Genomic DNA, 57,671 nt, shown 5'->3' on the forward strand with positions numbered 1-57,671 from the left:
TCGTATTTGTTATTTGTGTTTGGTAAGTTGTCATTGGCAGTTACGAATAGAGCAAAAAGATTTGGTTTTGGTAAGTCTTTTTCTGGAATATAAAAATATGTGTCTTCTGTAACCATATACTCTTTTCCGTTTTCCTGAATTGTGAGGCGATATAGAGCATTTTCTCCATCGTATCCAATCCATGTACCGGTATAGTCCGGTTTATTGCTACAACCTGCAATAACTAGCATAGAAAGTAGCGCCATCATGATGCATGTTAGTTTTATAATAGATTTCATATGCTATGTCTCCTTATTGTGCGGTGTCTAGAATGGAATCATCGAAGGAAAAGTTGAATTGGATGTTTGGTTTTGGTCGGAAGCTACCAACTGTATCCTTTTTTCTTCCTTGAATAACATCATCTTTCATAGCATCTTTTAATTTAGACAAATATGCTTTAACCGAGTTGTCATCAGATTGTTTATGGAATACTACATTATTGTAAACGAGGGTATCATCCTTTTCATTGTAGAGAATTGGATTTGGTCCTACATCTAATTTATTATTTACCGCTGTACGAAGAATATTATGGATAGAGTCTCTTTTTTTAGTTAATAGATAATCCGCATTGGCCGATGCAGTATCAGTTCCTTGTTTTGTACTATCTGCTTCATCAAGACCGCTTGAAAAATAATCCATTAATGGAGTATAGGAGTATGTATATAATGACACCAGTAATTGGTCGTCTACATTTTCAAATGTTAATTCTTGAATTTGATTTGGATCACTCTTTTGATTGTAAGCAATCCAAGTCCCTTCGAATTTTTTGTTGTCATTCTTATTACTAGAATTATTACCACAAGCCGTTACTAGTATCATGGTGAAAGTAAGTAACAGTGCGATTAAAATATTTCGTTTCATGAAAGCCTCCTTATGCAGCATCGCCATAATATTTACGACGTAAATAGAAGATATAGGCACCGCCTACTAGGACTACTATGCCAATACCGATTCCAATATAAAAGAACCAACTATGATCTGGCTTGAATATGAAACGCATACGTTCATTTTGTGAAAAGGTTATAGTATTATCATTTTTTAATGTGCCTGATTGTACGCTGACTTTATCAATTGTGCCAGATACAGAAACTGTCGTGTTTCCAAGCGAAGTACCTAAATCTACTATATAAGTACCTGAAGTTGTTTTTTCTAATGCTGGTGCTAGGTTTTTGTTTTTGTCTTTCAATGTCATAGCATTTCTAACTAGCGTAAACTCATCTATATTTTTAAACTCGGATGCTATAGACCAGGCATTGTACTCTGTTGTGTCGTTATCCTCAACTTTGATTGCTTTTCCATCGTTATTAATAGCCTTGATAGTATATTCAGGCATTGGATATTTAGCCAGTACTTCGGTGATAACTTTCTTTTCAAATGGCTCGGCTTGAGATTTAACAGTTGCATCCCAAGTGCCGCTTCCATCGCGATTGATGTGAACATCCGAGTCAATAGTGGCACACCCAGATAACACTAACATACATAGACTTAGAATCATAAGGCATAGTCGTCTCATAATTGTCCTCTCTTTCAAACTACAAATTTAAACTATCTATAAAATGTCAGTTGTGATATATTGTACATTAATTAGATAAATATAGGCAATATATAGAGTTGAAAGGAACGATGAAATGTTAATGAAGTTTAAACAACTTGGAATTGTAAAGGGGATACTGAGTATTGTAGCAGTAATTGGGGCATTAGTGTGTATAGGCTATGGAGTGCATTATCAGTTTGTATATAAGCAGTCACCGGAATATTCATTACGTATACTATATAAATCAATTCAAGATGGTGATACGGATACATTTTTTGCAATGGTTGATGGTGAAGGAATCTTGCATAGGGTGTTTGATCCGTATATTGAAAAACTATTGAAAGAATCTGATGGGCGGAATATATCTCAAACTAATTCAAAAGGAGAAACTAAGATTTTAAACCTTGGAGAAGCGTTGTTGTTTACAGCAATAGATAATTATTATTTAGATGTAAAAGAGGTATTACTTAACCAAGATTTAAAAGCACATATACCTCATAGGCCCGACCCTAAAGATCCATTTAAAGATAATTTGCAGACGTTAAAAGAGGTAGGACGATATGAATTAATTTCTATAGAAGAGAAAAATAAGAAAGATGGAGTGGTTAATATAGAAATTCGTGCATTGGATACAAAGACTAACGAAACGAAAGTATTACCTGTAGAGATGACTCAAATGGATAACAAAATGTGGCGGGTTACTGGCTATGATTATAAGACATACAGTTTACCATATGATGGATTTGATAGAATTTAATTAGCAGCCATTTCTTAAGCCTCTTGATTGACATCGGTAAAATTTAATTGTTATACTAATCGTATAGAATAACACTAAGGGGGGCCTTGATAGAGCGAAATGTTCGCCCCACAGTTATTATCTAAAATATAATATTTTATACCCCATACTTTGTATGGGGGTTTCTTATGTCTAGCTATTTCCTCATTTTGAATTTGATGTATTAATTTTATACAATACCTGTAATATTAATTTATGGACATGCAACATATTTAGGAGAGCTAGTAGTCGTGTTCATGCTCTCTCTCCTTTAATTGACATGAGTTAGGGCACTTGTTATACTTAACACATAAGATAACGTCCTAGAGACATTAAAAGAGCGAAATGTTCGTCTCTCGGTTATCTCAGTTGACCCCATACTTTGTATGGGGTTTTCTTATGTCCAGCTATTTCCTCATCTTGAATTGGATGTATTAATTTTATACAATATCTGTAATATTAATTTATGGGAATGTAGAGCGTTTAGGAGAGATAGATGAGTGGTCAGAATTGGTGGCGCCGCCTAGGTTTAGTTATGTGTATCGTAGCGAGTGTAGGCGTTGTAAGTGGCTGTGAGTTTAATATGGATAATTTAAAGACAAACAGTCAGGTGAAAGCAACGCAAAGCGATAGTGAGAAGGAAATCTGGCGCGTTTTTAGATTTTATTTGGCCGCTACGAATGAGTTTAATTTCACTAGTGTAAAATATAGTCATCAACATATGGAAACGGTGCAGCAAGCACAACAAAATGTACCGCTAGCTGAGTTTAAGGTGCGGGATTATGAACGTCTTGAGCAAGAACTCATTGCTGCGCGAGAAGCGGGGCACACACATAGTGACTTGGAAGCAGCTACAGATGCTTTATTACCGGTATTGCACGACGTTGTGGTAGCCGTGAAAGAGCTAGATACGTATTATAAAGAAAAACGCTATGAATCAGATAATTATGCATTTGCTCATACGCAGTTGGAGAAGCTTTCATCATTAATCGAAGCATTTGGACCAAAATATAATGCGTTAGATACCATTGTTAAAACTTATCACAAGCAGGAGGGAGAACGTCTTGTTAAGTTGATGCGCAACAATGGGCAGACGAATGGCGCTAATATGACGGAAATGATGCTTATTTATAGCAGTATAGTAGATCATATTGTGGAGCATAAATTCGATAGTGATTTCCAATGGGTGAAAGCACAGAAGGAAGCAGCCGATGGGGTTGGTGCAAAGATTACTGCCGCCGAGGCTCAGAATCGGTTAGAGCAAAAGAGACATCTTGATAAAGCGATTGAGGATTTTATGGCTAATCCTTCTAGTGAAACGGAGGAGGCCGTTGTTGAGCAGTATAATGAAATGGTACGTAGTCCGATGAATTTTAAATTATTAGATTCTGTACAGAAGCCGTATGTGCCACAAGAATTATAATGTGAAATGTTATATGTTAAACACGATATAACATTTTAGGTAGAATATATTTGACAAGCTACCCTAATGAGCCCTATAATTATCTATTATATGAATATTGCGTTGAAAAAGACGGCATGTCTCAGACGGATTTAGTAGAGACCAAACTCATGGGCTGAAAGGTTTGGAAATCTAGAGATGTGCGGATCACTTTGGAGCAAGCAGGAACCCTGCCGGTGAACACCGTTATATGTTTAAGTGGCTTTCACAGTTTACGTGATAAGCTCGCCTTATGTGTTACAATTATGCTTAGCATGGTGTAATAATCGCAGGATATGCGAGGGCGCTAGCTTTCACCAGTAACGAGAGTCAGTAGGGTGGTACCACGGATATTACGTCCGTCCCTTCGGGGGCGGGCGATTTTTTTATGTAAAAGGAGCACATCATGGATTACGGTAAGACGTTACATTTGCCTGAAACAGAATTCCCAATGCGCGGCAATTTGCCTAAGCGCGAACCAGAAATCTTAAAATTCTGGGAAGACAACAAAATTTATCAAAAACGTTTGGAATTGCGTAAAGACGCAAAACCTTTCATTTTGCATGATGGCCCTCCATATGCGAACGGTAAATTGCATATCGGTCATGCCCTCAACAAAACGTTGAAGGACATCATCATGAAATACAAGACTATGACTGGTCACTATACACGTTATATCCCAGGTTGGGATACACACGGTTTGCCAATCGAGCATGCGGTTATTAAAAACACTGGTCTTAACCGTCATGAAATGGCTCCATTGGACTTGCGCAACAAATGTAAGGAATATGCATTGGAATGCGTAGAAACTCAAAAACAAGACTTCATTCGCTTTGGTGTATTAGGTGAATGGGATCGCCCTTATTTGACATTACGCCCTGAATTCGAAGTAAAACAACTTGGCATCTTCGGCGAAATGGCAAAACGCGGCCATATCTATAAAGGTCTTAAAACTGTATATTGGTGTACGCACTGTGAAACTGCATTGGCAGAAGCAGAAATCGAGTACGCTGAGAAAAAATCCTTCTCTATCTACGTAAAATTCCCTTACGTATCTGAGAAAAAGGTTACATTGCCAGCTGGCGTAGATCCGAAACAAGCATACTCCGTTATCTGGACAACTACTCCTTGGACAATGCCTGCCAACGTAGCTATTTCCGTTAACCCTGAGCTTGAATATGGCTGGGTAAAAGTAGGTGACGAATACTACTTGATGGCTACTGAACTCGTTGATGCGGCTATGAAAGATATCGGCATCGAAGACTACGAAATCGTAAATCGCTTCTCTGGCGCAGACTTAGAATTGGCTGAGTTCAAACATCCATTTGTTGAACGTAATGCTACTGTATTGTGTGGCGACCATGTAACACTTGAAGCAGGTACTGGTTGCGTACATACAGCTCCTGCACATGGTGAAGACGACTTTAACATCGTTATGCGTTATAACAAGGACGGCAAAACTGAACTTCCTATCGTATCCCTTGTTAACGAAACTGGTAACTACACTAAACAAGTAGACGACAACCGTTATGGCGATACTGAATTCCCATTGGCTGGCGTAGAAATCCACGATGCTGAAGTGCCTGTTATTAAAATCTTGGCGCATAATAATGCATTACTTCACAAATCTAGCTTGCGTCACCAATATGCTCACTGCTGGCGTTGTAAAAATCCTGTCATCTACCGTGCTACAGAACAATGGTTCTCCTCTGTAGATGGTTACCGTCAACAAGCGCTTGATGCTATTGATAACCAAGTACAATGGATTCCTAAATGGGGCCACGACCGCATCTTCAACATGGTTCGCGACCGTGGTGACTGGGTAATTTCCCGTCAACGTATTTGGGGTGTGCCAATTCCTATTTACTATTGTGAAAGCTGCGGCGAGCACATCATCAACGATGATACTATCAAAGCATTACAAGAAAAAGTAGCTGTAGAAGGCTCTGATGCTTGGTGGGCTCACAGTGCAAAAGAATTATTGCCAGAAGGCTTCAAATGTCCTCATTGCGGTCATGATGAGTTCAAAAAAGAAACAGACATTATGGACGTATGGTTCGACTCTGGTTCCTCTTGGGCTGGCGTACTTGAAGTTAACGGCTTAGATGTACCATGTGCTATGTACCTTGAAGGTTCTGACCAACATCGCGGTTGGTTCAACTCTTCCTTGTTAACTGCAGTAGCAACAACAGGTAAAGCACCATACAACTCTGTATTGACTCACGGTTTCGTTGTGGACGGCGAAGGTCGCAAAATGTCTAAATCTGTAGGTAATACAGTAGCTCCTAGCGACATCATCGACGTATATGGCGCTGATGTTATGCGTTTGTGGGTATCCTCCGCAGATTACCAAGCAGACGTACGCTTGTCCAAAGACATCGTAAAACAATTATCCGAAGTATATCGTAAGATCCGTAATACATTCCGCTTCTTATTAGGTAACTTGGATGACTTCAATCCAAACACTGACAAAGTGGCTTACGCAGATATGTCCGAATTCGATAAATGGGCATTGTTGCGCTTAGAAGAAGTACGTCAAAAGGTTACTGAAGCGTACGAAAATTATGAATTCCACATGTTATACCATGCAATTCATAATTTCTGCACAGTAGACTTGAGCTCCATCTACCTTGATGCAATGAAAGATACTATGTATGCTGAAAGCAAAAACAACGTAGCTCGTCGTTCTGCTCAAACAGCAATGTACGAAATCTTGAAAACATTGGTAGCTATGGTATCCCCAGTACTTTCCTTCACAGCAGAAGAAGTTTGGAAATACATGCCTAAAGAAGAAGGTATGCCTGAATCCGTTATGCTTCAAGATTGGCCACAAGGTCATCCTGAACACTTCAACCAAGAATTGTCCGATAAATGGAGCCAATTGTTAGACTTGCGTACAACCGTACAAAAAGCATTGGAACTTGCTCGTCAAAACAAAACAATCGGTCACCCATTGGATGCATCCGTTACAGTATACGCTGAAGGTGCTGCACTCGACGCATTGAACGCTCTTGGTGAAGAAGGCTTAGCTAAACTCGTTATCGTATCCGAAGCTCACATCGTAAACGGCGCTGCACCAGCAGAAGCTGTAAAAGACGAAGAAACAGGCGTTGCGACAGTAGTTGCTCCATCTGAACTTGAAAAATGTGAACGCTGCTGGATCCACCGCGATACAGTAGGTCAAGATAGCGAACACCCTACACTTTGCCACCGTTGTGCAGAGGTAGTAAAAGCACTATAATTCCACAATCGATTTAAATACAGTTGTCAAAATAGCCCCTTCAGAAGGCTCCACCGGCCGGGTCTGTTCCTTTGGAACAGGGCCAAAAGTCGCCTTCTAAAGGGGATATTTTGGTAGTTTACTTAAAAATTTTTTAGATTTATGAATTCATTGTATGCTACCATTCTCCTCAAATATATGATGATAATTATTATCGTCCGATTTTCCTCATGAAAGCTTTATGTGTAAAAATCTACTCGTTTCATATTATAGTTAAAATACTCGTTTATGATATTTATAGTTAGTTTAGTAAATGAGTGTATGAGAAGGAGGAATATGCAATGGTAGTAACAATCATTAAAGCTGTTATGACTGCTCTTACTGGTTTGGTAAACGCATTATTGCCTTTATTTAAATAATAAAGTCCCCAAAACCCTCATAAACCCTCAAAGCTTGAGTATGTATACTCGGCTTTGAGGGTTTTTTCTTTATGTATATTTGTCTGCATAATTAAATAAGAATACACGCATAAATTGAATTAAATGGATATTTATTGTTTATTTAAATATATGAGCTTTCGTTGACTACATCTAAATATATGCATATAATGAAAATGAAATAAGCATGAAAATAAGTATTTGTGAATTAATGTAAGAGGGAGAGTATTAGATATGAAATTAAATGCAATTATGAAAGCTATGGTTCTTGGAACCATAGCTTGTTCTATTAGTGCTACGGGCATTGCGGTAGATGTAGAGAATCAACATATACAATCTTCCTCTAATGAAGAACAAATGAGTAATATAGGAAAGCATGATGCTGTTAATTCTAACTGGATGGACCGTACAGATATTAAGGTTGGTACACAATCAAAGATGGGTACACAAGTATCTGTAGAAACAATGCAACCCTTAACTCATTATGATGAAAACTCCAAGTCCGTATTGTTTGTACAAGGCGGCGTCGGTAAAGGTGGGCAAGAGCATAAGGTTAATTATTTTGATGGGAGTGGTGGCATTTGGTATCCATACGACCCAACTACAGGTACTGTGGAGACAAAGTCTAAACCAGAACGACATGATGAGACAAAATCTTTAGGTACGGTGGGTAATATTGGTTTAGGGTATCGTCAGCTCAGTAAACATGAACATGCTTATGCAGGTGTTAATGTATTTGCAGATCGCGCCTTTTCTGAGAATGCTAATCGAGTTAGTGGAGGCATAGAATATGTGGCCGGACTTAACGAAGTTCGTGTTAATGTATATAGAGGTTTGGGAAATATAAAATCTCAATCTTATATGGTGGGAGTGCCTGAATCGCATCTTCCAATTCCTTTGAATGGAGGAACTGCTAATTATACGGTATATAAGTCTCAAAAAGTATTATCTGGTTATGATGTAAGTTATGCTCGTACCTTTAAGAATGCTCGCTGGGCTCGTGTGCACATAGGGGCTTATCACTGGAAGGGGCTCGGTATTTCATCCTATAGTGGAGGGACCTCTCCGATTTCGGATCTTAATAATAGTTCTGGTTGGCAAGTGGGTACTACATTACAAGTGACACCACATGTCTCACTAGATTTAGGGTATACATCAGATAATAATCACTCTAGTGGTGCCTATGGTTTTGTTAAATACACATTGGGTATATCCAAGTTTGCTTGGCATGGTGGTAAACATAGTGATGATACTATTACGAATGCTCGTGCTAGAATGTTAGACAAGGTAGACCGTAGTCCTATGACTATAGGCAAGTCGTATGAAGAGTATTGGGCTGTAGTACCTTGGGATATTTTGTAAAGGTTAGTGGGGAGAAAGTAAGACGTGAAAAGTAAGTTAGTATTTAGAGCTATGGTGTTAGGTGCTGTAGCATGTGTATTTAGTGCTACAGGTTTTGCAGCAGACGTACAAAATGGACATAGCCAAGGTATTGCAGATTCTACTACAGAAGTGAATGAGGCTAAACATGAAGCAGTTCGTTCCAATTGGTTAGACCGCACGGATATTGCTGTAGGTGTACAGACCGGAGGCCAGTCCAAATTAGATAAAGGACATTTTCTAACGGATGATTTGGATACTATTTATAATAAGAAATCTGATTACGGCAATCTAACGAAAGCCTATATAGAAACATTGCAGCCTATTTCTCATTATGATGAGAACAGTAAAAGTGTTTTATTTGTACAGGGACGCATTGGACGTGGCGGTGAGAAAATAGCATCGAAAGAGATGCGTGGTTACTTTCTTCCTGAATTAACAATCAATCGGCATGGGCAATCTAGTTACACTAAAATCAATACGGATGAAAAATCATCAGAAACATTAGGGATTATCGGTACTATTGGTATTGGCTATCGACGCCTTAGCCGAAATGAACATGCCTATGTAGGTGCCAATGCATTCGTTGATCGAGCTTTCACAGGCAATTATAATCGTATCAGCGGAGGTGTAGAGTATGTAAATGGCCTCAATGAAGTATATGCCAATGTGTATAGGGGCCTTAGTAATAAGGACCTTGTAAAAGGTGGTGGTGGTAACCCATATCCTAAACGATTGTATCCTAATGGCTATCCAGATACATTCCCTTATAATACGATTCCTAGTGAAAACTATAATACTTACAAAGGTGGTAGAGCACTGGGTGGCTATGAAATCGGTTTTGCTAGATCCTTCAAGAATGCTCGCTGGGCTCGTGCCTATGTAAATGGATATCGCTGGAAGGGGCAGGATTTTGGCCATGAACAATATTATAATTGGGGGCGCCCAGGCCATTGGTCTGTGCCATGGTTCTCTGTGCGGAATGCAAATCACTATAAGGGCATTAAAATTGGTGCTGAATTACAGTTAACGCCACATATATCCCTAGATATTGGGTATAACAATGCAAACAATATGTCGAAAGGTATATATGGTACTGTGAAATATACATTAGGTACATCTAAATTTGCCTTTTGGGGTGGCAAGCATAGTGATGATACGATTACTACAGCTCGTTCTAAAATGCTAAATAAGGTACGTCGTCAAGACATGATTGTAGAATCCTTTGATGATATTGAATACGATTATTTAGCACCTATTGATCATTTATAATATGGAGAAAATGTTAGTTTTATCATTGTCATGAGAGGAAACTATATATAATGTCAGGTAAATTATTATTGAAAACCATGGTTTTAGGGGCTATGACTTTCAGCATATATACAATAGGAATGGCTGTAGAGGTTCAAGATGTAAATGGACTAGATTCTGCACAGCAAACAATTGCATCCGATACAGTTAGGAAAGAAGCGGTTCGTTCTAGTTGGATGGACCGCACAGATATTGTAGTCGGCGTTGGTATGAAAAATTCTGAAGAGTCGAGTAGTCATCACTTCCATGATTTTACAGTTTGGGATAGGTACCCTGTTATTGGGGCATCTGATAAGTCTAAGTCTACAGAACTCAATAAGTTATATGTTGAGACCTTGCAACCTGTAACTCATTACGATGAAAATGCTAAAAGTGTTGTCTTTGTACAAGGTCGAATTGGACGCAGTGGAGAAAAGATTTCATCTCGTTCATTAAATAATTATTGGGTTCCAGCCAGACCTGCAGGGACGTTTACGGTACATAACGGGCAAACGGATAAGGAAGAATCCTTAGGCATGAATGCTAATATTGGTATCGGCTATCGTCGCCTCAGTAAAGGTGAACATGCTTATGTAGGTGTTAATGCATTCTATGACCATGTGTTTAAAGGTGGTTATAAGCGTGTTAGTGGCGGTGTAGAATATGTGGCAGGTCTTAATGAATTTCATGCTAATCTGTACCGAAATCTGGGGACTGATGAAAGAAAATATATAGGACTTCATGGGCGAAGTATTATATTGGGGGATCCTGCAGGATTGTATCCATATGGTATGGATCCTGATCAAAGTCTTTATGATTATGCTATAGTTGATTACGAAAATCATTGGATGTTATCAGAAAAGGTTGCTGCCAGCGGATTTGATGCAGGATACTCACGAACCTTTAAAAATGCTCGCTGGGCTCGTGTCTATGCGGACTATTATAATTGGCGTGGTAGATCCCCTGTGAAAGTTGGCTATTATAAATTAAATCAACGGGATGCCATAAAAGGTTTTAAAGTAGGCGCAGAATTCCATATTACACCGCATCTTACCCTTGATGCGGGTTACCAAACGGCATCTCATCATTTGAGTGGCCCTTATGCAACCTTGAAATATACAATCGGCACATCCAAGTTTGCTTGGCATGGTGGTAAACATAGTGAAAGTACTATTACAACAGCACGTTCTAAGATGCTTGATAAAGTACATCGCAGTGATATGGTTGTACAAGAAGTTGAGGAAGAAACTTATGATCATGGCGTTGTCGATGTAGGTTTGTAATCTAGACCCCATTAAAATTACTAAGAGATTGGTAATTTTGATGCTTCATCAATAATTATGTAAGTGAAGGATTATATTATATATGTATCGTAAAACAAAGTTTAATATACGACTGCTACTTTGTGTAGCAGCTTGTACGATGTGCTGGACTATTGCATTAGCGGGTAGTGCTGATAATGGGAATGCTACACAAGTGGATGCAAGTATTCATCAAAATTGGGCTGATAGAACCGATGTCTCTGCGAAGTTTCAAACCAATCATAAGCCAATATATGGCATAGACACATTACAACCTCTAGGTTATTATGATAACAACTCTAAGAGCGTAGTGTTTGTGCAAGGTAAGGTTAGTTCTCATGGCGGTGTAAGTCAAATTGCTAATGGATATGCGAATCATGCTACTCGTAATGCGGGCGGAATTGTATATGAATATGACTTTAATCAATCTACACAATCTATAGGCACAACTGGAAGTATAGGACTCGGCTATCGACGACTAAGTAAAGGAGAGCATAGCTACGTAGGTATTAATGCTTTTTATGACTATGCTTTCAAAGAACATTATAAGCGTGCCAGTTTGGGTGTAGAATATGTAACTGGTGAGAATGAATTTTATGCAAATTTCTATAAACCATTAGGACATACGACATCGTCTCATAGTCTGACTACACGGGATGACATGATTCCTGCACCTTATAATGTGCTAGATACAGGGGTTAATGTTGGTGAAAGTCATGAAAAACGTATTGCCTCTGGATATGATATTGGATACGCACGAACTTTCAAAAATGCTCGTTATGTTCGAGCCTACATTGACCGTTATCATTGGAATCATATGAATGGTGAGATTAGAGATATAGAATGGTTTAGTGATGATATATATAACTATAATATCGCATTCCCTGTAAATAGTATCTTTAATAATGGTCTTAAGACAGGTGTCATTGTGAATGTGACTCCTCATATTTCTATAGGTCTAGGCTATGATAAACCGTTTGGTCACTCCGGAGAGTTTTATGTACAAACTATGTATACGCTTGGAAAATCTAAGTTTGCTCTCTTTGGTGGAAAGCATCGCGATAGTAGCATGACAACGGCTCGTTCTAAAATGCTTGATAAGGTTGAACGTCAAGATATACAGGCACTCAATCTAAATGGGGATTTCCGAGTTCATTACCCTCATGATCATTTATAATATATGTAGCCTATTTTAGGTTATAACAAAGGAGCTAGTACGCTGTGTACTAGCTCCTTTTGGTATGTATTCTTGCTATTGCAAATCCTTAGGCACGCTGAGTGGTTTCCAGTTATCTAGTTCTGGAATGTCTAAGGTTGTAATGGTTCGTTGTATCCAATAGTTCAAGGATACTTCGTTGCCAAAATATTGTTCGAATAGGTATGTATTACCTGGAATGTCCTTTTGTTTACCGTGCTCATCGACGATGTGGCGTATCGATTCCTTGAGGTATAGTTGCACCCTAAATGGAGTGGATCGCTTGCCCTTGAATATGAAATAGGATGGTCCAATGAAATCGTGGGTACGAACGTTGATTTGCTCGTATCGATTGCTCTTGAGGCCTTCCAAGGATGCTTGAATCATGGCGTTGGCGTCGTCATATTCCTCGAGTAGGAACGGTTCTTGGTCGACGTCAAGTACATAGTGCCACGTCGGTTTTTCCTCGTCTGTTTCGATGGCCCATGCATCTGAAAACTCCGGTAAACGGTGGCTTTCATAAAGATCATGCCACAAATTGTGGGTGTCCTCTGCATTGAGCAGCGATTTATAGATAACCTCGTGCCCTTCGGTTGGGTCGTATCCGTATAACCGAACCTGATAGGTATTGTGCGGCATACGTTTAGTCTCTAGCTTATAGATATTCCGCAATTTATCCGGAATAGTTAGGAAATGATTGTAAAAGCTAAGCATCACCGTATCTTGTGTAGATAGGGCATGGTCGATAGTTTCTAGGTCATATAAGGTAGTATCCCACTGAAAGCCATTCATATTGACAGATAATCGAGCTGCATTGTGAGGCCACATGGTAGGGGCCGGGCGCACGGTTGTAGAGGATTCAGTAATGCCTTCTTTATAATGCCAATGACCGTCTATCTTTTCGAAGGATTCTAACCGCTCCGCTGCTTCGTCATCTACAGGAATATCCTTAATTTCTTCGCTGCGATTGGCGAGGTGTGACACGATATATTGATGGGAGCTTTCATAATAATGAACCGCACTGTCGAGGTCAGGCGTTCCCGTCACATATCCTTTTTCATAGGCATAGCCCAAGGCAACGCGTGTAAGCGCACGGGTGATGTCGTAGAAGAGCACGCGGTCCTCCTCTTGCAGCGCCCGTTTTTCTTCCTCTAACACGCGAGTTAATGACTGAACGGCAAATCGAATGTTCTTGGTCACACCGATGCCGTGAATGCGCATGTAACTGATATACGGCAAGGAGAACAGGAATCTATCCTTCGTCGCCGCCATATGCGTCAAATCGGCGATGAGTCCCCAGTCGAGAGGGAGGCCGCCAATATGAAAGATATAGTTAAATGCAGCCTGCAACGCGGCATAACCGGCATCATTAAAGTCCTTTGTGGCCGCCCGTTGATATAGTTCAGTCGCCTTGATTGGATCGTACGGAATGGCTGCACGCAACGCCGGTTGCTCGTAAAAATGATAGTAATAGTCGGCGAGTTCTGCGATACATTCTGGTTGGCCTAGGTCAGCACCCTTTATAAACCATGTGAAAGCCTCTGTAAATTCGCCCTTTTCATGATGGTCGAGGCCCGTATAAAGCATCATGGTCGGATTGCCTAATTCAGCGGCCCTGCGTGCCACATAGCGTGCATTGTCGTAATCGCCTTCATCGATATAAATATTGCGCAAGTTCCCTTGGAACATGGCTAGCCCTTGATCAAGGGCTTTGGTAAACCAGTATTTCGCATGCTCACGAGATTTTGCTTGTAGCGTTTCCTCGTCTACCATGCCGCGCAAGGTAGCGATACCTTCGCGTAAACTCTTGCTGTGCGTCGCTTGTTGTAATCGTTGACTAAAGCTAGCCTTTTTTGGGCCTAATAGTTGTTTAGCCTCGTTAATAACGTGGTAATCGCCCCAAAAGAATACGTTGCCTATAATATATTGGCAGTATGCATCGTCCTGCTTTGCGTAATCATAGATGATGCGGAATGCATCGTCAAAGGATAATTGCATATCGCGCCTCACTGTAGGCGTAATCGACCCAGCGATGCGCAGTGCTTGTAATGTGCCAATTGGACTATTCCGACGGATACTATCATGTAAACACTGATACGTGCGCATATTATCCTCTGGGAATCCAGATTCGGCCCACGTAAAGCGAGGCCCTGCATAGACACGTGCTAATAGGGCGTATGCGTCTCCTAATTCACGCTCATCAGGAGTTAAAGCTTTCTTGTAAACTTCCTCAGTATTCGATTCACCAGCACTACCTTGCGATGTAGCAGTGTTGCGCAATTCATGCTGAATTGGCTTTGTCACATTCGATTGATTATTTACAATCGACTCTAAAATGCGCAGACCCTCTTGAGCGGACTGCGGATCATAAGACATAAAAATTAAGTGGAAGACCCGTTGGAGGCGGTCTGTGAAATATTGAGCCATAGGCCCTCCTTTCGTTTTTATACAATACACTATTATTATATACCGCGGTAGGAAATGGTAGAAGAGGAAAAGAACCGATGGGCCCAAAAATCCTCCACCGGCCGGGTCTGATTCGCCCTTCGGGCTCACAGGGCCAAAGTCGGATTTTTGGGCCCATCGGTTCTATCTCTCAATCCATAGCCGACACGCGGTATATAATAGTAGTGAAATTGATAAAATCCGTTATTGCCTACCCAGCCGATAGGAAGGAGGGCCTACGGCATGTGCGGAGCCCGAAGTCGTTTTCAGAGGCCCCATCACCTTCAACTATCTCGTTCTATGTTAATTCGGTATATAATAGTAGTGAAATTGATAAAACCCGTTATCGCCCACCCAACCGATAGAAAGGAGGGCCTACGGCCCGTGCGGAGCCTGAAGTCGTTTTCAGAGGCCACATCACCTTCAACTATCTCGTTCTAGTGTTGATTCGGTATATAATAGTAGTGAAATTGATAAAATCCGTTCTTGCCAACCCAACCGATAGAAAGGAGGGCCTACGGCCTCTTTCTCCTCCATACAACGAAAAAAATAATTTCTATTTACGCTGATAGGATAGTAAAAAGAACCGGTTCTGAAAACGACTTCGGGCCTTATCTCTCTCAGGCATATAATGAAAAATAATTTTTAAGTCAGGTTAGAGTGCATATGAAAAAGACACCCCGTGAAAAAACGACTTTTCCAGATGCTATGGATTTTCCTTTGGAAAATCTTACGCCTCTGGATTAGAGATGTGTGGCTCCCATGCGTCGCTATGCTCCTCTGTTAGCTCACACCCTGCGTCGGCCCTGCCCTTTCACAACAAAAAATAATTGATTAATGTACATAGCGTAGAAAGAGAACACCCTCTCTGAAAACGACTTCGGGCTCCGCGTAGCGCAGTAGCGTGTCGGCTTTCAGAGAGGGTGTTCTCTTGATAACCTAAAACAGATTAATCAATTATTTTTTGTTATAGTCACCAAACCATTTATCATAGATTTTTTGGTATGTGCCGTCTTCTTTAAGTTCTTTAAGAGCTTTGTTAACAGCTTGTTGTAATTCTGTGTTGCCTTTTTTAACACCAAGTACTGTGCCAGGAGCTTTTGTAGGTTCGCCTACGAGTTTAAGGTCTTTGTCAGCACCTTGTTTTAGGTAGTACATAGCAACTGCGTTATCGATGATTGCGCCATCGATTGTACCAGCTTTCAATTCCATAAAGATATTGGCGTTGGAGTCCATTTCTTTTACTGTTGTGTTAGGAATTTTTTTAGCCATGTCTGCAGGAACAGTACCGATTTGAACGCCTACAGTTTTGCCAGCAAGTTCATCCATGTTATGGATTGTGGAGTTGTCTTTACGAACAACTGTGATGAAACCGCCTTGGTCAAAGTATACATCGGAGAAGTCCAATGCTTTTTCACGTTCTGGGGTTGCGTTGATACCGGCTGCGATCATATCGATATCGCCAGATTGAACTGCTGGAATCAAAGCATCAAAGCCCATAGATTTGAATTCCATTTTTAGGCCCAATTTTTTAGCGATTGCTTCGGACAAATCAACGTCGAAACCAACGTATTTATCGCCTTCAGTAAATTCGAATGGTGGGAATGTAGTTTCAGAACCTACACGTAACACACCAGCCTCTTGTGTCATTTTGCTTTTTTCACTGCCACAACCAGCCAATAAACCCATAGCAGCAACAGCTACGAGTGCGATAGCTGTCAATTTTTTGAATTTAAACATAGTATCCTCCTCAAACATGATACAAACATATTAATCTGTTTATATTGTACGGAATTTTGAACCAATAGGCAATAACATTGTATAATTAAAGGTGCGAAAACAAATTATGTACATGAAATGTACCTTTTACCAAAGAAGGTCGGCTATTTATACATACATTTAGGAGGGCCTATGTCTCTTACTGAACAATTTTCCAATGCTTGTGAAAGCTTCGCTCAAGAGGCTTTCACCATTAATTATACATTGGCGAAGAATCCTGAACTGTCTAGTCATGAATTTAAATCCGTTAAGACAATCGGAGCTGTTCTTGAAAAGCACGGTATCCCTGTGACTTATGAGTTCTGCAATTTGCCAACAGCGTTTAAGGCGTCTGCTGTGAAAGTAGATAATCCTAAAGGGCGTTTGGCGATTTTATGTGAATACGATGCGTTGCCAGATGTGGGCCATGCGTGCGGACACTGTGCTAGTGGATCTATGAGCACCTTGGCAGCCCTTGCATTACATAAGATGCAGCAAGACGGCGTAGCTTTCAACATGGACATCGACATCATCGGTACCCCTGATGAGGAAGCGATGGGGTGCAAGGTGGATATGTGCAACGCTGGCGTATTTAAGGACTATGATTTTGCCATTATGGTCCATCTCGATGGTGAAGAGACGCGTCCTAATTCACAGTTCTTGGCACTCGACTGTTTCCGCGCCAAGTACCATGGTAAATCAGCTCATGCAGCAGGTGAGCCGTGGAATGGAGTCAATGCGGTAAACGGCGTGCAACTTGCCATCCATGCCATGGATATGCTGCGCCAACAAGTGCGACCAGAGTCGCGCATAGGCACGTGGATCATTAACGGCGGTACCGCGTCCAACGTCATTCCTGCCTATGGCGAACTAGAGGTAACCGTACGTCACACAGAACGAGAGTATTTGAACGGTTTGTCCGAGCAAATTAAAAAGATTTTTGAAGGCGCTGCCCTTTGTACCGGTACGACTGTAGACGTTGAGTTTTACGGTAATCCTTACGATGATATGAACCAAAACCATCGCGGCACACACCTCATCGAAGACGTGATGGCCGACATGGGCCTTGATTTTGAATCAGGTCCAGCAGACATTGGCGGTAGTTCCGATATCGGTAATGTGAGCTATCAATGCGCCGCATTCCATCCTAAATTACGTTTGGCAGGTCCAGATAAGGTATGTCATGCCAAGGAATTTGCAGACGCTATGCTCGAACCAACCATCGAACCAACTATTGTAGATGGTGCCAATATCATTGGTCGTACATTGTTGCGCTTGGTTGAGAATCCAGCTGTCTTAGAAGAGATTGTGACCGAGTTCAACAGTACTAAGTAGTTTCTAATCGAGCTTCGCAATGTTAATAAAGTGCTTCCTATATCTGTCGGGAGAGCTGTAATATCGTAGATAGAATTCGGTATCTGTTTCAGAGTTATTGATAATAGATGATAATGGAATACTGCCATTTATAAAGCTACGATTTTGTGTAAAATAGGCACCTACCTCAACGTCTTGGTGATAGAGCGCCCATACTACGTCATTGCCAGCGATGAATGGAATGTACTTGAATTCAAGGAATTCAAATAAACCGGCTATGGTTATATCATCAGGTACGGTGAATTCTTCACGATGATGACTCATATCATCAGCCGCACAAACGGCATCTCGATCGATTAGTATATGCATATGATTTCACATCCTTTGAACCGATAATTCTATAAATTTATATGCTTATCTTTATTGTACATCAAGTAAAAATTATATTGTATTAAAGGAGGTTGTATGTCTTCATCTGAACCATTAGACATTAAAAATTACATAGGCCTTACTGGCGATACGCCGATTCGATTCATCGCGTCCGACGTGGATGGCACGTTGGTGAATGAAGCAAAAACCGTGGATCCTGAGGTGGTGTCCGCTGTTCGTGCCGCTCGTGAAAGCGGTATTCGCGTGGCCATCGCATCGGGCCGTGCGTGGCATGAGATGGACGATGTCATTGATGCCATGCCGTGCTTGCGCTACTTTGTGTGTACCAATGGTGCCTATGTCATGGATAAAGAGGAGCAAAAGGAACTCGTTCATATCTCCTTTGATAAAACTCGTGCCATAGATTTAGTACGGAAACTCATGACCTACGGTGTGTTTGTAGAGGCTTATGTGAAAGCCGAAATTTTCGGCCAATATCCAACAGTTGGCAATGAAACATTACAAGCGGACCATTTCTTTAGAGCGAATATTAGACCTTTTATTTTGAAAACGCGCACGATGGTGCCTGATTTATTGGCACATCTAGAATCCTTGCCAGAAGGACCGGAGAAAATCCAAATCTTTTACGGCGATGAACGTATACGCGAACGCATCCTAGCTGATTTACGTGATGAGTTCCAAGGGGCAGCCACAGATGGTAAAGGTCGCGAACGTTTTTACGATGTCCTTGAATCAAGCGAAGGCAATTTAGAATTTGTATTGCCTCATACGACAAAGGGCACGGCCGTAGAGGCCTTGGCGAACCATTGGGGCTATACGCCTGACGAAGTGATGACCATTGGCGATAGCGAAAATGATCTATCTATGATCCGTTTTGCTGGCGCTAGTGTAGCTATGGGAAATGCACGAGATAATGTGAAAGCTGCCGCTCGTTACGAAACAACGGATAATAACAATTATGGCGTGGCTCGTGCACTCTATTCGGCCATTGCACATAATCGCGAATTAGAAGGTAAATAGAAATAAAAATCGAATAGTGAATTAACAATATATTCCATGGATGATAGCGAGGTGATGTAATATGGGCAATCTAAAATTTGATATAGACGATACCTGCGTTAAATGCGGTGCTTGTGCTGAGGACTGCCCTGTACAATGCATCACCGAAGGAACTACTAAATTTATTATTGGCAACGGATGTATCAGCTGTGGTGATTGCTATTCAATCTGTCCTGTTGGGGCCGTACAAATGCATAAGCTACTTAAAGATAGAACAGGCCTGTACTAATCTGAAATGGGCATGTGTGATAGGCTGTCTAAAAAATAGAACAGGCCTGTACTAATCTGAAATGGGCACGTGCAATAGGTCTTCTAAAAAATAGAACAGGCCTGTAGTAATTTGAAATGGGCATGTGTGATAGGCTATCTAAAAAATAGAACAGGCCTGTAGTAATCTGAAATGGGTGAGTGCAATAGGCTCTTAAAAAAATAGAACAGACCTGTAGTAATCTGAAATGGGTATGTGCAATAGGCTCTCTAAAAAATAGAACAGGCCTGTTCTATTTTAAAATAGGTATGTGAAAGGGTGACCTTGAACCGTCAGAAACTGAAATGTATTGAAAATCCGAACGTTAAAAAGTGTTTTATAACTTTCATACGGAATATATGGAGTACATATGGTTCCTATGGTATAATAGACTGTAATAAAAAATTGGCGTTTCGTTTGTAAAACGCACCCCCAGTACAGGAATGTATGGACATTATAAATTGGTGAATATACTTTCACAAATAGATGCATACGGAGGAACTATGGAAAACAAGGAATTTGTTATTGTTGTCGATTTCGGCGGTCAATATAATCAGTTGATTGCACGCCGAGTTCGTGAAAATCATGTATACTGCGAAGTATATCCATACAACAAAGCATTAGAAAAAATTAAGGAATTGAAGCCGCAAGGTATCATCTTCACTGGTGGCCCTAACAGCGTGTACGAAGAGAATTCCCCTAAAATTGAAAAGGAAATCTTTGAACTTGGCATTCCAGTTCTTGGCATGTGCTATGGTATGCAATTTATGGCGCATACATTAGGTGGCGAAGTGAAGTCTGCGGACAACCGCGAATTTGGTAAAACACCTACTAAAGTAGATACTACATCCCCATTGTTCAAAGGCTTGGACGAAGACCAAGTTGTGTGGATGTCTCACGTTGACTATGTAGCAAAAGTACCTGAAGGTTTCGAAATCGTTGCTCATACAAAGGACTGCCCTGTTGCATCCATGCAAAATAAAGAGCGTAAATTATACGCTATGCAATATCATGCAGAAGTATTGCACACTGAACATGGTAAAGAAATGCTTCACAACTTCTTGTACGAAGCATGTGGTTTCACAGGCACATGGACAATGGCAAACTATGCAAAAACTGCTATTGAAGAAATCCGTAACACTGTAGGCGATGGCAAAGTATTGTTGGCATTGTCTGGCGGTGTAGATAGCTCCGTTGCAGCAGCTCTTATCTCTAAAGCCGTTGGCGACCAATTGACTTGTATCTTCGTTGACCATGGTTTAATGCGTAAAAACGAAGGTGACGAAGTAGAAGCAGCTTTCAAAGATTCCGGCATGCATTTCATCCGCGTCGATGCAGAAAAACGTTTCTTAGATAAATTGGCTGGTCTTGACGATCCAGAAGCGAAACGTAAAGCTATCGGCGAAGAATTCATTCGCGTATTTGAAGACGAAGGCCGTAAAATTGGTTCCGTTGATTTCTTAGCACAAGGTACAATCTACCCTGACGTTATTGAGTCCGGTACTGGCGAAGCGGAAGTGATTAAATCTCACCACAACGTAGGCGGCTTGCCTGCAGTAGTAGACTTCAAAGGCCTCATCGAACCATTGCGCAACCTCTTCAAAGACGAAGTACGTGAGCTTGGTTCTGAATTAGGTTTGGCTGATTACCTTGTATGGCGTCAACCATTCCCAGGCCCTGGTCTTGCTATCCGCGTAATGGGCGAAATCACTAAAGACAAACTCGATATCTTGCGTGATGCGGATTATATCTTCCGTGACGAAATTGCAAAAGCTGGCCTTAATCGCAGTATCAACCAATACTTTGCAGTATTAACATCTACACGTACTGTAGGCGTTATGGGTGACTTCCGTACATATGATTACACATTGGCATTGCGTGGCGTAACAACAACAGACTTTATGACTGCTGACTGGGCACGCATCCCTTACGACGTATTGGACACAATCTCCCGTCGTATCGTAAACGAAGTACAACACATCAACCGTATCGTGTACGATATTACATCTAAACCACCTGCAACAATTGAGTGGGAATAAGAATAATAATCCTGGCTATACATTTGCCGAAATAAAGCCTCCTGTCATTTTGGCAGGAGGCTTTTATGACTATATATGGTTAATAAATATAATAATATAAGACATAATTTGTTCTTTTAATTATTATTGTTGGAGCCTATGAAAATCACAAGATCTTTTGGAGAGTATTTTAAGTATTCTATCCACGATGCAAGAGTGCAGAAAATAGAATACGCAGACGATAATTTGATTTTTACCTTTGATTATATTTTTTCCTATGAGAACGGTGTTGAACAGACTCATAAGGCCAAGATTGTATTTGAGAAGTGTGATATTGATGATTTAGAAATTTTCGTCTTTGATAGTACAATATTAGATACTTTCACAGGTAAAAGAATTGAGTTACCTCAGTATCAACAGGATTATAGTGAAAGTGAGTTTGAGGTAATTACGGAGACCTACAATTGGGGACGTGCTGTATTCCAAGGCTGGTTATGGACTGAAGGAAACCCCGTTCACTGTATAATGAACATATACTTTACAGGTGATATGGTATATGTAATTGATGAGGATTTGTAAAATAAATCTTTCAACATAAACCATATAGGAGAAAATAATCATGGGCTATAAAAATGTATGTACTAACTGCCGAATCTCCTTATCGGAGGGTACGAATTACGAGTTGTTTAACACTAATAAAACCTGTCCTATATGTAAAGGTAAAATGTACTTTGTAAATGAAAAGTTCAAAGCTCCCAAAAAATCTAATGATAAAGAGTGGAAAATCATAGAGTATTTGTTGTTGAGTGGCTATGATTTTAGAAATCCCATTTACGGTGCTGAAAGGTATATGTATTTCGAGTTCCCAAAGAACTTACAGGAGGCGGAGGCATTCGTTCGTGAGATGAGAAAGTTATAGTAATTAATCTATTGGAGTTTATATGATTAAAATAGTTGATGGCAAACCGTATTTAGATCAAGTGAAAGAGTTAATTCAAGAGTATACAAAGTGGCTTGGTCGCGATTTGTCCTTTCAAAATTTAGATAAGGAATTAGCCGATATTGCTGAGAAATATACGGCTCCCAATGGTGAATTACTTGTAGCCATTGATGATAATAATGTGGTGCTAGGTATGGTGGCATATTATCAGCATAGCGATACCCGTTGTGAAATGAAGCGCCTCTATGTGCGTCTTGAGGGGCGTGGACATGCTCTCGGTGATTGTCTGATTGAACGTATCATGGACCATGCTAAGGCCTCCGGTTATAAAGAAATGGTGCTAGATACAATTGAACCATTACAAGCCGCCATCCATTTGTACAAGAAGCATGGCTTTGCTGAATGTGAGCCGTATTACCATAATCCTATGGATGATGTTATCTATATGAGAAAGGAATTGATTAATTAATATGCTCATACGAAAAGCAACAACCGAAGATTTAGATTTAGTAACGAAAATAGAGGCTACATGTTTTCCACCTGCCGAGGCAGCATCTCGTGAAGCGTTTAAAGAACGCCTTGCCCACTATGCAGATCATTTCCTTATTATTTTTGATGGTGATACACCTATCGGTTTTATCGATGGATTTGTAACAGATGATGAAGTCTTGACGGATGAGATGTTCGCCGATGCTTCGCTGCATAATCCCCATGGCGCATGGCAGATGATATTTGGCCTAAATACAATGCCAGCGTATCGCAATCGCGGTGTAGGGGGGCAGTTGATTGAGGCTTTCATAGAATTGGCCAAAGAAGAAAATCGAAAAGGTGTTATTTTAACATGTAAGGAAGAAAAGATTCATTATTACGCCAAGTTTGGCTTTATAAATGAAGGCGAGTCTGTATCTGATCATGGCGGTGCTAAGTGGTATCAGATGCGTGTTGTATTCTAGCCATATAATTAAATATAAAAGAAGAAGCTGAAATCTTGCGGATTAGCATTGGTTTCAGCTTCTTTTTTGTTGGGAAAAGTATTGGTATTGTATTTAAATAATTTCTTTAACTTGCGCCACGCCTTTATCGGTCAGCATATAGTACCCATTTGTTACATACAACAAGCCTTGTTTCTTAAGGTGTGATGCGGCTTGGTGTGTATAGTCTGGCTTCCAGTTCAAGTGTTCGTGAATGGTGCCGATACCGTTTTCGATGGCCGCTACCGGTGTGTTCATATGGGTATAGATGTGGCAGAGCATCATTGTTTCCCGATAGTGACGACGCAAGTGGCGTTGGCGACGATAGGTAGCGATATAGCCTGTCTTTGGCGTGCAAATAACGGCAATTAATAAAGCGAGACCGATCGTTGTTGCGATAGCGCCTGCAATGGATATGTCTAGGGTGAAAGCGACTTCCGTACCGATGACAGCACATATAGTGCCGATGATGATACTGCTAGTGAGCATGGCTTTCACAGAGTCCGTCCATAAATAAGCAATAACCGCAGGTCCGATCATGAGGCCGATAACGAGGATGGCGCCTACTGCTTGGAATGAAGCCACCACGGTGAGGGATACCATGGTCATCAGCACGTAATGGATGAGGGCAGGCATGAAGCCGAAGAGCCCTGCTAATAGTGGATCGAAGGTAGATAGTTGCAATTCCTTGTAGAAGAGCATAACTAATACGAGATTGATGAATGCCACCCCCAGGGAAATCCATAGCGATACAGGGCCTAAGTCGGTACCGTTTACAATCCATCTGTCGAATGGGGCGAATGCGATTTCCCCTAGAAGTGCGGTATCTACGTCAAGGTGTGCGTTGCCGCTATAGAGACTGACGAGGATGATGGCAATGGAGAAGAGGAGCGGGAAGATGATACCAATGGACGCGTCTTCGTTGACGAGGCCCGTGTTATGAATCATCTCTGTAAGCCACACCGTTCCTACGCCGACTACGGTTGCCCCTACTAAAAGCAAGGGGGAGTTTAAGTCTTCCGTTACAAAGAAAGCGAGCACGATGCCGAGGAATACGGTATGCGTAATGGCGTCGGCCATCATGGACATGCGGCGCAGCACGAGGAATACACCAGGAATAGCGCACGCGATGGATACTGCGATGGCGATGAGTAAAATCTCTGTATGTACTGTCATGGGGCACCTCTTTTCCGGAATTGCCACAAGATGCCTCTATTAGGTGCAAATATGAGGCTCAACAGTACGATAACCGACAGGATGACGATGATAGCTGGACCTGTAGGCAGTTTTTGTACTGTTGTACTCCAAATGGTACCGCCAATAGCAGATACCATGCCGAAACATCCTGCTAGTATACACATGGTACCTAGCTTGTTCGTCCACTGACGAGCCCCTACGGCCGGTGCAATGAGTAGGGAACTAATCAAGATAGCACCTACTGATTGAATGCCGATGATGATGGTCATGATCAATAGGGAACGATATAAAATGAGGGTAAAGGTGACGGGAATTTGCAATGTTTTAGCGTATTCTACGTCAAAGGAAATGAGCTTTAGCTCTTTCCAAAATAAGGCTGTTAAAACGATAATGATGAGCGCTGCTGCCGATGTAATGTACACATCGCGGGCTAATATGGTGGCGGCCTGTCCAAATATAAATTTTGAAAGCCCCGCCTGACCTGCATTGTTCAGACTTTGAAGGTAGGTGAGTAGAACCATACCAAGTCCAAAGAAAGCAGATAGAATAGTAGCCAAAGCCCCATCGAATTTGATTTTACTGTTTTCTACGGTGATGGTAATGAGCCATGCTGCAGTGATAGAGGATAGGGCGGCACCTATAATGAGTACCTCAATGTCTTTTATACCGGTCAGCAAGAACGCGATGACTACACCAGGCAGTGCTGCGTGGGAGAGGCCGTCACCGATGAGGCTTTCCTTGCGCAGTACAGCGAAGGTGCCTGCAATACCACTGGCAAGGCCCAAGAGAGCTGTACCGAGCAATACCATCTGTGTCGTATAGGATTGGAGTATGGTCATACAATCCTCCCCTTGCCGTAGGTACGCTCGATGGCTTCGTCAGTAAAGGTCTCTGCTATGGGACCATAGGCAACAGTTTGCTTATTGACCATCGTTACCCAGTCGAAATATTGAGGTACCGTATTTAAATCGTGGTGTACGACGATCACCGTTTTGCCGCGCGCTTTCATTTCTTGTAATAGGGAAATAATAGCACGCTCCGTCGTTTTATCGACGCCCTTGAAGGGCTCGTCCATGAGGTAAATATCTGCCTCTTGTACGAGGGCTCTTGCGAGGAATACACGCTGCTGTTGGCCCCCTGAAAGTTGACGAATTTGTCTGTTTACATAGTCGCTCATGCCCATTTTTTCAATCATGGAGAGGGCGAGTTCCTTATCCTTTTTACTTGGTCGTTTGAACCAACCTAGATGACCATAGCGGCCCATAAGTACAACGTCTAATACGGTAGTAGGAAAGTCCCAGTCTACGCTACCGCTTTGAGGGACATAGGCGATTTTCTTGTAATCCTTTTTGTCCATTGCAAGGTGGTGGTCGATATAAAACTTAACACTACCTGAGATAACTGTTAATAGGCCTAACATGGCCTTTAATAATGTAGATTTACCGGCTCCGTTAGGGCCGACGATGGCCGCTAAGGAACCGATGGGTACCTTCATATCTACGTCCCATAATACGGGTTTTGTCGTATAAGCTACAGTCATATCTTCAACTTCAACGGCCCATTCCATAGAGACCTCCTTTATTTAAGTGCTTTAGCGATGGTATCGATGTTGGCTTTTACCATGCCGATATATGTGCCACCTTCAGTGCCTTCAGAACCGAGGGAGTCGGAGTATAATTCGCCACCGATAGCAACGTTCCAGCCTTTAGCTTTAGCTGCTTCTTGAACGGCTTCAATTGTTTTGTGTGGTACAGAAGATTCTACGAAGATGGCTTTAATTTTATGATCTACGATGAATTGCACAAGTTCATTTACATCTTGTGTACCTGCTTCTGTAGCAGTACTAACGCCTTGTAAACCTTTTACTTCAAAGCCATAAGCGCGAGCGAAGTATTGGAAGGCATCGTGTGCTGTTACGAGAACGCGAGATTCTTTAGGAATTGATTCTGCTTGTGCTTTAATGTATGCATCTGTGTCATCTAATTTAGTGAGGTACGCATCATACCGTTTTTTGAAATCCTCTTTGTGAGCTGGATCTGCTTTTGAAAGTCCTTCGTATACAGCCTTGGCTGCAAGTTTCCAATTCGCTACATCGAACCAAATATGAGGGTCTTTAGTTTTCACGCCATCTTCTTCGTCAAAGTCGAGTAGAGTAGCTGGATCAATAGCGTCGGATACGCGGATAGTAGCTTTATTTTGTTTTGTTAAATTGTCGAAAATGGAACCCATTTTACCTTCTAAGTGAATACCGTTGTACACTACAACATCTGCCTTAGACATAGTTGTTACATCGCCGGCGCTCGCTTGGTAGAGGTGAGGATCTACGCCAGGCCCCATAAGACCTTGGACGGACACATGGTCACCGCCAATTTCTTTTACTAAATCCGTTAACATTGTTGTTGTAGCAACTACGTTTAGTTTCTTTTGACTGTCCTGTGCTGCATCCTTACCACAGCCTGCTAATGCGAATAACATAAGTGCTAATGATACGACTATTAGCAAGATTCGATTGAATTTCATAATAAACCTCCTTTTATAGGTACTGAGTTTAACATCTTTGGTTATCTTGTTAACTACCCTTATTTAAGCGGAAAAATAGCCGCTACTAACGTAGCGGCTATTGGCAGTTATATAGTCTTCTGCTAGGGTCACGATTATTTAGTGGATGAGAGATTGTAGATGGTTAGGCCCAACGAGGGCAACGATACCAAGTACCATCATGACCTTCATTTGAATACGCTTTCTACGTCTCATGATGAACCTCCTTTTGTAATTTTGTTACATCAACTTGATGTGTAATCCGATCAATTTAGTCAATATAAATATAACATAGATGAGAAAAATTATCAATAAAAATTATTCTATACATATATTTTTTACTAATAGACTACATTTTGCAGTTAAGTATTTTTTTCTTCATCTTTATCGAGTATTATATATGTATATTTATTATATTAATTTCGAGGGGGAACAAACCATGAATATATTAACTCGATTCGCGTGTGCTGCTGTTCTTACATTTGCGGTAGGTGCTATGATGCCTGCTCATGCTGATGCGGCTGCGGGTAGATTTACAGAAGCACCTCGCGAGGTATCCATCGTTAAACCTACAATGCCAGCTATTCCAAATGGAATTACCGTAGCAGATCATATGCGTGTACGATTCCTAATTAACAAACAAGGCAAGGTTGAAAATGTCTTTGTAGAACAATCCTCTGGTTATGGTCCTGTTGATGAGGCTGTGAAAGCTGCTATTAGACAATGGGAATTTACGCCGGCTATTGGCACAGATCAAAAAGCCCATGCATCCATCATCGGCATGACAATCACATTGCCAAAGGGTAATGCTCCCGCTAAGTCCGGCAATGGTAAATTGACGGTAGACAAATCACAGTCTAACGATAATCATGCGTCTGATGTGAATGCGAAAGCGAATGGTCCTAAGGCAAAATAAGGAGTGAAACAGTCTAGGACTCAATAATGAGAGTGGTCATAAGACTAAATGAGGAGAAAGATGATGAGTAATGTATTGCGTTGTGTTGCCTTAACGGCATTAATAATGTCCATGTCTGCCGCTGTTTCTTTGGCGGCCACACCTTATGAAGCGCCAAAAGCAGTATCTACACCAGGCTTTGATTCTGGTGTACTACATGGTTATGCCGGTGATGCAACTGTTGTTAATGTAAACTTTACTATTAATACAGATGGATCCGTTTCTCATGTAGAATTACAGGGAACCACTGGTAGTAGTGATGCGGATGCATCTATCGTGAACACAATTTCTACATGGAAATTTACACCGGCTACGGATAGCAATGGCAATCCTGTAGAGGCATCTAAAACTGAATATATTGATTTGAGAAATTAATAGAAGGCACTCATACATTGTATGGGTGCCTTTTTATGTGCTGGTGAAAGTACTTAAGGATTTAATTATATTGGGTGAAAGTATTTTGTGGCTCAATCATCTTGGGAAATGTATCTGTAGCAACTGAAAATCACTTTCAAAATGAATATAATAAAAGTATATTTAATATAGTAATAATATATTGTATATACTAATAGTCTTTGACCCCTGGAGGTATAAGCGTATGAATCCATTACAGCAAAAGCTAGATATTAATAATGAACGGTACAGAATTATTGTATCTATTAAAGAAGATTATTTAGACGGTAAATTATCCTTGGAAGAGGGTAACCGTATTTTAAAAGAAAAGTTAGGTACTTGTACGCCTGACGAATTTGCTTATGCAGAGCAAAGTTTGAAAGGTGTCTATAAGGATGAAGAAATACTAGACAAGATGGATGATTTGTTGAATTTATTTGACGGTGTATTAGTACGTGCCGAAAATGAGTACCCAGAGAATCATCCGTTGTGGGCTTGTTTAGAAGAAATTAATGCGGTTGAAAAGGTAGCTCTTGAAGCGGATGAATTGTTAAAACAAGATAAGTTTATTAAAAATCCTTGGCTTGGTGTTTTTGATTCCTTAGCAGAATGGCGTATCCATCTATCTCGTAAGCAAAATCAATTATATCCAATGTTAGAAAATCATGGGTTTGATCGTCCAACGCGTATTATGTGGACCTTTGATGATGGTGTGCGCGATGCTATCTCTGCATCCTATGCATTGCTTCGTGAAGATAAATACGAAGAATTCCTAGCATCTGTTCCAGAAACACTGGCAAAGTTACGTGATTTGAACTCTAAGGAGTTAGAGGTTTTATTGCCAACATCCTTTAAATTATTAAGCGATGAAGAATTTGTGCGCATGAGCAAAAATGACCATGAAATCGGTTATGCTATTATTAACGCACCAGGTTTATATGTCGTGCCAGGTATTAACGATTCCGCAGCCTCATTAAATGGAAATGCTACTAGTCAAAACGGTGCTGTATCTAACGAGTTCCTAAACGATTTGGCAGGTCTATTATCCAAATATGTTGGCCCTGTAGGAGGTGCAGCCGTTAGTAAGGATGCTGTCCTAGATGTGGCCACTGGCAAATTGACCTTAGAGCAAATTAATTTGTTGTTCCGTCATCTGCCTGTGGATTTATCCTATGTAGATGAAAATGAACTCGTTAAATTCTACAGTGATACACCACATCGTATTTTCCCTCGTAGTGCTAATGTTATTGGCCGTGAGGTGAAGAATTGCCATCCTGCGAAGTCTGTTCATGTAGTAGAAGAAATCGTAGAGAAATTCCGTTCGGGAGAACAAAGCCAAGCAGAATTTTGGATCAATAAACCGGGCTTGTTTATCTATGTTATCTACACGGCCGTGCGCGATGAAAATGGTAAATTCCGAGGCGTACTAGAAATGATGCAAGATTGTACACATATCCGTGAATTAGAAGGCTCCCGTACATTGTTGACTTGGGATAAAACTGACTTTGTAGGCGATAATCAACGCATTTATTAATAAAAATAAAAAGTAACTCTCTGAGAGCTTACAATAGTTATCAATTTTTATTATTACAAAATGTGTTGCACTAATTTAAAATAAACATACAACAATTTACTTTTGTTCATCTCTTTCATGTATACAAATTTCCTAAAAACAGGTAAAATAGAAAATATTAGAAGTGTTTTTCAATATACAAACTACTAGTTTTTATAAAGTTATACGATAAAGGTGAGGATTAGAATGGCAACACGTCGCATTTGGAATCAAAGTGAAATCAAGACAAACCCGTTATTTTCTAAATTACGCAGCACCATTGAAACTGCGTTTTACGGCAATAACGTAAAACCTGTTACATCCGTAGCAGAGGCGTATACATTGGCAACGCAAGAACCAGGTGTTATTGTCCTTGATATGCCTGTATTTAAACCAGAAGAACAAGGCTTACCAGCGGATGCTAAAATTCTCGTAACTAATGATGGCAAAACGACTGGCCGTTATGCGAAGGCTCGCCGTATCATTGGCGATGAAGGCATTGATGAGGTCGAATTAGCCGGTATCGCTCGCGATGCTGTGTATGATAGCCGCAATAAAGAATGGATTTCCACACAAGTTGTGGTTGGTCTTGATCAAAAATTTACGGCTCGTGCTCACCTTATGATTCCAAAGGATCATGCATCCATCATGTACTCTTGGATTATGAACTTTAAATTCTTTGACGAAGCGACAAAAGAATTTTACAACAACAGTAAAGATATTCTAGAAGGGGATATTTACATCTATTCTGACCCAGATTATGTTGTGCCAGGTCATCCAGGTGGGCTTGCGATTTTTGACCCAGCTCATAACTGCGCCATGATTCTTGGTATGCGTTACTTTGGGGAACATAAAAAAGGTACATTGACATTAGCTTGGTCCTTGGCAAACCGCTATGGTTACGTAGCTTGTCACGGCGGTATGAAACGCTATAACCTTAAAAATGGTGAGTCTTTCACAATCGGCGTGTTCGGCCTATCCGGTTCCGGTAAATCCACATTGACTCATGAAAAACACAATGGTCGCTACGACATCTCCATCTTGCATGACGATGCGTACATCATCAATACAAACGATTTGACCTCCGTTGCGATGGAACCAACATACTTTGATAAAATGCAGGATTATCCTGTGGAACACCCAGCTAATAAATACCTATTAACATTGCAAAATGTAGGCGTTACCCTCGACGAAAATGGCAACAAGGTCGTATTAGCTGAGGACGTGCGTAACAACAATGGCCGCGCTATTAAATCCCAATTCTGGACAGATAATCGCGTAAACCATGTGGACGAACCTGTTAATGCCATTGTGTGGTTGATGAAAGATAAAACATTGCCACCAATCCTTAAAATCGATGACCCTGTATTGGCTTCCACTATGGGTGCTACACTTGCAACGCGCCGCTCTACTGCGGAAAAACTCGATGCTAACGTCGATCCTAATGCACTCGTTATCGAGCCATACGCAAACCCATTCCGTACCTATCCTTTAGTTCGTGATTATGAAAGCTATAAAAAACTCTTCAAAGAATGTGGCGTAGATTGCTACATCATGAACACAGGATTCTTCCTTGAAAAGAAAATTCCTAAAGAAGTGACCCTCGATTTATTAGAACGTCTAGTAGAAGGTGACCTACAATTCGAACCATTCGGCGCCTATGAAAACCTATCCTACGTAGAAGTGCCAGGCTTCGAACCACCATTCGACGTACGTGAATACCATCACCAACTACACCAAGCCTTTGAATTCCGCTCTGAATACGTGGAAAAACTCAAAGACGGTAAAAATGAATTACCACACGAAGTACTTGATGTACTAAAAACTTTAATGTAACACCTAAATACGGTGGCGGATAAAAAAATCCTCCTCAAGCCGACACGCTACTGCGCTACGCGGAGCCCGAAGTCGTTTGAGGAGGATTTTTTCATCCTTACTTATTCAGTAAGTACATTAAAGTTTTTAGCACATTTGCGTTAGAGAAGCTACTGCGCTAAAGCGGAGCCCGAAGTCATTTGTGACGGGCTGTTTTTCCTTTATCCTTTATGCTTATACATTAAAGTTTTTAGCACATTTGCGTTAGAGAAGCTACTGCGTTAAAGCGGAGCCCAACGCAGGGTGTGAGCTAACAGAGGAGCGTAGCGACGTATGGGAGCTACACATCGCTAATCCCGTTGCGTAAGATTTTCCATAGGAAAATCCACAGCAGAGGGGGAAGTCGTTTGAGGAGGATTTTTTTATCCTTACTCATTTAGTGAATGCATTAAAGTTTTTAGCACATCGGCGTTAGGGAAGACACGCTACTGCGCTACGCGGAGCCCAACGTAGAGGGTGAGTTAACAGAGGTGCGTAGGACGTATGGGAAATATGTTTTAGTTAGTGCAATAAAGTTTCATCAAATTGATGCAGGAGAATGATTTGTGTATGTAGAATTAGTGTTATGAGGTGTTTTCTTCACATGTGTGCGCTTTAATTCCTTTGATATAAAGGAATTAAAGTAAGTTTGCTTTATGAAGTTAGTATGAGGCTTATAATTGAAAAACATTGTTAGAATGGGGGATAGAAGCTAATATTTTTTATAATATGTATAAAATTCGATTGACAATTGTCCTCTCAACAAATATACTTATGATAGTTTAAAACATATTTATGAGATAGGATTTAAAACCCACAATTAAGGTGGATTTAACTTAGATAGAATAAGAATATGTTTTCTTGTTATTAGCGGTTGGCCTACGTAGGCCCCTAGGAGGTTTAAAATGAGTAAAGACGTGGAAAATAAAAATACCCATGACCATAGCCATGGTGAACATCATCATTGCCATTGCGGCGGTCATCATCACCATCATGACCATGACCACCACCATGATCATGACCATCATCACGATCATGACCATGGTCACGATCATAGCCATGAAAAGGCTTTGCCTACAGATAAATGGGTGCCACACACTCATGAACCAGGCGTGCCTCATGAACATGGCGTAAATGATTATCTTAAGGCTGTTGCTGAGTATCGTAAAACATGGCCTACTAAGCAAGATGTTATCGAGCAAACTCCTGACCCTGCCGTGCGTGAGATGATTCTTCGTATGGAACAAATTGGTTGCGACACTGTATTCGACCGTTTCGATAAACAACAACCTCAATGTGCGTTCGGTATTGCTGGCGTATGTTGTCGTATTTGTTTCATGGGTCCATGTAAAATTACGCCTAAGAGCCCTCGTGGCGTTTGCGGTGCCGATGCTGACCTTATCGTAGCTCGTAACATGACACGTGCTGCTGCTGGTGGTTTGACTCAACATGGTGCGCATGCTCGTGAAATTTTGATTTCTTTGAAAGCTGCCGCTAATGATCAATTGGATATTCCAATTTTGGGCGAAGAAAAAATCCGTACTGTATGTAAGGCTTTCAACATCCCTGAAGAAGGTCGTTCCTTGAAAGAAGTAGCTAATGATTTAGCAGACGTTTTATTAGAAGACTTGAGCCGTGCATTGCCTGGCGAATATAAAACAATTACAGCAATGGCTCCTGCTGAACGTCGCGAAGTTTGGAAAAACTTGGATATTTTGCCTATTTCCGCGTACAATGAAGCATTTGATGCATACCATCGTACATGCGTAGGTACAGATGGCGATTGGGAAAGCAACATGAAACAATTCTTGCGTTGTGGTCTTGCTTTCACATTCACAGGCGTAGTGGCAGCAGACATCGCAACAGACGCATTGTTCGGACAAGGTGGTCGTCGTACATCCAAAGTTAACATTGGTGCTTTGAAAAAAGGTTATGTTAACATCGCTGTGCATGGTCACTTGCCAACATTGGTATCCCAAATTTGTACAATTGGCGCCTCTGAAGAGTACCTAGAAAAAGCGAAAGCTATCGGTGCTAAAGGTATCCAATTCTACGGTATCTGCTGCTCTGGTTTGTCCAGTATGTACCGTTATGAAAATGTTATTCCATTGTGTAATGCTATCGGTGCGGAACTTGTACTTGGTACAGGTGCTCTTGACTGCTGGGTAGCCGACGTTCAAGACGTTTACCCTGCTATTATGGACGTAGCACGTTGCTTCAATACAAAGGTTATCACTACATCTGATGCAGCTCGTTTACCAGGTGCAGAACACATCGGTTACGATCACCATCATACTAACTTGTCTGAAACAAAAGCATTGGCTCGCAAAATCTTGGATCGCGCTCTTGAAGCTCATGAATTGCGTAAAGGTATGCCTGTATTCATTCCGCCATACGAAATCACTGCTGAAGTTGGTTTCTCTCCAGAATCCACTGTTAAACATTACGGTTCCTTCAAACCGTTGGCAGAGGCTTTAAAATCTGGTAAAGTTCGTGGTATCGTAAACGTAGTAGGTTGTTCCAACCCTCGCGTTATCTACGAAAAAGCAACTGTAGATATCGTTGATACACTTATCAAAAATGGCTGTATCATCTTAACAAATGGTTGTGCATCCTTCCCATTGATGAAACTTGGTTACTGTAATACAGATGCTATTAAGAAATGTAGCCCTGCATTGCAAGAGTTCTTGGGCGATGATCAACCGCCAGTATGGCATGTTGGCGAATGTGTAGATAATGCACGTTCCTCTGGTATTTTCGCTGGTATTGCTGGCGAATTAGGCCTTAACTTGCCACAAATGCCATTTGCTATGTCTAGCCCTGAATGGTCCAACGAAAAAGGTATCGATGCATCCCTTGGCTTCCGTCTAATGGGTATCAACTCCTACCACTGCGTTGAGCCACCTACACAAGGCTCTGATGCTGTTACAAAATGGTTGAAAGAAGACACTAAAGACATCCTAGGCTCTGTTATGTATGTAAATACAGATCCAGCTAAAGTTGCTGAAAAAATCTTGGCAGATATCGATGAAAAACGTGCTGCTTTAGGTTGGGCAGAAGTAAAATAATATAATATAAACAAAAGACCCTCTCCATAATCCTCCACCGCCCAGATCTGTTCCTTCGGAACAGGGGCAAAGTCGGATTCTGAAGAGGGTCTTTAACTAATAATTATTTATGAAAGAATAAAAGCGTCAGGTAGACCTGACGCTTCATTTTTTAATCAAAAGCTTATTAACTTAATCTATTACATCATTTATAACTCTGCTATACTAATAACAGGAGTCATTGACGTGAGTTAGGTTCATCACCGAAAGGTGGTGATACTATGAGTAAATTCGAGAAGGTTTATATAATTCTTTTTGTAATTTCCATAGTTGTATCTATCTTAAGTTTATTCAAATAAACTTAAGAAACGCCTAACGTAATAAGTACTGGTAATACTTACACGTTAGGCGCATCTCGTTTTACTAATTTTTAGATGAGCCTAACGCTTGCACACGTCAATGACTCTCTTTATGTTTATAGTATACCTCAATAACAACATAAAAACAACATAGGTATATAGTAACTTATAGTATAATAGTTTCTCCATCCTCAGGGACTGCTACATGGCTTTCGATATGGGTGCCTTTGATAAATTTGTGCACATCCTTACGGCTTGTTGCTGTATGATTAACTGTATCCATATGAACAGCGATGATTTTAGCTTCTGGTTTGCGTACTACCATGCGGCCAATATCTTTTGTCCCCATAATAATACTATCTTCAAAGCCCAAAATTTGAGCATATCCTGTATTCATAATAATAACATTAGGGTCGAAGCGAAGAAGGGCCTTCTCTACATCGCTTGTCCATACTGTATCGCCTACAAGGTACACAGTTGGTTCGCCTTCTGCTTCAAAAATAACGCCCATTGCATCGCCTGCTAATGGTGCAAGAACTGGATTTGCATACATTTCTACAGTGCCGTGTGAGCCACCTGTTTTTCTTAATGTGATACCATTAAACTCAAGACTTTCAAAAATGATGCGTACATCATTAAAGCCTTGGGAGATAATAAGTTCTTTGTCCGCTGTATTTTGCACAAAAATAGGAAGTGACTTTGGAATAGATTTAATTGCCGTGTCATCCCAATGATCGAGATGTGTGTGTGTAACTACTACCGCAGTTACATTGCTTAATAGATTGTCCATTGATACAGGTAAATCAACCATAGGCATTCTTTGTTGATAGTTAAATGTTCCTTCAAAGCCAGGATAAGTATCTTTTGGTGCTAAGAATGGATCAATAAGAAATGTTGTGTTTTTTATTGTTAATTTTCCTGTAGCATTTCTAATGTGAGTATATTGTGTCATAGGTATCTCCTTGATTGTATTTTGAAAATCTCATCAAATAGATTACTGTTTGTAATCCCTAGAATAAGTGTACCTTGTTTTGTTATACTAGTCTCAACAATAATTGACACTATGTTTGTTAATAGACACATTGTATAAATGTGTCTATGTAGGAGGTTATATGATAACTCGAAAAGAAATGACACGAATGTTGTTAAAAGAAGGGTTGCTTAGTTGTTTAGAAAACCATTCTTTTGAGTCTTTAACCGTAACATTGTTGTGTAAAGCATCAGGTATAACTCGCTCTACTTTTTATTTACACTATAGCAATATCATGGAAATTGTTGATGATTTAGTAGATGATGCAATCGCTTATTCGCGACCAGGAATGGTAGATAATAATAATTTACAAACTATAGCTAACACCTTATCAGCTGCTTCTAATTCTGTTTCGTTGAGAGAAGCATACGATTCTATTTTTGATAGATTGCCTTTATGTCAGCGTATTATACGACATAAAAAGTATTTACCTTTATTTTTAGATGACCAAATTTCAGAATATGTATTGCAACGAATTATACGGAGTGAAAAAGATCGGCAAGGGCTTGTTATGGCAGAAGCACTTGGGACTTCATTTGACGTAGGTGTATCCGTTTTTGTATTTTTAGTACACGGTCTATATGCTGTTAATAAACAATATAAATGGTCTCAGAGCGATGAGTGGTTAGAAGCTCAGAAAGTTATCTTTGAACTCGTTTACAGTGGGTTGCATAGAAAATAAGCATATAAGGCTCACATACTTCCTTGGTGCATCAATACACGCTCTCCTAGAAATTAGAACAGGCCTGTTCTAATTTTTAGAAGAGGTATATAGACGAGGTCAAGGCCCTAGGCCGCAGACCGTTGTGTTTGTTTCGAACGCATAAATTCATGGACAACCGTAATTGCTGTGGCAGAAAATATAATTCACCATGTAGATAATCTAATTCACATCTAATTTCTAATGAAATAACCCCCTCAGAGAGTCCGACTTTGCTAGGCCAAGGCCTAGCCGCAGGCCGTTGTGTTTGTTTCGAACGCATAAATTCATGGGCGACCGTAATTGCTGTGGCAGAAAATATAATTTACTATGTGATGCTCTAATACAGATCTAAATTCCAATAAAAGAACACCCACAATTATCCGCCTTTACTAGGTCAAGGCCCTAGGCCGCAGACCGTTGTGTCTATTTAGAACGTATAAATTCATGGACAACCGTAATTGCTGTGGCAGAAAATATAATTTACTATGTGATGCTCTAATACAGATCTAAATTCCAATAAAAGAACACCCACAATTATCCGCCTTTACTAGGTCAAGGCCCTAGGCCGCAGACCGTTGTGTCTATTTAGAACGTATAAATTCATGGACAACCGTAATTGCTGTGGCAGAAAATATAATTTACTATGTGATGCTCTAATACAGATCTAAATTCCAATAAAAGAACACCCACAATTATCCGACTTTACTAGGTCAAGGCCCTAGGCCGTAGACCGTTGTGTCTATTTAGAACGCATAAATTCATGGACAACCGTAATTGCTGTGGTAGAAAATATAATTTACTATGTGATGCTCTAATACAGATCTAAATTTCAATAAAAGAACACCCACAATTATCCGACTTTACTAGGTCAAGGCCCTAGGCCGCAGACCGTTCTGTTTATTTAGAACGCATAAATTCATGGACAACCGTAATTGCTGTAATAGAAAATATAATTCACCATGTAGATAATCTAATTCACATCTAATTTCTAATGAAATAACCCCCTCAGAGAGTCCGACTTTGCTAGGCCAAGGCCTAGCCGCAGGCCGTTAAGGCGGTGGAGGACGACTGAGGGGGTATTTCATTACCCAAATTAAGGGTGAATTATATTTTCTTTAATGATGTAAATTATATTTTCTATACAGCTATAAGGTAGAACATGAATTTATACGTTCATGTTTGCCCCTTTTCTCACATAGAACCAGAAGCAAACTGCAACTGTTACGATGTTGAATGCTAGTAGTACTGCGAATGCAGGGTGAATGTTGCCGAATGTGGAGTATACGAAACCGAAGATTTTAGGTGTAATGAATGCACCGTATGCAGCTACAGCAGCTACGAAACCTGTGATTAGAGAGGATAACAACGGATTGCCAAATACGTGAGGAATCATACGGAATGTAGCACCTGTTGCAAAGCCGCAGCATACGAATGTCAATACGGACATAGCAAAGAAGAATGGGAAGTTGTGCATATCTACACCAACTGCGATCAATGCAGTGGTAGCACATAAGCCGATGAGGCTAACAAAGGTAACTTTTGTACCGCTGTTGATTTTGTCGGATAACCAACCGCCTACAGGACGAAGGGCACCTGCAACAAGTGGACCAACGAATGCGATGGATGCGAATGGAATTTCAGGGAACTCTTTACCTACCAAGAGACCAAGTGCTGCTGCGTAACCGGAGAAAGCACCGAAGGAACATGTGTAAAGTAATGTAAGAGCCCAAGTGTGTTTGTTGCCGAAGATTTGTACAAGGTTTTTAGGATTTGGTTTTTCCGATGGTAAGTTATCCATGAAACGCGTCATAAGTGCAAGGATAATTACGAGTGGCACAATCCACATGAAAGCCGCATTGGCAAGGTATACTGCGTTGCCTTTGATAATAGCTGGTGTTACGCCAAAGACATTACCAATTGCAGCGGAACCCATAGCAAATGGAGCTAAGAAATAGATTACGGAAATACCAAGGTTACCAACACCACCATTGATGCCAAGGGCTGTACCTTTTTCTGATTTAGGGAAGAAGTTGCCAATGTACGCCATGGAGGACGAGAAGTTGGCACCCGCTAAACCGATGAGGGCTGTTAAAATCATAAATGTCGTATAAGAAGTTGTTGTATCTTGTACTGCAAAGCCGAGCCATACAACAGGAACTAATAAAATGAGTGTGGATATAAAGGTCCAGTTCTTACCGCCCATAAGTGCAGGCATATATGTGTAGACGAAACGCAATGTAGCACCTACAAGGCCTGGTAAGGCTGCGAGTGTAAATAATTGTTCAGTTGTAAAGTGGAAACCTGCGCCATTTAATTGTGCTGCGATGGTAGCCCATAGATACCATACGCAAAAGGCTAAGGTTAAGGCAATAGTGGATATTACCAAGTTTTGTTTGGCGATTTTTTTACCAAACTTTTCCCAAAATTCGGGATTTTCTGGTTGCCAGTTCGCAACAATCTCTTTGCGACTTGCACCTACTTGAGGCATTTTCAGTTCTGACATGAGAGCTCTCCTTTAACTAAAACACATGTGATAAAGGGTAGATCTTTTCACACGAATATGTGGCACATCTCGTTTAAAAGCCTTGTAAAATGTGGTACTATAATAATAGAGAGTGTGCCTAAAATCACACCATTATTATATAGGACAGAATATAATGTGAATGTGACGAAAAACACACTTATATGAGAATTAATCGGTTATAATAGGGATAATATACGTAAAGTATATAGTATATGTGCCTTTTGTGCATGGCTGATTGTGAAAGCTACTTTCACAATCAATATGGACAAATGACACTGAAAGATGCACGGTGATAGTATGGAACAGGAGTTAATTAACCAGTTACTTGCATTGCCAGGAGAAACAATTCACCTTGAAAAAGGCGAGTTTTTGTTTCACGAAGGTGATATAGCAGATCATTTTTTTATTGTCCGCGAAGGGCGACTTAGTATTAAGAAATTTGAGGCAAGTGGTCATATTTTTGCTCATCGGTTGGTGGGGCCAAATAATGTGCTTGGTGAAATTCCTTTGTACGAGACGAACACCCGGACTTACGTGTTCAATGCGATTGCACGTGAAAAATGCTCGGTATATTCCATCCGTTATGATGTTTTAGAACCAGCCATTGCAAAGGACCATTCACTGGCCATTGCAATGATGAAAATCTATACACTTCATATGCGGCGACAACAAGCCAAATACAGAGATTTGTTGTTGTATGGCAAAAAAGGTGCATTCTATTCAACACTATTGCGTTTAGCTAATAGCTATGGTATTCAACGTGATGACGGTATCTATATCGACATCGCGTTAACAAATCAAGAGTTAGCTGAATTTGCTGCCACATCTCGGGAAAGTTTAAACCGCATGCTCAGTGAGTTACGAAAATTAGGCTATGTAGCCTATGATAAACACCATCTGGTAATCTGTGACTTAGATGCATTAATCGGATTACTCGATTTAGATAGCGACACGATCGACCCTAATATCAGTAATATCGAATAATTGTGGATATTCGCCCTTGTTGTTGGCATTGCTAACGCAAGGGCTTTTTTGTAGTTTTAAGGAGGACACGAGATGAGTTTATTGTCTCAGAAATTCAAGTTTCTTCGCAAGAAGGACGTATCTCCAAGCGGCCACCAAATCACAGAAGAAGGCGGTCGCGAATGGGAAAATTTTTATCGTGACCGTTGGTCCTACGATAAAGTAGTCCGCACAACACATGGCGTAAACTGTACTGGTTCTTGTAGCTGGAACATTTACGTTAAAAATGGCGTCGTAGCCTGGGAAAACCAAGCTACAGATTATCCGGAAACACCTGATGATATGCCGGACTATGAACCACGTGGGTGCCCTCGTGGTGCGACATTCTCTTGGTATTTATACAGCCCATTGCGCGTAAAATATCCATATGTACGCGGCGAATTGGCTGAGCTTTGGAGAGAAGCTAAGAAAACAGCTAAAAATCCTATCGAAGCATGGAAATCTATCGTAGAAGACCCTGAAAAAGCGAAAAAATATAAATCTGCCCGTGGTATGGGTGGCTTTGTGCGCTCCACTTGGGACGAAGCGACAGAAATCACTGCAGCATCTTTACTATATACAGCAAAAACATACGGCCCTGACCGCAACGCAGGCTTCTCTGTAATTCCAGCGATGTCCATGTTGTCCTATGCAGCAGGTGCTCGTTTCCTTAATTTAATGGGTGGTTCACCATTGTCCTTCTATGACTGGTATGCCGATTTGCCACCTTCTAGCCCTCAAGTTTGGGGTGAACAAACGGATACACCTGAATCTGGTGACTGGTACAATGCTGGTTACATCATGACTTGGGGTTCCAACGTACCGTTGACTCGTACGCCTGATGCTCACTTCTTGACAGAGGTCCGTTACAAAGGTACTAAGGTTGTATCCGTATCTCCTGACTATGCGGAATCTACAACTTCTTCTGATGCTTGGCTTAATGTGAAAGCCGGCACTGATGCGGCTCTTGCTATGGCAATGGGTCATGTTATCTTAAAAGAATATTACATCGATAAGGAAACTCCATACTTCAAAGAGTATGCTAAAGAGTTTACCGATATGCCATTCCTTGTACGCGTTGAAGACATCAACGGTGCAGTACAACCAGGTCGTTTCTTAAACGCTAAGGATTTAGGTAGCAAAGAAGACGGTGCTGATTTCCAAACTGTATTAATTGATGAAACAACAAATGAAATCGTTGTTCCAAATGGTACAATGGGCGACCGTCACACAAATCCACAAAAATGGAACTTATGCCTTGAAAACCGTAATACAGGGGCTAAAATCGACCCTCGCTTATCCGTGTTTGATCAACGTGAAGATGTGACTGTTGTTAAGTTGCCATACTTTGGCGATGAAGAGCACGAAGGTGTTATTGAACGTGCTATTCCAACTATTACAGTACAAACTGTAGACGGTCCTGTAAAAGTAACTACTGTATATGACCTTATTCTTGCTAACTATGGTATCGATCGTGGTATCGGTGGTGAAGTGGCAACATCTTATACTGATGACACTCCTTACACACCTACATGGCAAGAAAAAATCACTGGCGTAAAAGCGGATATTGCTATTGCCACAGCTCGTGAATTTGCAGATAATGCAGAAAAAACTAAAGGTCGTTCCATGATTATCATGGGTGGTGGTATCAACCACTGGTACCATGCGGATATCATTTACCGTACAATCTTGAACCTCATCATGTTCTGTGGTACAGAAGGTGTTAACGGTGGTGGCTGGGCTCACTACGTAGGTCAAGAAAAACTTCGTCCTGTTGAAGGTTGGGGCGGTATTATGACAGCTAACGACTGGAGTAAAGCGCCTCGTTTGCAAAATGGTACATCTTGGTTCTACTTTGCTACAGAACAATATCGTTCTGATTGCATCGATTTGGCAGACCGCGTATCTAAATTAGCTAAGCCTCGTTACCGTCACCCTGGTGACTACAATGTATTGGCTGCACGTTTAGGCTGGTTGCCATCGTACCCTACTTTCAATAAAGGCAGTCAAGAATTGATTAACGACGCTCGTGCAGCTGGTGCTGGTACAGAAGCAGAGATTAACCAATATGTAGCGCAAGCGTTGAAAAATAAAGAATTACAATTCTGCGTAGAAGATCCAGCGGCTAAAGAAAACCACCCACGCAACTTGTTTGTATGGCGTGCGAACCTTATCGGTTCTTCCTCTAAAGGCCATGAATATTTCTTGAAACATTTACTTGGTACAAAACATGGTGTTCTCGAAGATGATGACGCACCAGTAAAACCAGAAGAGATCAAATGGCGCGAAGCAGATGAAGCTGGTAAGCTTGACCTCTTAATCGACATCGACTTCCGTATGGCTTCTACAGGTTTGTATTCTGATATCGTGTTCCCAGCGGCTACATGGTATGAAAAAGAAGACTTGTCTTCTACAGACATGCATCCATATGTACACGTATTCCAAGCAGCTGTTGATTGCGCATGGGAAACTAAATCTGACTGGGATACATTCCGTACCCTTGCAGAAACAGTATCTCGCGTAGCGAAAGAGTCTGGCTTCACAGAATACGAAGATATCGTAGCATTACCTCTTGGTCATGATAGCCCAGGTGAAGTGGCTCAACCAGAAGGTAAGGTTCTCGACTGGAGCAAAGGCGAATGTGAACCAATTCCTGGTAAAACAATGCCGAACCTCGTTCATGTAAAACGCGATTATAGTAAAATCTTTGAAAAATACATTGCATTGGGACCTAATATTGAAAACAAAATGGGTGCTCATGGCATGGCTTGGGATGTATCTGATGAATATCAAACATTGTACGCACAAAATGGTACAATCGATAATCCTGAATTCATTTCTCATGGCCGTCCAAGCATTTACGAATGTAAAGAAGCTTGTAATGCTGTATTGACATTATCTTCTTGTACAAATGGTAAATTGGCTGTTCGCTCTTGGAAAGCAATGGAAGAAAAAACAGGCCTTTCTGGTCTTGAAAAGAACGCAAAGGGTCGTGAACAAGAAAAAATTACCTTCGATGACATGGTTCGTCAACCACGCTTCATCATTAGCTCTGTAACAAGTACCGGTAAGAACGATAAAAACCGTCGTTATTCTCCATTTACTACATCTACAGAAGATAAGGTACCATTCCGTACCGTAACAGGTCGTCAATCCTTCTATTGTGACCATGAAATGATGCGCGATTACGGTGAAGCTATGGCGTTGTACAAACCTGTATTGTCCTATAAACCAGTACAAGGTGACTACAAACAAGAAGGTGTTCCTGAAATCACATTGAAATACTTAACACCACATCACAAGTGGTCTACACATAGTATGTATTTCGATAGCCAACAAATGTTGACATTGTTCCGCGGTGGTCAAACTATTTGGCTCAACGAAGATGATGCAGCAGAAATTGACGTTAAAGATAATGATTGGGTAGAAGCTTTCAATAAAAACGGTATCGTTGCAGCTCGTGCTGTAGTTTCCCCACGTATTCCTCGCGGTATTTCCTATATGCACCATTCCCAAGACCGTCACATCAACGTTCCTGGTGCGAAGGTTAAGAAACAACGCGGTGGTACGCATAATGCACCAACTCATATTCACATGAAACCGACACACATGATCGGCGGTTATGGCCAATTGAGCTATGGCTTTAACTACTATGGCCCAACTGGTAACCAACGTGATATGACAATTGTGGCTCGTAAAATGAAGGAGGTAGATTGGCTTGAAGATTAAGGCTCAAGTATCTATGGTCCTAAATTTGGATAAGTGTTTGGGTTGTCATACATGCTCTATCACTTGTAAAAATACATGGACGAACCGCGAAGGCGCGGAATATATGTACTTCAATAACGTGGAAACTCGCCCAGGCGTAGGTTACCCACGTCATTGGGAAGACCAAGAAAAATGGAAAGGTGGCTGGACATTAGATAACTCTGGCAAATTAGCTCTTTCTACAGGTTCTAAAACAAACCGTTTGATGAAATTATTCTTCCATCCTGAACAACCAGAGTTGAAGGATTATTTCGAACCTTGGACTTACGACTATGAAACATTGATTCATGGTGGTCGTAAAAACAACCAACCAGTTGCTCGTCCTCGCTCCCTTGTGACTAAACAAAAAATGGAAGTTACTTGGGGCCCTAACTGGGATGACGATTTGGCTGGTGGTCAACACGCTCGTTCCGATGTGAACTTGGCTAAGATGGGCGAAGATATCGTATTTGACTACGAAGAAGTATTCATGCGTTACTTGCCACGTCTTTGTAACCACTGTTTGAACCCTGCATGCGTAGCTGCATGTCCATCTGGCGCGATTTATAAACGCGACGAAGATGGTGTGGTTCTCGTATCTCAAGATGTATGCCGCGGTTGGAGACATTGCGTTCCATCTTGTCCATACAAAAAAATCTTCTATAACTGGGAAACTAATAAAGCTGAAAAATGCGTATTCTGTTACCCACGTTTAGAAAATGGCTTGCCTCAAATCTGTGCTGAAACATGCGTAGGTCGTATGCGCTACGTAGGCGTTGTATTCTACGACATGGACAAAGTAGAAGCTATGGCAGCCACAAAAAATGAACAAGATATTTACGAAAATACATTAGATTTGATTTTGGATCCTCATGATCCAGAGGTTATCAAAGCGGCTCGTGCAGAAGGCATCTCCGAAGCATGGATTAAAGCAGCTCAAAAATCTCCTGTATACAAACTTGTTAAAGAATGGGGCGTGGCATTGCCATTGCATCCTGAGTACCGTACATTGCCAATGGTTTGGTATGTACCACCACTCAGCCCAATCTTGCAACGTGTAACATCTGATGTATACTTGCCAGATGCGCATGAAATGCGCGTACCTGTGCAATACCTTGCTAACTTGTTTACAGCCGGTAATACAGAAATTTTAGCTCGTACATTGCAACGTGTTCTCGACATGCGTGAATACATGCGCCGTCGTGAAACAGGTGACGGTCCTATCGATCACAATGTGGAGTTAACAGAGGATCAAATGTACGGTATGTACAAATTGTTGGCATTGTCCAAATACAATGATCGCTTTGTTATCCCATCTGATGTGAAAGTATCTCGTGAAGGTCGCCTTGAAATGCAACAAAATCGCGGCTTTGCTTGCCCAACAGGGGGATGTCAATAATGAAGGATGCTCAGAAAATCGCTCTTATTGCATCATTTCTTCTACGCTATCCTGATGAACAATGGTATAACGAACTACCTGAATGGAGAGAGGACGCCCAATCCGTTGGGCATCCTCAACTTCGCCAAGGTTTATTAGAATTCTTCGACTATGTAGAGGAATCCGATAAAAAAGAATTCGAAGACCAATATGTTCGTACCTTTGATTTTAGTCAAAATACAACGATGTATTTATCGACTTATGAATTGCAAGGTACTGGGGAACAAGCAGAAGAACTCGTTAAATTTAAAGCGTTCTTCCTAGAAAACGACTATGATTTGCCAAAAGAAATGCCAGACTATATTCCAGCACTTCTTGAATTATGTGCCGTTATCGATGATGAAAAAGCAAAAGAAATTTACGACTATTGTAAACCAAAATTGGAATACATTAGAGAACGCTTCATTGAGGCTAAATTGCCTTATGCATTCTTGTTTGATATTATCTTGTCTGTTGCAAATGGATTGGAGGACGGTGCACGATGAATCTATTCCTTTGGGGCGCTTTGCCTTACATCGCTTTCACCTTCTTAATCGTAGGTACTTTGGTTCGTTTCTTCTACTTTGAAAGAAACTGGACTACAAAATCGAGTGAATTTTTAGAGAAAAAACAATTGCGCATTGCCAATCCATTGTTCCACTTTGGCTTGCTTTGCGTTATCGGTGGTCACGTAGTAGGTGTGTTAATCCCTAAAACTTGGACTGCTGCAATCGGTATTAATGACCATATGTACCATCAAGGTGCGTTATACATGGGTGCTGTAGCTGGTATTATCTTCATCGTAGGCTTCTTGCTCTTGATGAAACGCCGCTTTACTGTGCCTGCTATGAAAGTTAACACATCTGGCCTTGATAAATGGTTATATTTGTTCTTAACATTAGCTATTTTCAGCGGTATGGCTGGTACATTGCTTAATGCATCTGGTTTCTTTGATTACCGCGTATCTATCGGCCCTTGGTTCCGTAGCTTACTATCCTTTATGCCTGATCCATCCTTGATGGATGGCGTACCATTCATGTTTAAATTCCACATGTTAGCGTGGATGGTGGTAGCTATTATCTTCCCATTCAGCCGTTTGGTACACTGCTTGAGTGTTCCACTCAACTACTTAGCACGTCCGTTCATCGTATATCGCAAACGTGATCGTGTATAATTGAATAGTTGAAACTTTATATCGGTTGCATACGGTATACTAGTTTCTCTAATAGCCCTCATGGTTGTGAAAGCTGTCGCTTTTACGGCTGTGAGGGCTTTTAGTATTTATCTGCTCTTGGATAGTATTTAAAGTCTATATTGTAATCTGGGCATATTCCTGCTATATGAGTAATATTCATGCTTTTATGTGAGATTGGTATACATTTTCACTTTACTGTGAGAATGAAAATTGGTATTATCTTATGTGGAATTATTTAACATCATATATATTTAACTGTGAGGAGTCTCGATAATGGCAGAAGTAGTGAAGAAACAATTTAAGAGTAAGTATCATATTCTTATTTGGATCGCTGTGTTAGCACTTATTTTAATGGGAATGGTAGAATATGGTTATGTGACTAGTGGCAGATCATTTGGTAACTGGAAGGTTCATTTAGGTTTAATTCCCTATGCTGCATGGCTCGTATTAACCTACATTGCAACGAAGCCAAAATGGTTTATCAAACGATATAATCCTAAAGAAATGTTTGAAGTGCATCGTATAGTAGGTATTGTCAGTGTTGTCTTAGTCTGTGCTCACTGGTATGTATACTTCTTAAAGGCCCTAAAATCTTTCTTAGGTTTTTGGGGTGGTTATATCTCCCTTGGAGCCATGTTTATTGCTCTTATTTTTGGTGTACTATACTTAACACCTTGGATTGGAAATATGGCAAAATCCGTATCTCGTAAGAAAGCGATTTGGATTCATCGTTTAAATCTTATTGCCATCATTGCAGCAAACATTCATGTTCATGGTTTTGGTCGTTTGTCCAAAATGGTACCATTCTTACCTGTATTTGATGTATTAACATATGCATTGGTAATCTACTACATCTACTGGATGATTAAACAAAAACAATACTAAGAATGTAGTATATATTTTTTATAAATAGAAGCTCTCGTCTATTACTAAGAGATGAGAGCTTTTTTCGTACCTATCTTTACTTATTAGTGCATAAGAGATGGTCTTTTTTTCTTGTTTACGATACAATATATAGGTAAGTTATCTTAATATATTTAGGTAAATATATTCTAAATAATGTATATTGTTTAATTGCTTGAAGGTTGTATGGATATTTCATGGAAGCGCATCATCTATTTGATTTGCGCTATACAAGTCGGTGCGGGCATTACTATTATCGGCGTATTATCATTTATACCTTTATATTTGGTAGACCTAGGGCTGACCAATCAAGGTGAGGCTGCTATGTGGGCTGGTCTTGTATCTGGTGTAACACCTTGTATGGTAGCCTTGAGTGCTCCCTTTTGGTCCAGGAAAGCCAATGAACTAGGGCCTCGGCGGGTGATGATGTTCATCCTTGCCACTCTGATGCTAGCTGTAGGGGCTGCCGGTTTTGCACAAACGCCGAGTCAGCTGTTAGTGTTGCGTACCTTACAAGGCTTAGTGGGTGGTTTTGTACCCATTGGACTTGGTATCATTGTATTAATCACACCAGAGGAACGCGTACCATGGGCGATGGGATTGTACCAAGCGTCGATGGTGATGGGGCTTGTTTTTGGCCCTCTTATGGGTGGTCTTGCTGCCGATTTATTAGGCTATCGGGCTCCGTTCTTTATGTTTTCTATTTTATCAGGCTTGTGCTTGTTAGCTGTGTACCTACTCATGCCTAATCTACAGCATACGCATAAGGTAGATAGTAATGAGTCCCAATGGTCATTAATTAAATCATTTCTTGCTATCCCACGTGTACGATTACTCGTGGTTATGCAATTTTTATGTAATTTTGGTATTACCGGTATAGGCCCTATATTGCCACTCTACATTAAACACTATATGCAAGTAAATGATGATTTTGTGGCTACCATTGTAGGTGTTATTATCTTTGGGGCCGGTCTGTTTAGTGCACTAGCATCGATTTCAATCGGTCGCATTACTAAATGGATGTCTATGCCGAATATATTATTGACGGCCACCTGTGGTGTAGGCGGATTTTTTATCCTCCAATATCTTATGCCAAATGTGTGGGGCTTAGGTATATTTAGAACCATTGCAGGATTCTTTATGGGCTTTATTACGCCTATAGCGAATACTTTGATTTCAAAGGCTGTTCCCAAAGAGCGGCGAAGTATTGTCTTTGGCGCTGTATCTAGTGTAGCCATGATGGGCAATGTGTTGGGCCCTATGATTAGTGGTATGATTGCTAATTGGTTTGGTTACGGCATGGTATTTTGGAGTACTGCTAGTATCTTTTTTATAGCCGCTATATTTGTGTGGCGTAGCCTGTTGCGTGAGAGTATCTAGATGTCTGGATAGTGACAGGTTTATTGTTTGAGATTATGTGTATTGAGAGAGTTCATCATGTTATTAAAACAATTGGAGTATTTTATTTCTGTTGTAGAGCATAACAGCTTTACACAGGCAGCCTATGAGCACTATGTGTCTCAGTCGGCTATTTCACAACAAATTAAATCCTTGGAGGCTAGCCTTGGCGTTCCATTGATGATACGTGAAAAGCGTAGCTTTCATCTAACACCGGCTGGTGAATATTTATATCGAAATGGTAAACAGCTGATGACGCGCGTCAAAAATTTACAAGATGAGACGGTGCGTGTCGGTAAAAATGAGCGTAAGTATTTGCGTATTGGTTATTTAAATCGCTATAGTGGCATTGCATTGCAGCAGGCATTAATGCGCACTACAAAACGGTATCGTGACCTCGATGTGCGTATGTATAGTGGCAGCCATTCTGAATTGAATCAAATGCTCGATGATAATTTGGTGGATATCATTTTTAATGATTATTGGCAAATTAAGTCGGATAATGATTATGTAGCATATCTTATTAGTAAGGCCACCGTTATAGCAGAGGTGCCCAAGGGGTATACCCCAGAGGGGTCTGTAGAGCTGAAAGAATTATTAGATTTGCCGTTAATTCTTGTATGTCATGATGACCAACGGTTAGATGAAGAGGAAAACTATCGAAAATCGATGGGATTTATGGGATCGTTCCTACAAGTTAAAAATCTTGAAGAAGCCCGTTTTCTCGTTGGTGCTGGACAAGGTATATTATTGGTAGACCGATTCAAGTATCTAGTGGACACCATTCCAGGTATTGAGCGAAAATGTATATTAAATAATGGTAAACCTATAGAAAAGGATTACTATTTCTATGTGAGTTCACAAAATCCTAATACCTATGCAGAGGCATTTAAAGATATTTTTCTACAGGTTCTCGATGAATTTTAAATAACAACATATATGAATAAAACAGGTATCGCCTAAAACCACACAGCTTTATGGTGTAGTGATTTCAGGTGATACCTGTTTTGTGTTTATATGGACAGCATCATTAGAATGCCATCATAGACGAGCTTTATGCCATATATGATTAATACGGTACCGCATACGCGATTGATCCATACGAGATGGGATATCTTAATTTTCTTAGCTAGTACATACATGGTTCCAGCAAGGAATCCAAACCAAATCGGTGTCATCGCGAGGAATCCAAAGAAGAAGTGATATATGCTTTCAGCAGGAATATTAGCGCGAAAGGCGCCGAGCATCATGGATGCATCGATGACTGCTTGCGGATTGCCCCATGTAACGAGAAGTGCCATTAACAGGATATTTTTGATGGGGATGTTCGTATCAACCTTTTTGAGTGAAGGTGTAGTTTTAAATGTTTTGTATCCTAGGTAGGCTACGAGCAATCCGCCTGCAATGAGAATGATCAGGTTGAAGACTGGCCATGCCTCGAGGAGCGCCCCAATGCCGTAAAAGGCCGCCGTACTCAAGGTCATATCGAATAGGCCAATGATAGTGATAGTTAACAGGATGCGTGGCAATGGTTGGACGAGGGCCGTATTAATGATAAATAGATTTTGCATCCCAATCGGTGCAAACGTGGCGAGACCTACTAATAAACCTTGCAGGAAATACATAGATAATCCTCCTTTCTTGATGGATGATACGTTTAGGTAAATTTGGTACGTATAATAAAAGAATAGACCCCTGTGTAGTGTTATAAAGTACTACATAGAAATCTATTCTGTATTAAACGAAGCTTTATTCTATTTTACCATAAACCGATAACATGTTGCATCCCTAGGCTGACGAGGGTGATGCAAATCCAGCATGCAGCGCCTAATGCAAGGGCACTACCACCAGATTTGATAAGCTTAACAAGATTTGTATTAAGCCCAATAGCAACCATGGCCATGGTGATAAAGTATTTAGAAATAGTTTTGAATATGTCTAAGAAGTGAATATCTACATTTGCATAGGACAATACAGTTGTAATAAGAGAACAAATGACAAAGTAAAGAACGAACTTAGGGAAGATAGCTGCAATATTAACAGATTCAGCGTTATCGCTTGCCTTAGCCGCTTGTTTGGCTTTGTACACTTGATAACTAGCAAGACCTAAACAGATAGGGATGATTGCCAATGTACGTGTCAATTTAACGATGGTTGCATATTCAAGAACTTGCGTGCCTGTGCCCTTCATGCTATCCCAAACAGCAGCAGTAGCTGTTACGGATGATGTATCGTTAACGGCTGTGCCCGCAAAGAGGCCAAAGCCCATGTTAGACAACCCGATAGCATCGCCAAGAGGTGGGAATACGAATGCAGCGACTACATTGAAGAAGAATACAACGGAAATAGCTTGTGCAATATCTTGATCGCTAGCTTTCACAACAGGCGCCGCCGCAGCAATGGCACTACCACCACAGATGGAAGAACCAACGCCAATTAAAACGGCTGTGTTAGAATCGATATGCGTGGCTTTGAATATGATGTAAGAAATGATAAGCGATGTGGCAATGGTTGAGATGATAATTGGTAAGGAAACCCAACCTACATGCAATACTTGGGTGATGTTAAGACCAAAGCCGAGAAGGATAACGGCCCATTGTAGGATTTTTTTAGACGTAAATCCAATGCCGGCGCCCGTTTTTTCTCGTTTCCAAGATGTGAATAAAGAACCAATAATAATACCGAGGATAATAGCGAAGATTGGACTGCCGATAAAATGAAAATATTGTCCTAATAGCCAACATGGAATGGCTAGAATTGCACAGAGCAATATGCCTGGCAGTGTTTTTGCATTGATACCCATCATAAAACCTCCTAACTGTACCTACTTGGTACATACATCGCTGTGGTATCGCGCAGGATGTATAAATAAACTAGGACTTAATAGTAACATAATCGGGGGAATTAATCTAGGGGGATTCCTCATTAAGTATCTTGTATACATAGCTTATAGTATTGTATCTTATGGTGAAAGTTTTATATAATCTTATACGGGATAATTATACTTAATGAAATATGATTTCTAGTAAAATACGTAGAGAACATCAACATGTCTCATAGAATATGCGAGGTGCATTATGATTGATATTAATGGTATCATTGAAAAAAACAAAGAATATGTAGCTAAACATCCTGAGCTTGCTCAAAAGGGTTTAACTAGTCATCCTACAAAGAAATTAGCCATTGTAACATGTATGGATACGCGTTTAGTGGGGATGCTCGAAGAATCTTTAGGATTTGATCGCGGCGAGGTTATCACCATTAAGACGGCCGGCAACAGCGTAACGCAACCGATTGATAACATCGTTCAAAGCTTACTTGTATCTACATACGGCATGGGCATCGAAGATGTCATCGTCATCGGTCACGAAAACTGTGGTATGATTGACTTTTCCGCAGAACAATTTATGGAATCTATGAAAGCCAAAGGCATTAATGAAGATGCCATTCGCATGATTGAACCAGGTCTTATCGATTGGATGGACCGGTTCCACATTTCTGAAGAAAATGTACGCTATACAGTTAAATTCTTGCGTCAACATCCATTATTCCCGAGAGGCATGGGATTCTACGGGGGGATGATGGATCCTGATACAGGGGAATTCCGTTATATTGAGGTTTAATTTGATAATCCGATGAGCTTGTTACAATTGCAAATTTTAGTATAGAAACAGAGATAACCTTTCCTCGCTCCACCGGCCGGGTCTGACTCCGGCCTGCGGCCTTCGCAGGGCCAAAGTCGCTGTGGGAAGGTTATCTCTGTTTCTATTTGCATTTGCTGTAAATAAGTCTCATCGGGTTGTATTTATAACCTCAATATAGAGGAATCTCTCTGTATTTAAGCATGGAAGGTCGCGGCGAAGGTATGAGTGGCTCTTGCTATAACGGTAGATATAATTAGGTCCCATCGAGTTTACGTATAACCGCAATACTCCGGAATTCCTCTGTATTTAATGAGAGAAACACCGGCCTGGTCCGACTACGGCCTGCGTAAAGAAATATTGTTAACCTGCATAAGTTACATATAGTTGACTGTTCTGGTTGTAAGTTTTATACTGTAATTAAATTGTCAACTAATTATATATGCATAGTTGTTAATACTAATTCGGTATGGTAAAGAGGTGCTCGTATGAGACGGTTAGGTGTTTCTATTATTGGTACAGATACGGATGTAGGTAAGACGTTTGTCACAGGTTTGCTTGGGGCGTTAGCGGTGGATGATGGCTTTGATGTAGGTATGGTTAAGCCTGTATCATCTAGTGCGGTTCCGTTTTCTCAATGTGGAACGATGGATGAAGATGAAATCTGCATGGGCCTTGAAAGTAAAGATGCTACCTATTTGATGCAGTCTGTAGGTATTCCTGAGTCGCGTCGTCGTGAGGTGAATCCTATTGCTCTGGCAGGGGATTATTCGCCTCGTTTAGCTGCGGAGTTGGCCGGTGTAGATATCGACTATCCGGAAATCGTAAATCATGTGAAAACGGTGGTAAATCAACATGATATAACATTTGTAGAAGGGGCTGGTGGCATTACAACGCCTCTTACTAAGGATATTACGTTTACAAATCTTATGGCAGATATTGCGTACCCAGCGATATTGGTTGCTGATGGACGTCTAGGTTCTATTAATCGCGTTGTGCTAACGTATGAGTATGCAAAGCAGCATCATATTGATGTGAAAGGCATTATTGTTAATGATACGACTGTGGTTGATCCATTCTTGTTGAAGACGAATATTGAGGATATGGAACGGTATACAGGCATTCCTGTGCTCGGCGTGCTTCCTCCATATCAAGGACCTGATCAAGCGCATATCAAACTTGGTTGGGGGCGTTCGTTCTTAGATTCGGCTAAGATTTGGCAAACTGTATGGGGCATTTAGTGAAAGCTCTATATACAAGGAATCTGGAATTAAGTAGATAGTATAGATATAAAATCTTAAGTATGAGGTGTTATGATGGCAGAGAAACAACTTTCACAAGTTGCACAATGGGACCACGAATTTGTATGGCATCCATTTACACAAATGCAAGACTGGTTAGCACAAGAACCTGTAGTTATCGAACGCGGTGAAGGCGTGTATTTGATCGATGACAAGGGTAAAAAGTATTATGATGGTGTATCATCCTTGTGGGTTAATATTCATGGACATAATCATCCTGTGCTTAATCAAGCGTTGAAGGACCAAGTTGATAAGATTGCGCATAGCACATTGCTCGGATTGGTGAGCCCTCCATCAGCGCAGTTGTGTAAAGAATTAGTTGAATTGGCACCAGAAGGTTTGGAAAAGGTATTCTTATCCGATGATGGTAGTACGGCTATTGAAGTCGCTATTAAGATGGCATACCAATACCGTCAATTAGTAGGTCAAACGAAGAAAACGAAGTTTATCGCACTCAATGCAGGCTATCATGGTGATACATTAGGTACTGTATCCGTAGGTGGGATTCAGTTGTTCCATCAAGTGTTCCATAATTTGTTGTTCAAACCTTTAACCTTGCCAAGCCCTGGTGTATACCGTGATGTAGCAGATCGAGATAAAGCATTTGAAGATTCCTTAGCAGAATTGGAACGTATCCTCAATGAAGAAGGAGACGAAATTACAGCTCTCGTTATGGAACCATTAGTGCAAGCTGCGGCCGGTATGCTTGTTATGCCTCACGGCTATTTAAAACGCGTTCGTGAGTTAACTGCCAAACATGATGTATTCCTCATCGTTGATGAAGTGGCAACAGGCTTTGGCCGTACAGGCAAATTCTTTGCATGTGAACATGAAGGCGTATCCCCAGATTTCATGACCTTATCTAAAGGGATTACGGGCGGCTATTTGCCATTGGCTGCTACATTGACTACCAAACGTGTATTTGATGCCTTCCTCGGCACATTTGAAGAAAAGAAAACATTCTATCATGGCCATTCCTATACAGGTAATGCCTTGGCATGTGCTGTTGCATTGGCTTCGTTGAAAGTATTCCGCGATGAAAAGGTCATCGAAGGATTACCTGCGAAAATTGAGGCTTTCACAAAAGCACTCAAACCAATCGAACAGTTAAAACATGTTAAAGAAGTGCGTCAACGCGGCCTTATCGTGGGCATTGAACTTGAAAAGGACGTTGCTACTCACGAAGCGTATCGCCCAAATGATGCGGTAGGCGCGAAGGTTGCAGTTCTCGCTCGTGAACAAGGCCTTATTTGCCGTCCTATCGGCGATGTGGTTATCCTTATGCCACCATTGGCGTCCACGGTGGAACAATTGGAAGACATGGTTCGCATCGTAGGTGACAGCATTAAACGGGCTACTGAAGAAGAGGGCGTATTGGAAGATTTGAAACCAATCATTCTATAATTAAAAGCATTTTCCTTGCATAATTTAAAATATATTCTATACATTCTCAAAATACGATGATTATTCTGCATATCTATGATACTATATATGTATAGTATATATATTCAAAGGAGGTCATCGTATGGACATTTATGTAATTATGCAAGTCATTATCTTGTTCGGTGCCATCTTCTTGGGCGTGCGTCTCGGCGGTATGGGCATCGGCTATGCTGGCGGCCTCGGCGTCGTATTGCTGAGCCTCGGCATGGGGATGTTCCCAGGACAAATTCCTTGGGATGTTATCCTCATCATCATGTCAGCCATTGCAGCGATTTGTGCATTGCAATTGGCCGGCGGTTTAGATTATTTGGTACGCATTGCGGAAAATATTTTGCGTAAAAATCCTAAACACATCAACTATTTAGCTCCTACCGTTACGTATTTTTTAACAATCTTAGCTGGTACGGGTCATACGGCATTCTCTATGATTCCTGTTATTGTAGAGGTTGCAAAGAGCGAGAATATCAAGCCTTCCGTTCCTCTATCAATTGCGGTTGTAGCGAGCCAAATCGGTATTACTGCAAGTCCTGTATCCGCAGCGGTTGTCGCTATGAGCGGATTCCTTGAACCGTTTGGCGTTAGCTATCCGACCTTGCTTGGCATCTGTATTTCTACAACCTTTATTGCGGTTATGATTACTGCATTTATCATGTCGACCTTTGCGAACAATGATTTGTCCTCTGATCCTGTTTACCAAGAACGTTTGGCAGCAGGCCATGTGGCACCACCTCGTGAAAAGAATGTGGATTTCCATCTAAAACCAGGTGCGAAAAAATCTGTTTTGATTTTCTTAATCGGTATCATTTGTATCGTATTCTATGCAACAGCAATTTCTAAGAATATTGGTATTATTAAACCGGTTATCTTTGGCCGAAATGATGCTATCGTTGGCTTTATGATGATTATTGCGGCGGCTATTACATTCTTCTGTAAACTAGATACAGCACAACTTGTTAACACAAGTACATTCAAATCTGGTTTATCCGCCTGTGTCTGCGTACTTGGCGTAGCGTGGTTAGGAGATACCTTTGTAAAAGGGCATATTCCTGAAATCAAAGCCATGGCATCTAGCATGGTAACAGCATATCCATTCTTGTTAGCCGTTGCCTTCTTCTTTGCTAGTACACTTTTGTATAGTCAAGCTGCGACTACACAAGCACTTGTGCCGGCCGTAATCCTCGCCTTAGGTATTACACCGGAAAATACGGGCTCTGTATATATCATTATCGCATCCTTTGCAGCCGTATCTGCACTCTTTGTATTGCCTACATATCCAACACTTTTGGGGGCCGTGCAAATGGATGATACAGGTTCGACTCGAATCGGTCATCTCGTATTTAACCACCCATTCTTCATCCCAGGCGTACTGGCCATTGCTATTTCCGTAGCACTTGGCTTCGTTATTGCTCCATTGATGTTGTAATTGGTGAAAGTCTATAAAATCCTATACTTTACATAATAAATAGGGCGTGGTCATGTACGATCACGCCCTGTTATATTCTATAAAATAGAAACATTATAGGAAAAATGCTATACTATAGGTAAGAGAGGGATACATATAGTGTGGTTAAGCAAGAGTATATAGGAGCCTATTATGTATACGATTTCTATCAAGCTAGATATGAATCGCATTCCGCCGGAAGTATCCGAGGCATTGAGAGAGAAACATCATATCTGGTATAAAACTTATTTTGATGCAGGTAAATTTTTAATGTTTG

The 57,671-nt window shown here is 40.9% G+C and carries 47 protein-coding genes (2 of these 47 cut by a window edge); 33 read left to right on the forward strand and 14 right to left on the reverse strand.

Annotated features, from left to right (window positions below; all coding sequences use genetic code 11):
* The 3 genes in view from VIHSUH07_RS04530 to VIHSUH07_RS04540 are tightly spaced (at most 13 nt apart) and all read right to left on the reverse strand, a layout consistent with a single transcriptional unit that may run on beyond the window.
* Positions 1-278: the beginning of a hypothetical protein gene (locus VIHSUH07_RS04530; RefSeq protein ID WP_105084044.1), read on the reverse strand. 352 nt of this gene lie to the left of the window's left edge; only the first 278 of its 630 coding nucleotides appear in the window; its start codon is at positions 276-278; the stop codon falls past the left edge of the window.
* A 13-nt stretch (positions 279-291) separates the two neighbouring features.
* Positions 292-900, reverse strand: a complete 609-nt coding sequence (locus tag VIHSUH07_RS04535; protein WP_105084045.1) for a hypothetical protein — start codon at positions 898-900, stop codon at positions 292-294.
* A 10-nt stretch (positions 901-910) separates the two neighbouring features.
* Positions 911-1,552, reverse strand: coding sequence for a hypothetical protein (locus VIHSUH07_RS04540; protein WP_105084046.1), 642 nt, complete (start codon positions 1,550-1,552; stop codon positions 911-913).
* A 121-nt stretch (positions 1,553-1,673) separates the two neighbouring features.
* On the opposite strand from VIHSUH07_RS04540, the gene VIHSUH07_RS04545 reads away from it, so the two are divergent.
* The 7 genes from VIHSUH07_RS04545 to VIHSUH07_RS04575 all read left to right on the forward strand — a co-directional run bounded on the left by VIHSUH07_RS04545 (position 1,674) and on the right by VIHSUH07_RS04575 (position 12,594).
* Positions 1,674-2,330, forward strand: coding sequence for a hypothetical protein (locus tag VIHSUH07_RS04545; RefSeq protein ID WP_105084047.1), 657 nt, complete (start codon positions 1,674-1,676; stop codon positions 2,328-2,330).
* Between the two features lie 514 nt (positions 2,331-2,844).
* A complete protein-coding gene (locus tag VIHSUH07_RS04550; protein ID WP_105084048.1) occupies positions 2,845-3,771 on the forward strand; it encodes a DUF3829 domain-containing protein in 927 nt (308 codons plus the stop codon).
* Positions 3,772-4,195: 424 nt separating this feature from the next.
* Complete coding sequence (gene ileS / locus VIHSUH07_RS04555) at positions 4,196-7,030, forward strand: isoleucine--tRNA ligase (protein WP_105084049.1); 2,835 nt, start codon at positions 4,196-4,198, stop codon at positions 7,028-7,030.
* Positions 7,031-7,680: 650 nt separating this feature from the next.
* The gene (locus VIHSUH07_RS04560) at positions 7,681-8,808 is read left to right on the forward strand and encodes an inverse autotransporter beta domain-containing protein (RefSeq protein WP_105084050.1); all 1,128 of its coding nucleotides are present in this window, start codon (positions 7,681-7,683) and stop codon (positions 8,806-8,808) included.
* Between the two features lie 24 nt (positions 8,809-8,832).
* Positions 8,833-10,098, forward strand: a complete 1,266-nt coding sequence (locus VIHSUH07_RS04565) for an inverse autotransporter beta domain-containing protein (RefSeq protein ID WP_105084051.1) — start codon at positions 8,833-8,835, stop codon at positions 10,096-10,098.
* A gap of 50 nt (positions 10,099-10,148) precedes the next feature.
* Positions 10,149-11,399: an inverse autotransporter beta domain-containing protein gene (locus VIHSUH07_RS04570; RefSeq protein WP_105084052.1), complete on the forward strand. Its 1,251-nt coding sequence runs from the start codon at positions 10,149-10,151 to the stop codon at positions 11,397-11,399.
* Between the two features lie 82 nt (positions 11,400-11,481).
* Complete coding sequence (locus VIHSUH07_RS04575) at positions 11,482-12,594, forward strand: inverse autotransporter beta domain-containing protein (protein ID WP_199176833.1); 1,113 nt, start codon at positions 11,482-11,484, stop codon at positions 12,592-12,594.
* Positions 12,595-12,669: 75 nt separating this feature from the next.
* On the opposite strand, the gene VIHSUH07_RS04580 is transcribed toward VIHSUH07_RS04575, so the two are convergent.
* Both VIHSUH07_RS04580 and VIHSUH07_RS04585 read right to left on the reverse strand, forming a co-directional pair.
* Positions 12,670-15,039, reverse strand: coding sequence for a tetratricopeptide repeat protein (locus VIHSUH07_RS04580; protein WP_105084053.1), 2,370 nt, complete (start codon positions 15,037-15,039; stop codon positions 12,670-12,672).
* Positions 15,040-16,014: 975 nt separating this feature from the next.
* On the reverse strand, positions 16,015-16,797 hold the full coding sequence (locus VIHSUH07_RS04585) for a basic amino acid ABC transporter substrate-binding protein (protein WP_009661749.1): 783 nt from the start codon (positions 16,795-16,797) through the stop codon (positions 16,015-16,017).
* 171 nt (positions 16,798-16,968) lie between these two features.
* On the opposite strand from VIHSUH07_RS04585, the gene VIHSUH07_RS04590 reads away from it, so the two are divergent.
* Positions 16,969-18,150 carry an amidohydrolase gene (locus VIHSUH07_RS04590; protein WP_105084054.1) on the forward strand — a complete coding sequence of 394 codons (1,182 nt, stop codon included), beginning with the start codon at positions 16,969-16,971 and terminating at the stop codon, positions 18,148-18,150.
* 3 nt (positions 18,151-18,153) lie between these two features.
* On the opposite strand, the gene VIHSUH07_RS04595 is transcribed toward VIHSUH07_RS04590, so the two are convergent.
* The gene (locus VIHSUH07_RS04595; RefSeq protein WP_105084055.1) at positions 18,154-18,498 is read right to left on the reverse strand and encodes a hypothetical protein; all 345 of its coding nucleotides are present in this window, start codon (positions 18,496-18,498) and stop codon (positions 18,154-18,156) included.
* A 96-nt stretch (positions 18,499-18,594) separates the two neighbouring features.
* Here VIHSUH07_RS04595 and VIHSUH07_RS04600 point away from each other — a divergent pair, with 96 nt between their 5' ends.
* From VIHSUH07_RS04600 to VIHSUH07_RS04630, 6 genes are all read left to right on the forward strand, one after another.
* Positions 18,595-19,539, forward strand: coding sequence for a Cof-type HAD-IIB family hydrolase (locus VIHSUH07_RS04600; protein WP_105084056.1), 945 nt, complete (start codon positions 18,595-18,597; stop codon positions 19,537-19,539).
* Between the two features lie 61 nt (positions 19,540-19,600).
* Positions 19,601-19,807, forward strand: a complete 207-nt coding sequence (locus VIHSUH07_RS04605; protein WP_016476146.1) for a 4Fe-4S binding protein — start codon at positions 19,601-19,603, stop codon at positions 19,805-19,807.
* Positions 19,808-20,328: 521 nt separating this feature from the next.
* On the forward strand, positions 20,329-21,864 hold the full coding sequence (gene guaA, locus VIHSUH07_RS04610) for a glutamine-hydrolyzing GMP synthase (RefSeq protein ID WP_105084057.1): 1,536 nt from the start codon (positions 20,329-20,331) through the stop codon (positions 21,862-21,864).
* A gap of 138 nt (positions 21,865-22,002) precedes the next feature.
* Positions 22,003-22,422 carry a hypothetical protein gene (locus VIHSUH07_RS04615; RefSeq protein WP_105084058.1) on the forward strand — a complete coding sequence of 140 codons (420 nt, stop codon included), beginning with the start codon at positions 22,003-22,005 and terminating at the stop codon, positions 22,420-22,422.
* A 362-nt stretch (positions 22,423-22,784) separates the two neighbouring features.
* Complete coding sequence (locus VIHSUH07_RS04625) at positions 22,785-23,252, forward strand: GNAT family N-acetyltransferase (RefSeq protein ID WP_199176834.1); 468 nt, start codon at positions 22,785-22,787, stop codon at positions 23,250-23,252.
* Between the two features lies 1 nt (position 23,253).
* Positions 23,254-23,736 carry a GNAT family N-acetyltransferase gene (locus VIHSUH07_RS04630; protein ID WP_105084060.1) on the forward strand — a complete coding sequence of 161 codons (483 nt, stop codon included), beginning with the start codon at positions 23,254-23,256 and terminating at the stop codon, positions 23,734-23,736.
* A 93-nt stretch (positions 23,737-23,829) separates the two neighbouring features.
* Here the strand turns inward: VIHSUH07_RS04630 and VIHSUH07_RS04635 are convergent, their stop codons facing one another.
* The 4 genes from VIHSUH07_RS04635 to VIHSUH07_RS04650 are packed head-to-tail and all read right to left on the reverse strand — an operon-like array spanning position 23,830 to position 27,471.
* Positions 23,830-24,930 (reverse strand): metal ABC transporter permease, encoded by a 1,101-nt coding sequence (locus VIHSUH07_RS04635; RefSeq protein WP_105084061.1) that lies wholly within the window; start codon positions 24,928-24,930, stop codon positions 23,830-23,832.
* A complete protein-coding gene (locus VIHSUH07_RS04640) occupies positions 24,927-25,790 on the reverse strand; it encodes a metal ABC transporter permease (protein WP_005381446.1) in 864 nt (287 codons plus the stop codon). Before VIHSUH07_RS04640 ends, VIHSUH07_RS04635 begins: the two co-directional genes overlap by 4 nt.
* The gene (locus VIHSUH07_RS04645) at positions 25,787-26,518 is read right to left on the reverse strand and encodes a metal ABC transporter ATP-binding protein (RefSeq protein ID WP_105084062.1); all 732 of its coding nucleotides are present in this window, start codon (positions 26,516-26,518) and stop codon (positions 25,787-25,789) included. Before VIHSUH07_RS04645 ends, VIHSUH07_RS04640 begins: the two co-directional genes overlap by 4 nt.
* A gap of 11 nt (positions 26,519-26,529) precedes the next feature.
* The gene (locus tag VIHSUH07_RS04650; protein ID WP_105084063.1) at positions 26,530-27,471 is read right to left on the reverse strand and encodes a metal ABC transporter solute-binding protein, Zn/Mn family; all 942 of its coding nucleotides are present in this window, start codon (positions 27,469-27,471) and stop codon (positions 26,530-26,532) included.
* A 457-nt stretch (positions 27,472-27,928) separates the two neighbouring features.
* Between VIHSUH07_RS04650 and VIHSUH07_RS04655 the strand changes: the two genes are divergently transcribed.
* The 5 genes from VIHSUH07_RS04655 to cooS all read left to right on the forward strand — a co-directional run bounded on the left by VIHSUH07_RS04655 (position 27,929) and on the right by cooS (position 35,311).
* The gene (locus VIHSUH07_RS04655; protein ID WP_005378233.1) at positions 27,929-28,405 is read left to right on the forward strand and encodes an energy transducer TonB; all 477 of its coding nucleotides are present in this window, start codon (positions 27,929-27,931) and stop codon (positions 28,403-28,405) included.
* 63 nt (positions 28,406-28,468) lie between these two features.
* The gene (locus tag VIHSUH07_RS04660; protein WP_105084064.1) at positions 28,469-28,819 is read left to right on the forward strand and encodes an energy transducer TonB; all 351 of its coding nucleotides are present in this window, start codon (positions 28,469-28,471) and stop codon (positions 28,817-28,819) included.
* A 223-nt stretch (positions 28,820-29,042) separates the two neighbouring features.
* Positions 29,043-30,371 (forward strand): DUF438 domain-containing protein, encoded by a 1,329-nt coding sequence (locus VIHSUH07_RS04665; protein ID WP_105084065.1) that lies wholly within the window; start codon positions 29,043-29,045, stop codon positions 30,369-30,371.
* A gap of 225 nt (positions 30,372-30,596) precedes the next feature.
* The gene (locus tag VIHSUH07_RS04670; RefSeq protein ID WP_105084066.1) at positions 30,597-32,225 is read left to right on the forward strand and encodes a phosphoenolpyruvate carboxykinase (ATP); all 1,629 of its coding nucleotides are present in this window, start codon (positions 30,597-30,599) and stop codon (positions 32,223-32,225) included.
* Between the two features lie 923 nt (positions 32,226-33,148).
* Positions 33,149-35,311 carry an anaerobic carbon-monoxide dehydrogenase catalytic subunit gene (gene cooS, locus VIHSUH07_RS04675; protein ID WP_105084067.1) on the forward strand — a complete coding sequence of 721 codons (2,163 nt, stop codon included), beginning with the start codon at positions 33,149-33,151 and terminating at the stop codon, positions 35,309-35,311.
* A gap of 504 nt (positions 35,312-35,815) precedes the next feature.
* Here cooS and VIHSUH07_RS04680 read toward each other — a convergent pair.
* Positions 35,816-36,601 carry an MBL fold metallo-hydrolase gene (locus tag VIHSUH07_RS04680; protein ID WP_105084068.1) on the reverse strand — a complete coding sequence of 262 codons (786 nt, stop codon included), beginning with the start codon at positions 36,599-36,601 and terminating at the stop codon, positions 35,816-35,818.
* A gap of 160 nt (positions 36,602-36,761) precedes the next feature.
* Here VIHSUH07_RS04680 and VIHSUH07_RS04685 point away from each other — a divergent pair, with 160 nt between their 5' ends.
* A complete protein-coding gene (locus VIHSUH07_RS04685) occupies positions 36,762-37,361 on the forward strand; it encodes a TetR/AcrR family transcriptional regulator (RefSeq protein ID WP_105084069.1) in 600 nt (199 codons plus the stop codon).
* Between the two features lie 1,186 nt (positions 37,362-38,547).
* Here VIHSUH07_RS04685 and VIHSUH07_RS04690 read toward each other — a convergent pair.
* Positions 38,548-39,885, reverse strand: coding sequence for an MFS transporter (locus VIHSUH07_RS04690; RefSeq protein ID WP_105084070.1), 1,338 nt, complete (start codon positions 39,883-39,885; stop codon positions 38,548-38,550).
* 318 nt (positions 39,886-40,203) lie between these two features.
* Here VIHSUH07_RS04690 and VIHSUH07_RS04695 point away from each other — a divergent pair, with 318 nt between their 5' ends.
* From VIHSUH07_RS04695 to VIHSUH07_RS04730, 8 genes are all read left to right on the forward strand, one after another.
* Positions 40,204-40,890, forward strand: coding sequence for a Crp/Fnr family transcriptional regulator (locus VIHSUH07_RS04695; protein WP_009661772.1), 687 nt, complete (start codon positions 40,204-40,206; stop codon positions 40,888-40,890).
* A gap of 72 nt (positions 40,891-40,962) precedes the next feature.
* Positions 40,963-44,637 (forward strand): nitrate reductase subunit alpha, encoded by a 3,675-nt coding sequence (locus VIHSUH07_RS04700; protein WP_105084071.1) that lies wholly within the window; start codon positions 40,963-40,965, stop codon positions 44,635-44,637.
* Positions 44,627-46,054: a nitrate reductase subunit beta gene (gene narH, locus VIHSUH07_RS04705; RefSeq protein WP_105084072.1), complete on the forward strand. Its 1,428-nt coding sequence runs from the start codon at positions 44,627-44,629 to the stop codon at positions 46,052-46,054. The genes VIHSUH07_RS04700 and narH overlap by 11 nt, the downstream gene beginning before the upstream one ends.
* Positions 46,054-46,578: a nitrate reductase molybdenum cofactor assembly chaperone gene (gene narJ, locus VIHSUH07_RS04710; RefSeq protein WP_005381454.1), complete on the forward strand. Its 525-nt coding sequence runs from the start codon at positions 46,054-46,056 to the stop codon at positions 46,576-46,578. Before narH ends, narJ begins: the two co-directional genes overlap by 1 nt.
* Entirely contained in the window at positions 46,575-47,246 is a 672-nt protein-coding gene (narI, locus tag VIHSUH07_RS04715; protein ID WP_105084073.1) for a respiratory nitrate reductase subunit gamma, read from the forward strand. Before narJ ends, narI begins: the two co-directional genes overlap by 4 nt.
* Before the next feature lie 294 nt (positions 47,247-47,540).
* Entirely contained in the window at positions 47,541-48,152 is a 612-nt protein-coding gene (locus VIHSUH07_RS04720; RefSeq protein WP_005376652.1) for a hypothetical protein, read from the forward strand.
* A gap of 204 nt (positions 48,153-48,356) precedes the next feature.
* On the forward strand, positions 48,357-49,550 hold the full coding sequence (locus VIHSUH07_RS04725) for an MFS transporter (protein WP_105084074.1): 1,194 nt from the start codon (positions 48,357-48,359) through the stop codon (positions 49,548-49,550).
* 57 nt (positions 49,551-49,607) lie between these two features.
* Positions 49,608-50,495 carry a LysR family transcriptional regulator gene (locus tag VIHSUH07_RS04730; RefSeq protein WP_105084075.1) on the forward strand — a complete coding sequence of 296 codons (888 nt, stop codon included), beginning with the start codon at positions 49,608-49,610 and terminating at the stop codon, positions 50,493-50,495.
* A gap of 86 nt (positions 50,496-50,581) precedes the next feature.
* Here VIHSUH07_RS04730 and VIHSUH07_RS04735 read toward each other — a convergent pair whose 3' ends face one another.
* Together VIHSUH07_RS04735 and VIHSUH07_RS04740 are read right to left on the reverse strand one after the other, a co-directional pair.
* Complete coding sequence (locus tag VIHSUH07_RS04735; RefSeq protein WP_005376659.1) at positions 50,582-51,193, reverse strand: LysE/ArgO family amino acid transporter; 612 nt, start codon at positions 51,191-51,193, stop codon at positions 50,582-50,584.
* Positions 51,194-51,327: 134 nt separating this feature from the next.
* On the reverse strand, positions 51,328-52,371 hold the full coding sequence (locus VIHSUH07_RS04740) for a YeiH family protein (RefSeq protein ID WP_105084076.1): 1,044 nt from the start codon (positions 52,369-52,371) through the stop codon (positions 51,328-51,330).
* Between the two features lie 274 nt (positions 52,372-52,645).
* On the opposite strand from VIHSUH07_RS04740, the gene VIHSUH07_RS04745 reads away from it, so the two are divergent.
* The 5 genes from VIHSUH07_RS04745 to VIHSUH07_RS04765 all read left to right on the forward strand — a co-directional run.
* Positions 52,646-53,191 (forward strand): beta-class carbonic anhydrase, encoded by a 546-nt coding sequence (locus VIHSUH07_RS04745; protein WP_105084077.1) that lies wholly within the window; start codon positions 52,646-52,648, stop codon positions 53,189-53,191.
* A gap of 506 nt (positions 53,192-53,697) precedes the next feature.
* Complete coding sequence (gene bioD / locus VIHSUH07_RS04750) at positions 53,698-54,450, forward strand: dethiobiotin synthase (protein ID WP_105084078.1); 753 nt, start codon at positions 53,698-53,700, stop codon at positions 54,448-54,450.
* 75 nt (positions 54,451-54,525) lie between these two features.
* Positions 54,526-55,914, forward strand: coding sequence for an adenosylmethionine--8-amino-7-oxononanoate transaminase (gene bioA, locus VIHSUH07_RS04755; RefSeq protein WP_105084079.1), 1,389 nt, complete (start codon positions 54,526-54,528; stop codon positions 55,912-55,914).
* Positions 55,915-56,035: 121 nt separating this feature from the next.
* Positions 56,036-57,376 carry an anaerobic C4-dicarboxylate transporter gene (locus tag VIHSUH07_RS04760; protein WP_105084080.1) on the forward strand — a complete coding sequence of 447 codons (1,341 nt, stop codon included), beginning with the start codon at positions 56,036-56,038 and terminating at the stop codon, positions 57,374-57,376.
* Positions 57,377-57,547: 171 nt separating this feature from the next.
* Positions 57,548-57,671: the 5' portion of a YciI family protein gene (locus tag VIHSUH07_RS04765; RefSeq protein ID WP_105084081.1), read on the forward strand. The gene runs 173 nt beyond the window's last position; 124 of the gene's 297 nt are visible here — the first part of the coding sequence; the start codon lies at positions 57,548-57,550; its stop codon lies beyond the right edge, outside the window.

It is taken from the genome of Veillonella sp. T34266-5 (genome assembly GCF_002959815.1).
GTDB lineage: Bacteria > Bacillota > Negativicutes > Veillonellales > Veillonellaceae > Veillonella > Veillonella atypica.

Coding starts and splice junctions, on each gene's coding strand:
- VIHSUH07_RS04535 (WP_105084045.1), bottom strand. CDS start 900: ATGAAACGAAATATTTTAATCGCACTGTTACTTACTTTCACCATGATA.
- VIHSUH07_RS04540 (WP_105084046.1), bottom strand. CDS start 1,552: ATGAGACGACTATGCCTTATGATTCTAAGTCTATGTATGTTAGTGTTA.
- VIHSUH07_RS04545 (WP_105084047.1), top strand. CDS start 1,674: ATGAAGTTTAAACAACTTGGAATTGTAAAGGGGATACTGAGTATTGTA.
- VIHSUH07_RS04550 (WP_105084048.1), top strand. CDS start 2,845: ATGAGTGGTCAGAATTGGTGGCGCCGCCTAGGTTTAGTTATGTGTATC.
- ileS (WP_105084049.1), top strand. CDS start 4,196: ATGGATTACGGTAAGACGTTACATTTGCCTGAAACAGAATTCCCAATG.
- VIHSUH07_RS04560 (WP_105084050.1), top strand. CDS start 7,681: ATGAAATTAAATGCAATTATGAAAGCTATGGTTCTTGGAACCATAGCT.
- VIHSUH07_RS04570 (WP_105084052.1), top strand. CDS start 10,149: ATGTCAGGTAAATTATTATTGAAAACCATGGTTTTAGGGGCTATGACT.
- VIHSUH07_RS04575 (WP_199176833.1), top strand. CDS start 11,482: ATGTATCGTAAAACAAAGTTTAATATACGACTGCTACTTTGTGTAGCA.
- VIHSUH07_RS04580 (WP_105084053.1), bottom strand. CDS start 15,039: ATGGCTCAATATTTCACAGACCGCCTCCAACGGGTCTTCCACTTAATT.
- VIHSUH07_RS04585 (WP_009661749.1), bottom strand. CDS start 16,797: ATGTTTAAATTCAAAAAATTGACAGCTATCGCACTCGTAGCTGTTGCT.
- VIHSUH07_RS04590 (WP_105084054.1), top strand. CDS start 16,969: ATGTCTCTTACTGAACAATTTTCCAATGCTTGTGAAAGCTTCGCTCAA.
- VIHSUH07_RS04595 (WP_105084055.1), bottom strand. CDS start 18,498: ATGCATATACTAATCGATCGAGATGCCGTTTGTGCGGCTGATGATATG.
- VIHSUH07_RS04600 (WP_105084056.1), top strand. CDS start 18,595: ATGTCTTCATCTGAACCATTAGACATTAAAAATTACATAGGCCTTACT.
- VIHSUH07_RS04605 (WP_016476146.1), top strand. CDS start 19,601: ATGGGCAATCTAAAATTTGATATAGACGATACCTGCGTTAAATGCGGT.
- guaA (WP_105084057.1), top strand. CDS start 20,329: ATGGAAAACAAGGAATTTGTTATTGTTGTCGATTTCGGCGGTCAATAT.
- VIHSUH07_RS04615 (WP_105084058.1), top strand. CDS start 22,003: ATGAAAATCACAAGATCTTTTGGAGAGTATTTTAAGTATTCTATCCAC.
- VIHSUH07_RS04625 (WP_199176834.1), top strand. CDS start 22,785: ATGATTAAAATAGTTGATGGCAAACCGTATTTAGATCAAGTGAAAGAG.
- VIHSUH07_RS04630 (WP_105084060.1), top strand. CDS start 23,254: ATGCTCATACGAAAAGCAACAACCGAAGATTTAGATTTAGTAACGAAA.
- VIHSUH07_RS04635 (WP_105084061.1), bottom strand. CDS start 24,930: ATGACAGTACATACAGAGATTTTACTCATCGCCATCGCAGTATCCATC.
- VIHSUH07_RS04640 (WP_005381446.1), bottom strand. CDS start 25,790: ATGACCATACTCCAATCCTATACGACACAGATGGTATTGCTCGGTACA.
- VIHSUH07_RS04645 (WP_105084062.1), bottom strand. CDS start 26,518: ATGGAATGGGCCGTTGAAGTTGAAGATATGACTGTAGCTTATACGACA.
- VIHSUH07_RS04650 (WP_105084063.1), bottom strand. CDS start 27,471: ATGAAATTCAATCGAATCTTGCTAATAGTCGTATCATTAGCACTTATG.
- VIHSUH07_RS04655 (WP_005378233.1), top strand. CDS start 27,929: ATGAATATATTAACTCGATTCGCGTGTGCTGCTGTTCTTACATTTGCG.
- VIHSUH07_RS04660 (WP_105084064.1), top strand. CDS start 28,469: ATGAGTAATGTATTGCGTTGTGTTGCCTTAACGGCATTAATAATGTCC.
- VIHSUH07_RS04665 (WP_105084065.1), top strand. CDS start 29,043: ATGAATCCATTACAGCAAAAGCTAGATATTAATAATGAACGGTACAGA.
- VIHSUH07_RS04670 (WP_105084066.1), top strand. CDS start 30,597: ATGGCAACACGTCGCATTTGGAATCAAAGTGAAATCAAGACAAACCCG.
- cooS (WP_105084067.1), top strand. CDS start 33,149: ATGAGTAAAGACGTGGAAAATAAAAATACCCATGACCATAGCCATGGT.
- VIHSUH07_RS04680 (WP_105084068.1), bottom strand. CDS start 36,601: ATGACACAATATACTCACATTAGAAATGCTACAGGAAAATTAACAATA.
- VIHSUH07_RS04685 (WP_105084069.1), top strand. CDS start 36,762: ATGATAACTCGAAAAGAAATGACACGAATGTTGTTAAAAGAAGGGTTG.
- VIHSUH07_RS04690 (WP_105084070.1), bottom strand. CDS start 39,885: ATGTCAGAACTGAAAATGCCTCAAGTAGGTGCAAGTCGCAAAGAGATT.
- VIHSUH07_RS04695 (WP_009661772.1), top strand. CDS start 40,204: ATGGAACAGGAGTTAATTAACCAGTTACTTGCATTGCCAGGAGAAACA.
- VIHSUH07_RS04700 (WP_105084071.1), top strand. CDS start 40,963: ATGAGTTTATTGTCTCAGAAATTCAAGTTTCTTCGCAAGAAGGACGTA.
- narJ (WP_005381454.1), top strand. CDS start 46,054: ATGAAGGATGCTCAGAAAATCGCTCTTATTGCATCATTTCTTCTACGC.
- narI (WP_105084073.1), top strand. CDS start 46,575: ATGAATCTATTCCTTTGGGGCGCTTTGCCTTACATCGCTTTCACCTTC.
- VIHSUH07_RS04720 (WP_005376652.1), top strand. CDS start 47,541: ATGGCAGAAGTAGTGAAGAAACAATTTAAGAGTAAGTATCATATTCTT.
- VIHSUH07_RS04725 (WP_105084074.1), top strand. CDS start 48,357: ATGGATATTTCATGGAAGCGCATCATCTATTTGATTTGCGCTATACAA.
- VIHSUH07_RS04730 (WP_105084075.1), top strand. CDS start 49,608: ATGTTATTAAAACAATTGGAGTATTTTATTTCTGTTGTAGAGCATAAC.
- VIHSUH07_RS04735 (WP_005376659.1), bottom strand. CDS start 51,193: ATGTATTTCCTGCAAGGTTTATTAGTAGGTCTCGCCACGTTTGCACCG.
- VIHSUH07_RS04740 (WP_105084076.1), bottom strand. CDS start 52,371: ATGGGTATCAATGCAAAAACACTGCCAGGCATATTGCTCTGTGCAATT.
- VIHSUH07_RS04745 (WP_105084077.1), top strand. CDS start 52,646: ATGATTGATATTAATGGTATCATTGAAAAAAACAAAGAATATGTAGCT.
- bioD (WP_105084078.1), top strand. CDS start 53,698: ATGAGACGGTTAGGTGTTTCTATTATTGGTACAGATACGGATGTAGGT.
- bioA (WP_105084079.1), top strand. CDS start 54,526: ATGGCAGAGAAACAACTTTCACAAGTTGCACAATGGGACCACGAATTT.
- VIHSUH07_RS04760 (WP_105084080.1), top strand. CDS start 56,036: ATGGACATTTATGTAATTATGCAAGTCATTATCTTGTTCGGTGCCATC.